General features: G+C 59.6%; 48 protein-coding genes, 1 tRNA gene and 1 pseudogene (2 of these 50 cut by a window edge). 35 read left to right on the top strand and 15 right to left on the bottom strand.

Going from position 1 to position 57,671, the window contains the following annotated elements:
- From pnp to bshB1, 5 genes are all read left to right on the top strand, one after another.
- Positions 1–1,599, top strand: partial view of a polyribonucleotide nucleotidyltransferase gene (gene pnp, locus Q4S41_RS09725; RefSeq protein ID WP_305030920.1) — the 3' portion only. 573 nt of this gene lie to the left of the window's left edge; only the last 1,599 of its 2,172 coding nucleotides appear in the window; the start codon falls outside the window, past its left edge; its stop codon occupies positions 1,597–1,599.
- Between the two features lie 123 nt (positions 1,600–1,722).
- Positions 1,723–2,586, top strand: coding sequence for a sigma-70 family RNA polymerase sigma factor (locus tag Q4S41_RS09720; RefSeq protein ID WP_035566352.1), 864 nt, complete (start codon positions 1,723–1,725; stop codon positions 2,584–2,586).
- Positions 2,587–2,732: 146 nt separating this feature from the next.
- A complete protein-coding gene (gene trxB / locus Q4S41_RS09715) occupies positions 2,733–3,668 on the top strand; it encodes a thioredoxin-disulfide reductase (protein WP_241935768.1) in 936 nt (311 codons plus the stop codon).
- Between the two features lie 128 nt (positions 3,669–3,796).
- Positions 3,797–4,918, top strand: a complete 1,122-nt coding sequence (locus tag Q4S41_RS09710) for a M23 family metallopeptidase (RefSeq protein ID WP_305030919.1) — start codon at positions 3,797–3,799, stop codon at positions 4,916–4,918.
- A gap of 143 nt (positions 4,919–5,061) precedes the next feature.
- Positions 5,062–5,781 (top strand): bacillithiol biosynthesis deacetylase BshB1, encoded by a 720-nt coding sequence (gene bshB1 / locus Q4S41_RS09705; RefSeq protein ID WP_305030918.1) that lies wholly within the window; start codon positions 5,062–5,064, stop codon positions 5,779–5,781.
- Between the two features lie 115 nt (positions 5,782–5,896).
- Here bshB1 and Q4S41_RS09700 read toward each other — a convergent pair whose 3' ends face one another.
- The gene (locus Q4S41_RS09700) at positions 5,897–6,283 is read right to left on the bottom strand and encodes a secondary thiamine-phosphate synthase enzyme YjbQ (RefSeq protein WP_305030917.1); all 387 of its coding nucleotides are present in this window, start codon (positions 6,281–6,283) and stop codon (positions 5,897–5,899) included.
- Between the two features lie 270 nt (positions 6,284–6,553).
- Here Q4S41_RS09700 and parS point away from each other — a divergent pair, with 270 nt between their 5' ends.
- Both parS and Q4S41_RS09690 read left to right on the top strand, forming a co-directional pair.
- Positions 6,554–6,994: a type II RES/Xre toxin-antitoxin system antitoxin gene (gene parS, locus Q4S41_RS09695; protein WP_305030916.1), complete on the top strand. Its 441-nt coding sequence runs from the start codon at positions 6,554–6,556 to the stop codon at positions 6,992–6,994.
- 139 nt (positions 6,995–7,133) lie between these two features.
- The gene (locus tag Q4S41_RS09690; RefSeq protein WP_305030915.1) at positions 7,134–7,592 is read left to right on the top strand and encodes an RES family NAD+ phosphorylase; all 459 of its coding nucleotides are present in this window, start codon (positions 7,134–7,136) and stop codon (positions 7,590–7,592) included.
- A gap of 128 nt (positions 7,593–7,720) precedes the next feature.
- Here Q4S41_RS09690 and accC read toward each other — a convergent pair whose 3' ends face one another.
- Positions 7,721–9,232, bottom strand: coding sequence for an acetyl-CoA carboxylase biotin carboxylase subunit (accC, locus tag Q4S41_RS09685; protein WP_305030914.1), 1,512 nt, complete (start codon positions 9,230–9,232; stop codon positions 7,721–7,723).
- Between the two features lie 367 nt (positions 9,233–9,599).
- Here accC and Q4S41_RS09680 point away from each other — a divergent pair, with 367 nt between their 5' ends.
- Both Q4S41_RS09680 and Q4S41_RS24565 read left to right on the top strand, forming a co-directional pair.
- Positions 9,600–10,847 (top strand): aminotransferase class I/II-fold pyridoxal phosphate-dependent enzyme, encoded by a 1,248-nt coding sequence (locus Q4S41_RS09680; RefSeq protein ID WP_305030913.1) that lies wholly within the window; start codon positions 9,600–9,602, stop codon positions 10,845–10,847.
- A 253-nt stretch (positions 10,848–11,100) separates the two neighbouring features.
- Positions 11,101–11,271 (top strand): annotated as a pseudogene (locus Q4S41_RS24565) (histone H1); the annotation flags it as partial.
- Positions 11,272–11,590: 319 nt separating this feature from the next.
- Here the strand turns inward: Q4S41_RS24565 and tyrS are convergent.
- Complete coding sequence (tyrS, locus tag Q4S41_RS09670) at positions 11,591–12,901, bottom strand: tyrosine--tRNA ligase (RefSeq protein WP_305030911.1); 1,311 nt, start codon at positions 12,899–12,901, stop codon at positions 11,591–11,593.
- Between the two features lie 193 nt (positions 12,902–13,094).
- Between tyrS and holA the strand changes: the two genes are divergently transcribed.
- Both holA and Q4S41_RS09660 read left to right on the top strand, forming a co-directional pair.
- Positions 13,095–14,153: a DNA polymerase III subunit delta gene (holA, locus tag Q4S41_RS09665; RefSeq protein ID WP_305030910.1), complete on the top strand. Its 1,059-nt coding sequence runs from the start codon at positions 13,095–13,097 to the stop codon at positions 14,151–14,153.
- 57 nt (positions 14,154–14,210) lie between these two features.
- Positions 14,211–14,408: a hypothetical protein gene (locus Q4S41_RS09660; RefSeq protein ID WP_305030909.1), complete on the top strand. Its 198-nt coding sequence runs from the start codon at positions 14,211–14,213 to the stop codon at positions 14,406–14,408.
- A gap of 107 nt (positions 14,409–14,515) precedes the next feature.
- Here the strand turns inward: Q4S41_RS09660 and Q4S41_RS09655 are convergent, their stop codons facing one another.
- Together Q4S41_RS09655 and Q4S41_RS09650 are read right to left on the bottom strand one after the other, a co-directional pair.
- Complete coding sequence (locus Q4S41_RS09655; protein ID WP_305030908.1) at positions 14,516–15,058, bottom strand: 2'-5' RNA ligase family protein; 543 nt, start codon at positions 15,056–15,058, stop codon at positions 14,516–14,518.
- A gap of 10 nt (positions 15,059–15,068) precedes the next feature.
- Positions 15,069–15,611 (bottom strand): DUF4136 domain-containing protein, encoded by a 543-nt coding sequence (locus tag Q4S41_RS09650; protein ID WP_305030907.1) that lies wholly within the window; start codon positions 15,609–15,611, stop codon positions 15,069–15,071.
- 151 nt (positions 15,612–15,762) lie between these two features.
- Between Q4S41_RS09650 and Q4S41_RS09645 the strand changes: the two genes are divergently transcribed.
- The 9 genes from Q4S41_RS09645 to trmB all read left to right on the top strand — a co-directional run bounded on the left by Q4S41_RS09645 (position 15,763) and on the right by trmB (position 27,623).
- Entirely contained in the window at positions 15,763–16,671 is a 909-nt protein-coding gene (locus tag Q4S41_RS09645) for a hypothetical protein (protein WP_305030906.1), read from the top strand.
- Positions 16,672–16,801: 130 nt separating this feature from the next.
- On the top strand, positions 16,802–20,056 hold the full coding sequence (locus tag Q4S41_RS09640) for a tetratricopeptide repeat protein (RefSeq protein WP_305030905.1): 3,255 nt from the start codon (positions 16,802–16,804) through the stop codon (positions 20,054–20,056).
- Between the two features lie 36 nt (positions 20,057–20,092).
- A complete protein-coding gene (locus tag Q4S41_RS09635) occupies positions 20,093–21,880 on the top strand; it encodes a TonB-dependent receptor (protein ID WP_305030904.1) in 1,788 nt (595 codons plus the stop codon).
- 103 nt (positions 21,881–21,983) lie between these two features.
- The gene (locus Q4S41_RS09630; protein ID WP_305030903.1) at positions 21,984–23,225 is read left to right on the top strand and encodes an HU domain-containing protein; all 1,242 of its coding nucleotides are present in this window, start codon (positions 21,984–21,986) and stop codon (positions 23,223–23,225) included.
- 8 nt (positions 23,226–23,233) lie between these two features.
- On the top strand, positions 23,234–23,926 hold the full coding sequence (locus Q4S41_RS09625; protein ID WP_305030902.1) for a MotA/TolQ/ExbB proton channel family protein: 693 nt from the start codon (positions 23,234–23,236) through the stop codon (positions 23,924–23,926).
- A 116-nt stretch (positions 23,927–24,042) separates the two neighbouring features.
- Positions 24,043–24,462 carry an ExbD/TolR family protein gene (locus tag Q4S41_RS09620; RefSeq protein ID WP_305030901.1) on the top strand — a complete coding sequence of 140 codons (420 nt, stop codon included), beginning with the start codon at positions 24,043–24,045 and terminating at the stop codon, positions 24,460–24,462.
- A 90-nt stretch (positions 24,463–24,552) separates the two neighbouring features.
- The gene (locus Q4S41_RS09615; protein ID WP_305030900.1) at positions 24,553–25,437 is read left to right on the top strand and encodes a hypothetical protein; all 885 of its coding nucleotides are present in this window, start codon (positions 24,553–24,555) and stop codon (positions 25,435–25,437) included.
- A 118-nt stretch (positions 25,438–25,555) separates the two neighbouring features.
- Positions 25,556–26,863 (top strand): bifunctional folylpolyglutamate synthase/dihydrofolate synthase, encoded by a 1,308-nt coding sequence (locus Q4S41_RS09610; RefSeq protein WP_305030899.1) that lies wholly within the window; start codon positions 25,556–25,558, stop codon positions 26,861–26,863.
- A gap of 94 nt (positions 26,864–26,957) precedes the next feature.
- Positions 26,958–27,623, top strand: a complete 666-nt coding sequence (gene trmB / locus Q4S41_RS09605; protein ID WP_305030898.1) for a tRNA (guanosine(46)-N7)-methyltransferase TrmB — start codon at positions 26,958–26,960, stop codon at positions 27,621–27,623.
- Here the strand turns inward: trmB and Q4S41_RS09600 are convergent.
- The gene (locus tag Q4S41_RS09600; protein WP_305030897.1) at positions 27,620–28,204 is read right to left on the bottom strand and encodes a hypothetical protein; all 585 of its coding nucleotides are present in this window, start codon (positions 28,202–28,204) and stop codon (positions 27,620–27,622) included. The two genes, trmB and Q4S41_RS09600, sit on opposite strands and share 4 nt — an antisense overlap.
- A gap of 160 nt (positions 28,205–28,364) precedes the next feature.
- On the opposite strand from Q4S41_RS09600, the gene rpe reads away from it, so the two are divergent.
- The 5 genes from rpe to Q4S41_RS09575 all read left to right on the top strand — a co-directional run bounded on the left by rpe (position 28,365) and on the right by Q4S41_RS09575 (position 36,019).
- On the top strand, positions 28,365–29,084 hold the full coding sequence (gene rpe / locus Q4S41_RS09595; RefSeq protein ID WP_305030896.1) for a ribulose-phosphate 3-epimerase: 720 nt from the start codon (positions 28,365–28,367) through the stop codon (positions 29,082–29,084).
- 59 nt (positions 29,085–29,143) lie between these two features.
- On the top strand, positions 29,144–31,687 hold the full coding sequence (locus Q4S41_RS09590) for a TonB-dependent receptor (RefSeq protein ID WP_305030895.1): 2,544 nt from the start codon (positions 29,144–29,146) through the stop codon (positions 31,685–31,687).
- A 354-nt stretch (positions 31,688–32,041) separates the two neighbouring features.
- On the top strand, positions 32,042–34,267 hold the full coding sequence (locus tag Q4S41_RS09585; protein ID WP_369811276.1) for a peptidase domain-containing ABC transporter: 2,226 nt from the start codon (positions 32,042–32,044) through the stop codon (positions 34,265–34,267).
- A gap of 46 nt (positions 34,268–34,313) precedes the next feature.
- Positions 34,314–35,600: an HlyD family efflux transporter periplasmic adaptor subunit gene (locus tag Q4S41_RS09580; RefSeq protein WP_305030893.1), complete on the top strand. Its 1,287-nt coding sequence runs from the start codon at positions 34,314–34,316 to the stop codon at positions 35,598–35,600.
- Between the two features lie 221 nt (positions 35,601–35,821).
- Positions 35,822–36,019 carry a hypothetical protein gene (locus Q4S41_RS09575; protein WP_305030892.1) on the top strand — a complete coding sequence of 66 codons (198 nt, stop codon included), beginning with the start codon at positions 35,822–35,824 and terminating at the stop codon, positions 36,017–36,019.
- A gap of 144 nt (positions 36,020–36,163) precedes the next feature.
- Here Q4S41_RS09575 and Q4S41_RS09570 read toward each other — a convergent pair whose 3' ends face one another.
- Positions 36,164–37,327, bottom strand: coding sequence for a TlpA disulfide reductase family protein (locus Q4S41_RS09570; protein WP_305030891.1), 1,164 nt, complete (start codon positions 37,325–37,327; stop codon positions 36,164–36,166).
- A gap of 470 nt (positions 37,328–37,797) precedes the next feature.
- On the opposite strand from Q4S41_RS09570, the gene Q4S41_RS09565 reads away from it, so the two are divergent.
- Together Q4S41_RS09565 and Q4S41_RS09560 are read left to right on the top strand one after the other, a co-directional pair.
- The gene (locus Q4S41_RS09565) at positions 37,798–38,898 is read left to right on the top strand and encodes a TlpA disulfide reductase family protein (RefSeq protein ID WP_305031290.1); all 1,101 of its coding nucleotides are present in this window, start codon (positions 37,798–37,800) and stop codon (positions 38,896–38,898) included.
- A gap of 113 nt (positions 38,899–39,011) precedes the next feature.
- On the top strand, positions 39,012–40,598 hold the full coding sequence (locus Q4S41_RS09560) for a vitamin K epoxide reductase family protein (protein WP_305030890.1): 1,587 nt from the start codon (positions 39,012–39,014) through the stop codon (positions 40,596–40,598).
- A gap of 192 nt (positions 40,599–40,790) precedes the next feature.
- Here the strand turns inward: Q4S41_RS09560 and Q4S41_RS09555 are convergent, their stop codons facing one another.
- Positions 40,791–41,039 (bottom strand): hypothetical protein, encoded by a 249-nt coding sequence (locus Q4S41_RS09555; RefSeq protein WP_305031297.1) that lies wholly within the window; start codon positions 41,037–41,039, stop codon positions 40,791–40,793.
- On the opposite strand from Q4S41_RS09555, the gene hisG reads away from it, so the two are divergent.
- The 7 genes from hisG (at position 41,038) to hisIE (ending at position 48,383) form a co-directional block, all read left to right on the top strand.
- Positions 41,038–41,889 carry an ATP phosphoribosyltransferase gene (gene hisG, locus Q4S41_RS09550; RefSeq protein ID WP_369811275.1) on the top strand — a complete coding sequence of 284 codons (852 nt, stop codon included), beginning with the start codon at positions 41,038–41,040 and terminating at the stop codon, positions 41,887–41,889. The two genes, Q4S41_RS09555 and hisG, sit on opposite strands and share 2 nt — an antisense overlap.
- A 12-nt stretch (positions 41,890–41,901) precedes the next feature.
- On the top strand, positions 41,902–44,328 hold the full coding sequence (hisD, locus tag Q4S41_RS24560; RefSeq protein WP_369811273.1) for a histidinol dehydrogenase: 2,427 nt from the start codon (positions 41,902–41,904) through the stop codon (positions 44,326–44,328).
- Positions 44,329–44,375: 47 nt separating this feature from the next.
- Complete coding sequence (hisB, locus tag Q4S41_RS09535) at positions 44,376–45,476, top strand: bifunctional histidinol-phosphatase/imidazoleglycerol-phosphate dehydratase HisB (RefSeq protein ID WP_305030889.1); 1,101 nt, start codon at positions 44,376–44,378, stop codon at positions 45,474–45,476.
- 73 nt (positions 45,477–45,549) lie between these two features.
- Positions 45,550–46,137, top strand: a complete 588-nt coding sequence (gene hisH, locus Q4S41_RS09530; protein ID WP_305030888.1) for an imidazole glycerol phosphate synthase subunit HisH — start codon at positions 45,550–45,552, stop codon at positions 46,135–46,137.
- 20 nt (positions 46,138–46,157) lie between these two features.
- A complete protein-coding gene (locus tag Q4S41_RS09525; protein ID WP_305030887.1) occupies positions 46,158–46,874 on the top strand; it encodes a 1-(5-phosphoribosyl)-5-[(5-phosphoribosylamino)methylideneamino]imidazole-4-carboxamide isomerase in 717 nt (238 codons plus the stop codon).
- Between the two features lie 42 nt (positions 46,875–46,916).
- Positions 46,917–47,672 carry an imidazole glycerol phosphate synthase subunit HisF gene (gene hisF, locus Q4S41_RS09520; RefSeq protein ID WP_305030886.1) on the top strand — a complete coding sequence of 252 codons (756 nt, stop codon included), beginning with the start codon at positions 46,917–46,919 and terminating at the stop codon, positions 47,670–47,672.
- A gap of 42 nt (positions 47,673–47,714) precedes the next feature.
- The gene (gene hisIE / locus Q4S41_RS09515) at positions 47,715–48,383 is read left to right on the top strand and encodes a bifunctional phosphoribosyl-AMP cyclohydrolase/phosphoribosyl-ATP diphosphatase HisIE (RefSeq protein ID WP_305030885.1); all 669 of its coding nucleotides are present in this window, start codon (positions 47,715–47,717) and stop codon (positions 48,381–48,383) included.
- A gap of 65 nt (positions 48,384–48,448) precedes the next feature.
- Here hisIE and Q4S41_RS09510 read toward each other — a convergent pair whose 3' ends face one another.
- From Q4S41_RS09510 to Q4S41_RS09490, 5 genes are all read right to left on the bottom strand, one after another.
- On the bottom strand, positions 48,449–49,456 hold the full coding sequence (locus Q4S41_RS09510) for a hypothetical protein (protein ID WP_305030884.1): 1,008 nt from the start codon (positions 49,454–49,456) through the stop codon (positions 48,449–48,451).
- An 842-nt stretch (positions 49,457–50,298) separates the two neighbouring features.
- Positions 50,299–51,537, bottom strand: a complete 1,239-nt coding sequence (locus Q4S41_RS09505; RefSeq protein WP_305030883.1) for a tetratricopeptide repeat protein — start codon at positions 51,535–51,537, stop codon at positions 50,299–50,301.
- A 114-nt stretch (positions 51,538–51,651) separates the two neighbouring features.
- On the bottom strand, positions 51,652–54,312 hold the full coding sequence (gyrA, locus tag Q4S41_RS09500; RefSeq protein WP_305030882.1) for a DNA gyrase subunit A: 2,661 nt from the start codon (positions 54,310–54,312) through the stop codon (positions 51,652–51,654).
- A 145-nt stretch (positions 54,313–54,457) separates the two neighbouring features.
- Positions 54,458–54,688, bottom strand: coding sequence for a hypothetical protein (locus tag Q4S41_RS09495; protein WP_305030881.1), 231 nt, complete (start codon positions 54,686–54,688; stop codon positions 54,458–54,460).
- 58 nt (positions 54,689–54,746) lie between these two features.
- A complete protein-coding gene (locus Q4S41_RS09490; protein ID WP_305030880.1) occupies positions 54,747–55,394 on the bottom strand; it encodes an HD domain-containing protein in 648 nt (215 codons plus the stop codon).
- 151 nt (positions 55,395–55,545) lie between these two features.
- Here Q4S41_RS09490 and Q4S41_RS09485 point away from each other — a divergent pair, with 151 nt between their 5' ends.
- On the top strand, positions 55,546–56,358 hold the full coding sequence (locus Q4S41_RS09485) for a phosphatase PAP2 family protein (RefSeq protein ID WP_305030879.1): 813 nt from the start codon (positions 55,546–55,548) through the stop codon (positions 56,356–56,358).
- Between the two features lie 102 nt (positions 56,359–56,460).
- Here Q4S41_RS09485 and Q4S41_RS09480 read toward each other — a convergent pair.
- Positions 56,461–56,536, bottom strand: a tRNA-Thr gene (locus Q4S41_RS09480).
- Positions 56,537–56,665: 129 nt separating this feature from the next.
- Positions 56,666–57,671, bottom strand: the 3' end of a protein-coding gene (locus Q4S41_RS09475; protein ID WP_305030878.1) for a DUF349 domain-containing protein. Its footprint extends 1,460 nt past the window's final position; the window shows 1,006 of its 2,466 coding nt (coding positions 1,461–2,466); the start codon falls outside the window, past its right edge — the gene reads right to left on this strand; the stop codon is at positions 56,666–56,668.

Genomic DNA, 57,671 nt, shown 5'->3' with positions numbered 1-57,671 from the left:
GTGGAAGGTGCCATGAAGGAGGTGAGCGAAGAGGAGATGGTGGCGGCCATTGCCTTCGGTCACGAAGCCATCAAGGCCCAGTGCCAGCTGCAGACTGAATTGGCGCTGGCCGTGGGCCGCACGCCGGAGTCGCAGCCCCGCGAGTACCCCAAGTACGAGGAGAACGAAGCCCTCAAAAAGCTCATTCACGAAGGCATCTACCAGGGTGCTTATGACGTGGCCCGCTCGGGCAACACCAAGAAGGCCGGCCGCAAGGAAGGCTTCTCGGGTGTGAAAAAGGCTTTCTTAGACAAGCTCGTGGCTGAGCAGCCGGAATTGGACATGAAGATGTTCAGCCGCTACTATGGCTCGGCCGAGAAGAAGGCCATTCGCGACATGATGGTGAAAGAGCGGGTTCGTCTCGACGGCCGTCAGCTCACCGAAATCCGTCCCATCTGGTCGGAAATCAACTACCTGCCCGGTGCGCACGGCTCGGCCATTTTCACCCGCGGCGAGACGCAAAGCCTCACCACCGTGACGCTCGGCACCAAGCTCGACGAGCAGATTGTGGACCAGCCCCTCACCAAGGGCTTCTCGAAATTCATGCTGCACTACAACTTCCCCGGTTTCTCGACCGGCGAAGTAAAGCCGAACCGCGGCGCCGGCCGCCGCGAAATTGGCCACGGCAACCTAGCGCTGCGCTCGCTGAAGCAGGTATTGCCTTCGGATGAGGAAAACCCCTACACCATCCGCATCGTGTCGGATATCCTGGAGTCGAACGGCTCTTCATCGATGGCCACCGTGTGTGCCGGCTCGCTGGCGCTGATGGATGCCGGCGTGAAAGTATCGGCTCCTGTGGCCGGTATCGCCATGGGCCTCGTGCAAGACAAGGAAACCGGTGAGTACGCCGTACTGAGCGACATTCTCGGCGACGAGGACCACCTCGGCGACATGGACTTCAAGGTGACCGGCACCGAGAAAGGCATTTGCGCCTGCCAGATGGACATCAAAATCCAGGGCCTGAGCAATGAGATTCTGACCGCTGCGCTGCACCAGGCTCGTGAGGGCCGCCTGCACATCCTGCGCGAGATGGCCAAGACAATTTCGGCCCCGGCTGCGGAGTTGAAGCCTCACACGCCGCGCTCGCACAAGATGCTGATTGACAAAGAATTCATTGGCGCCGTAATCGGGCCGGGCGGCAAAGTCATTCAGCAGATTCAGAAGGACACCAACGCCACGGTGATAATCGAGGAGAAGGACGAGAAGGGCCACGTGAGCATCTACGCATCCAACCAGGAGGACATGCAGGGCGCCATCGACCGGATTCGCGCCATCGCGGCCCAGCCCGAAGTGGGAGAGGTGTACAAAGGCAAAGTGCGCTCGATTCAGCCCTACGGCGCTTTCGTGGAGATTATGCCGGGCAAAGACGGCCTGCTACACATTTCGGAAGTGACGCACGAGCGGATTCAGACGCTGGAAGGCTTGTTGGAAGTGGGCCAGGACATCGACGTGAAACTGGTGGAAATCGATAAGAAAACCGGCAAGTATCGCTTGTCGCGCAAGGTGTTGCTGCCCAAGCCGGAGACGGCCGCTGCCAGCAACAGCGAAGCCCAAGCGTAGTTGCGCTAGCAGTCCCGAACTAATGTCGGAGGAAGCCTGTTGGCTACCTCTGACTTAGGGGACTGTCCGGACGGCTTTTTCTTTCGTATAACCCCATCAGATATCGTTCTTACCTAGTCCCCAATGAGACAGCTAAAAATTAGTAAGCAGATTACCAACCGCGAAAGCCAGTCGCTGGACAAGTACCTCCAGGAGATTGGCAAGGTTGATTTGCTCACGCCCGACGAGGAGGTGACGCTCGCGCAGCGCATCCGCGACGGGGACCAGCAGGCGCTGGAAAAATTGACGAAGGCCAACCTGCGTTTCGTAGTGTCGGTTGCTAAACAGTATCAGAACCAGGGTCTTAGCTTGGGTGACCTTATCAACGAAGGTAACCTGGGCCTTATTAAAGCCGCCAAGCGCTTTGACGAAACCCGGGGTTTTAAATTTATTTCGTACGCTGTTTGGTGGATTCGCCAGTCGATTCTGCAGGCTTTGGCCGAGCAGAGCCGCATTGTGCGTCTGCCCCTGAACCGGGTAGGTTCGCTGAATAAAATCAGCAAATCCTTCTCGGAACTGGAACAGAAATTCGAGCGTGAGCCTTCGCCCGAAGAAATTGCTGAGGTGCTGGAATTGACCACTTCGGAAGTGGTGGATACGCTGAAAATCAGCGGCCGCCACGTATCGGTGGATGCTCCGTTTGTGCAGGGCGAGGAAAACCGTCTGCTCGACGTGCTCGAAAACGAGGACGAAGAGTCGCCGGACATGGCGCTGATGAACGACTCGCTCCGCAAGGAAGTGCAGCGTGCGCTGAGTACGCTCACCAAGCGTGAGGCTGATGTAATTACGCTCTACTTCGGCCTGAATGGCGAAGCGGCGCTGACGCTGGAAGAAATTGGCGAGAAGTTTAACCTGACCCGCGAGCGGGTGCGTCAGATTAAGGAAAAGGCGATTCGTCGTCTGCGGCACACGTCGCGCTCAAAGGCGTTGAAGCCTTATCTGGGCTAACTTCTGCTTAGTTTTGTTGTTGCAAAAACCCCGGCTGTAAGGTTGGGGTTTTTTGTACAACCTGTGCGGTGAGCTTTGGCTTGCTGTGAAACTTTTATCTTGAAAATAGCTTCAAAACGGCAAGCGAAAGTTTGCCGCCCAATGCAATGGCTGAACACATTAAATGTCTGATTATTGGCTCCGGCCCGGCTGGTTATACTGCGGCGATTTACGCGGCTCGGGCCAACATGGCGCCCGTGATGTATATGGGCTTGCAGCCCGGCGGCCAGCTCACGATTACGAATGATGTGGAAAATTTTCCCGGCTACCCGGATGGGATTATGGGCCCGGAGATGATGGAGGACCTGAAAAAGCAGGCCACCCGTTTTGGGACGGATATCCGCTACGGCATTGCTACGGCGGTGGATTTCTCGGTGACGCCGCGCAAAATCACCATCGACGAAACCACGGAACTGACGGCGGATGCCGTGATTATTGCCACCGGGGCTTCGGCCAAGTGGCTGGGGCTGCCTTCGGAGGCCAAGCTGAACGGCTCGGGCGTGTCGGCCTGTGCGGTGTGCGACGGGTTTTTCTACCGGGGGCAGGAAGTGGCCATTGTGGGCGCCGGCGATACGGCGGCCGAAGAAGCGACCTACCTGGCCAATCTGGCCAGCAAGGTGACGATGATTGTGCGCAAGAGCGAGATGAAGGCTTCGAAAATCATGCAGAAGCGCGTGCTCGACAACCCCAAGATTGAGGTGCTGTTTGACACGGTGACGGATGAGATTCTGGGCGAACACTCGGTGGAAGGTGTGCGCGTGAAAAACGTGCTGACGCACGAAACGCGCGAGATTCCGCTGACGGGCTTCTTCGTGGCCATTGGGCACGAGCCGAATTCGAAGATTTTCCAGCCCTACCTGCATCATGACGAACAGGGCTACTTGAAGACCATCCCCGGCAGCAGCAAGACCAATATCGACGGCGTGTTTGCCTGCGGCGACGTGCAGGACTACACCTACCGGCAGGCCGTGACGGCCGCCGGTACCGGCTGCATGGCCGCGCTGGACGCGGAACGGTACCTGGCGGCGATGGGGATACACTAAATTTTTTATGAGAACGTGTTAGAAAAGACGAGCTTTGTGGTTCGTCCTTTCTAACCGTTTTGTTTTAGACCAAACGGCTCGGCTGTCGGGACATTGATTTCCGGCCGCCAGCCTTTTCCTGCTTGCTTTTGACATTCTTAAAAACAACGTATTGGCGCCCGGCGTTGCTATTGCTGGCGCTGCTTTGGCTGCTGGTGGGGCTGAGCCCGGTGCAGGCGCAGCGCCGCAAACCGCTGCGCACCAAGGCCCAAGCTGGCAGCACGTCCGGCAAATCGGACTTCTTCCGCATCAAGACGCCCAAGATGCGCTATGTGCGGCCGGATACTACCACGGTGATTGAAACCGAAGAAATCCCTGACGAGAATTCTGATGCCGCGAAGTCCATTTACTTCAATCCGGCCAAGAAGCTCAGCATTGTGAGCGAAGACACCACGACGCTGAACGAGGGCGGGCAGGAAATCGTGGAGATGTCGGAGGAGGTGCTCATCGATTCGTCGTGGGTGAAGGTGGCGGGCTACTATTCCATCTGGGATACGCACCGGGTGAACCCCTACCGCGTGGACGGCCGCAGCTACCGCGACTCGTTGAAGCTGCGCCTCACGGACCCGCCCCGGCAGCGCTACGCCAAAATGCCGCTCGTGACCACGCCCATTACGTCGGGTTTTGCCTTCCGGGGCTACCGCTGGCACTACGGCATGGACCTGGACTTGGAAACCGGCGATTCGGTGAAAGCCGTGTTCGATGGCGTAGTCCGGATTCAGGCCTGGGACGGCGGCGGCTACGGCAACTACATTCTGGTGCGGCATTATAACGGCCTCGAAACCGTGTACGGCCACCTGAGCAAGTCGCTGGTGACGGTGGGTACCTTCGTGAAGGCTGGCCAGCTCATTGGCTATGGCGGCAGCACGGGGCGGAGCACGGGGTCGCACCTGCACTTCGAGGTGCGCTACCAGGGCAACCCCATCAACCCGGTGCTGATGTACGATTTCCCCGGCTACAAGCTGCGCAAGGACAATTTTACCATCACCTCGCAGCTGTTCAACTATTACAGCCGGGCCCTGGGGCGGCGCAGCAGCGGCAGCCGCAGCGGTTCGCCTTCCCGCGCCCGGCAGGTGGTGACGCACAAAGTGCGCTCCGGTGATACGATGTCGGAAGTGGCTGAACGCTACGGCGTGCGTGTGAGCACGCTGCGCAAGCTAAACCCGGGCGTGAAGACTTTGCAGCCGGGCAAAAAGCTACGGATTAAGTAACTAAAGCCAAACAGGACGTCATGCTGAGCGCCGCCGAAGCATCTCTCCCGCAATAGTAAATGAGTTACGTTGTGTGGTGGAGATACTTCGGCGGCGCTCAGCATGACGTCCTGTTTCTACTCCTATTCTTCAAAAAAACCAATATGAAACTCGATATCCTGGCCCTGGGCGCCCACCCCGACGACGTAGAAATGTCCTGCACCGGCACGCTGCTGGCCAGCATGGCGGTGGGCAAAAAAGTCGGCATTGTCGATTTCACCCGGGGCGAACTGGGCACGCGCGGCACGCCCGAAACCCGGGCCGAAGAGGCGGCGGCTTCGAATAAAATCCTGGGCATCGACGTGCGCGAGAACTTAGGCATGGCGGATGGCTTCTTCCGTAATGACCGGGAACACCAGCTGCTGCTCATTGCGGCCATTCGGCGCTACCAGCCCGAGGTGGTGCTGGCCAACGCCATCACCGACCGCCACCCCGACCACGGCAAGGCTGCCCAACTGGCCATTGACGCTTGTTTTCTGAGCGGCCTGCGTATGATTGAAACCCTGGACGAAAACGGCCAGCCCCAGGAAGCCTGGCGACCCCAAAACGTGTACCACTACATTCAGGACCGGCAGCTGCCGCCCGCTTTTGTGGTAGACATCACGCCGCATTGGACCCAGAAGTGGGAAGCCATTCAGGCTTTCAAAACCCAGTTCTTTAACCCCGATTTGGACGCGCCCCAAACCTACCTCTCCAGCCAGGCCTTTGGCCGGTTTATGGAAGCGCGGGCGCGGGAGTTCGGCCACATCATCGGCGTCGAGTTTGGCGAAGGCTTCACCGTGGCGCGGCCGGTGGGGGTGCGCGAGGTGGGAGATTTGCTGTAGTGCCAGTATTTCCTGCGCGAACAAGTAGGTGCATTAGTAACCCAAAAAACCGCCTCGGTCGCCCTAGCAGCCGGGGCGGTTTCTTGTAGAAGATTTCGCATTTACTCTAACTTACTTACTCACCCATTAGCGTGAGCATTAGCGCGCGCCGGCCGCCGTGCTCGCGGTGCTCGCCCAGGTAGATGCCCTGCCAGGTGCCCAGCGCCAGCCGTCCGTGCATGACCGGAATGCTAATGCTGCTGCCCAGCACCGCGGCTTTTAGGTGGGCGGGCATGTCGTCGGGGCCTTCGGAGGTATGGCGGAAGTAGGGGGCATTTTCGGGCGCCGCGCGGTTGAAAAACTGCTCAAAATCGTGGCGCACCGTGGGGTCGGCATTTTCGTTGAGGCACAAGCTGGCCGAGGTGTGTTGGATGAACACGTGCAGCAGTCCGGCCCGCACCTGCGCCAGCTCGGGCAACTCCCGTAGCACATAGTCGGTGATGAGGTGAAAGCCCCGATGCATGGCCGGTAGCCGGAGTTGCTTCTGGAAAATCATAAGTACTGGCGTGGCTGCGATGCTCCGACAAGCTCAGCTCCGCTGTTCTAAAAGCAATAATTGCCTGAGGAGAAGAAGGGGCAACGGAAGGACAATGGTCTAACGCAAGGCCGTAGCAGCAGGTTGAGTCGCCCGGTACTTGCGTTGCGTTTACGCACCCCGGAAACGAAAGGGAAGAATTTCCCGTTGATACGGAAAATATTCCCATCTTTGGGTATGCATTCAACTCCTGTGCTTATGACTGCCGCCGCTCACCCTTCCGCCGTCTATTCGCCCGCTTTGCTGGGCTTGCAGGCTACCGTGGCCGATTCCTTCGCCCTCGTGATGGAAGCCCGCACCGGTGTGCCCGCCAAAACGGCCTTCGACGTTGCGTCGGTTCTGAAGTTGAGCGCCGACGAACTCGCCGACTTGCTACACACCACCACCAAAACACTGCGCGCTTACCGCGAAAGCAAAAAGCGCCTCGGCCCCGCCGCCAGCGAACAAATTCTCAAGCTGCTGGCTCTCGCCCGCCAGGGCGAAGAAGTATTCGGCTCCCTCGGCGCCTTCCGTCGCTGGCTCGACAAGCCCGCTTATGGCCTCGACAACCAGCCTCCGCTCGCCCTGCTCGAAACCAGCGGCGGCATCGACCTGGTGGCCGACGAAGTCGACCGCATTGCCCACGGCGACTTTGCTTAAAAAGGTAGGATGTAGAGACGCGACACTTCGCGTCTCCTCGTCGAACGATGCGGCCGCAGACGATGCCAACGGCGCGGACGCCGAGACGCGAAGGGTCGCGTCTCTACACCGTTCTGCCACAATCAGAAACCCGCCTCCAGTGGAAATCTACCGCATCTGCCTGGCCAAATACGCCGGCGAGCTCGTCGCCTCCGGCAACCCCGGCCGCTGGAACCTGCGCGGCCAGCTGGTCATTTACACCGCCGGCAGCCGCGCGTTGGCCTGCCTCGAAAACGTGGTGCACCGCAGCGGCGAGGGCCTCAACAGCCTCTTCAAAGTCGTCCGTATCGAAGTGCCCGACGCCCTGCCCGTCGAAGAGCTGACCCTGGCCCAGATGCCGCCCGAGTGGCAGTTGCCGCGTCACTACGCCCGTTGCCAGCCCCTGGGCGCCGCCTGGTACCAGCGCCAAACGGCGGCCATCCTGCGGGTGCCCTCCTCTATCATCGCCCACGAGCACAACTACGTGCTCAACACCCGCCACGCGGATTTCGCGCAGATTCGAATTGTGGGCTGGGAGGATTTTGAGTTTGACCCGCGGATTAAGCAGGATGAGCCCTAAATTCCCGCTCCACTTTTCTGGCTAACCCCACATTTTTTTAAGCGGTAAGCTGCACAGGGAGGGATGTTTACGCAAAAAGGAAGCCCGGCTATATCAGCCGGGCTTCCTTTTTAAGTGCAGTGAATGGGCTACCGAACCCCCAGCCGGTTCTGCCGCCACCCTGAAACCTCCGCGCCAGCCGTTTCGCCGGTTGCAGCGGCCGCTTTGGGTTTCTTGGTTTCTAGCAGCATAGCGGCCAGCGCGACGGCTACCTTGGCCGTGGCCTCGTCCGGCGCGGCGGGGGCGAGGGTGGTAGGTGTGAAATGGTCCTTGATGAAGTTGGTATCGAAGTCGCCGCTCACAAAGGCGGGGTGCGTCAGCACGTAGCGGCCGAAGCCCAGCGTGGTTTCGATGCCCGTGATTTGATACTCCTCGATGGCGCGCAACATGCGGGCGATGGCCTCGGCGCGGTCGGCCCCGAAGGTGACCAGCTTGGCAATCATCGGGTCGTAGTAAATCGGAATGTCCATGCCCTGCTCAAAGCCGTCGTCGACGCGCACGCCGGGGCCCTGGGGGCGCACGTAAGTGGTCAGGGTGCCGATGTCGGGCAGAAAGTTGTTTTGCGGGTCTTCGGCGTACACGCGCAACTCCAGGGCGTGGCCGGTGATGCTGAGGTCTTCCTGGCGGAAGGCGAGGGGCTCGCCCTGGGCCACTTTGATTTGCTCCTTCACCAGGTCGAGGCCGGTGATTTGCTCCGTCACAGGATGCTCTACCTGCAGGCGGGTGTTCATCTCCAAGAAGTAGAAATTGCGCTTATCATCAAGCAAAAACTCCACGGTGCCGGCGCCGGTGTAGTCGCAGGCGCGGGCCACGTCCACGGCGCACTGGCCCATGCGGGCGCGCAGCTCGGGCGTGAGCACCGAGGAGGGCGCTTCCTCAATCACCTTCTGGTGGCGGCGCTGGATGCTGCATTCGCGCTCAAACAGGTGCACGATGTGGCCGTGCTCGTCGCCCAAAACCTGAATTTCGATGTGGCGCGGCCCGGTCACGAACTTCTCGATGAACACCGCGCCATCGCCAAACGCCGACACGGCCTCATTAATGGCCAGCTGCATCTGCTCTTCAAATTCGTTGGCATTATTCACAATACGCATGCCCTTGCCGCCGCCGCCGGCCGAAGCTTTAATCAGAATCGGGAAGCCCACTTCCTCGGCAATGCGCTTAGCAGCGGGTACGTCCGAAATCGCCTCCGCCGTGCCGGGAACCAGCGGGATATTATAGGCCTGCACGGCCTGCTTGGCCGAGAGCTTGTCGCCCATGATTTCCATGGCCTCGGGGCTGGGGCCCACGAAAATCAGCCCCGCCTCGCGCACGGCGCGGGCAAAGCCGGCATTCTCCGAGAGGAAGCCATAGCCGGGGTGAATGGCATCGACGCCCAACTCTTTGCAGACTTCCAGAATCTTGTCGCCGCGCAGGTAGCTGTCTTTCGAGGCGGGCGGGCCGACGCACACGGCCTCGTCGGCGTAGCGCACGTGCAGGGCGTTGCGGTCGGCCTCAGAATAGATGGCCACGGTGGCAATGCCCATTTCCTTGGCCGAGCGCAGCACACGCAGGGCAATTTCGCCCCGGTTGGCGACGAGTAGCTTGGTGATTTTTTTCATGTGGGTGGGAGAGGAGAACGAAGAAGCCTTTGGGTTTAATTAAACGTCATGCTGAGCGCAGTCGAAGCATCTCTACCGCCGAAGTAATTTCATTCGCTCGGATTAGTTGTGCGGTAGAAATGCTTCGACTGCGCTCAGCATGACGTTCTTTCTAGTTCGACGATTAGAAAGCAGCCACAAAGAAACTGTGAAACCTGCTCCCAACTCCAAACCCACGGCCCATTGCCGGGTTATTAAGCCCAAATTATGCACATCCGCGACGCGGGGTTACCTTTGTGGTTAGCCCCCGTTTTGGGTTGCGAAATCATTTGCAATGCCCGAAGCGGCTGTACTTCCGCTCTTTTCTCACCCTATTTCCGTTTTTTCAGTGGATATTTTTGACCGGGTTTCGGCCAACCGCGGGCCTCTGGGCTCGCATTCAAGCTACGCGCACGGCTACTTTGCTTTCCCCAAGCTGGAAGGTGAAATCAAGCCCCGCATGATTTTCCGGGGCAAAGAAGTGCTCACCTGGAGTTTGAACAACTACCTCGGCCTCGCCAACCATCCCGAGGTGCGCAAGGCCGATGCCGACGCCGCGGCCGACTACGGCATGGCCCTGCCCATGGGCGCGCGCATGATGAGCGGCAACTCGACCCTGCACGAGCAGCTGGAAGACGAACTGGCCGAAATGGTGATGAAGCCCTCGGCCACGCTGCTCAACTTCGGCTACCAGGGCGTGGTGTCCATCATCGACGCCATGGTGAACCGCCACGACGTAATTGTGTACGACGCCGAGTCGCACGCCTGCATCATCGACGGGGTGCGCCTGCACGCCGGCAAGCGCTTTGTATATACGCACAACAACATGGCCAGCCTCGAAAAGCAGTTGGAGCGCGCCAAGCGCATCACCGACGAAACCGGCGGCGGCATCTTCGTGATTACGGAGGGCGTGTTCGGCATGTCGGGCAACCAGGGCGACCTGCGCGGCGTGGTGGCCCTGAAGAAAAAATACTCCTTCCGCTTGTTCGTTGACGATGCTCATGGTTTTGGCACGATGGGCGCCACCGGGGCCGGAACGGGCGAAGAACAGGGCGTTCAGGACGGCATCGACCTTTATTTTTCGACCTTTGCTAAGAGCATGGCGAGCATCGGCGCGTTCGTGGCCGGGCCCGAAAGCGTAATTGACTATTTGCGTTACAACATGCGCAGCCAGATTTTCGCCAAATCGCTGCCCATGCCCCTGGTGGTGGGCGCGCTAAAGCGGTTGGAGTTGCTGCGCACCCAACCGGAGCTTAAGGAAAACCTCTGGACGATTGTGCGGGCCATGCAGAGCGGCCTGCGCGAAAAAGGCTTCAACCTGGGCACCACCACTTCGTGTGTGACGCCCGTGCTGCTGGAGGGCGACATCCCCGACGCAACTCAAATTACGCTGGATTTGCGTGAGAATCACGGCATTTTCTGCTCTATTGTTGTGTATCCGGTGGTGCCGAAAGGTGTGATTATGCTGCGCATCATCCCCACGGCCGCCCATACGCTGGCCGATGTAGAGGAAACGATTGTGGCGTTTGAAGCCGTGGCCGATAAGCTCAAAAAGGGCCTCTACAGCCGCACGACTGCGATTCCGGAGGCCGTATAAAAATGTCCTGTCCGACACTGACGCGGGTTGCCCTCTGGGGCGGCCCGCGTTTTTGTTTTTGAACTATTCCAATAGAGTGGCGCGGGGTGCACTTTGCGCAAAGGGCCTTTTTTTTCGACAAATAGGCCCCTGAAAGGCGGGGAGGGGGTTTTTAAAAAAAAGTGAAAAACTTGCTTGCATTTGAAATCCCTGTATATTAGGGCCGGCTTAACACCACTGTAAACTCATTTTTCACCCCCAACCCCAACTTCCAATGAACAATTTTGGTAAACTGAAGGACCTCGTGATGTCGCTCGAAGACGATTTCTCGAAATTCTACGACAAGCAGAACGCTGCTGCCGGCACCCGCGTGCGCAAAGGCATGCAGGAGCTGAAGACGATGGCCCAGGCGTTCCGCACCGAAGTGCAGAACACCAAAAACGCTGGCGCTGCCTCGGCTGCTCCGGCTGCCAAAGCTCCGGCCGCTAAGAAAGCCGCTCCCGCTGCTAAAGCCGCTCCGGCCAAGAAAGCTCCGGCTAAGAAGTAGTCTGGACCATGGATTCGCGCGGATTCGAACGAGTTCCGCGGATTTTGTGGACGAACGAAAAAGGCCCCACCGATTGGTGGGGCCTTTTTTTTGGAATTGAACGTCATGCAGAGCGCAGCGAAGCATCTCGCGTGTGGTAGCGACTCAAACAAAAAGGCTAGTGAAGCACGCGAGATGCTTCGCTGCGCTCTGCATGACGTTCTGGTTGATTCGTTAACTACACCAGTTCGACCAGGAAGTAATTCTTCTTGCCCTTCTGCACCACGAGGTATCTGCCGGCCAGGTGCTGCGCCGCCGCAACCAGCGCATCGGCAGAAGCAACCTTTTCGCGGTTGATGCTCACGCCGCCGGCCTGAATCATCTTGCGGGCTTCGCCTTTGGAGGGGAAGATTTTGTGCTCGGTGAAATCGCTGAGGAAGGTGGCGGCGTTGAGGCCGACCAGCTCGGTACGTGGCACCCGCAGGTGCGGTACGCCGGCAAAAACGTCGAGCAGGGTGGCTTCATCGAGCGAGGCGAGGTCGCCGCCGCCGAAGAGGACCTGGGAGGCGGCAATGGCGGCTTCGGTGGCTTCGGCGGAATGGACGCGGGTGGTGACGTCGGCGGCCAGGGCCTTTTGCAGGGTGCGCAGGTGCGGGGCCGCGGCGTGCTCGGCTTCAATGGCGTTTATTTCTTCTTCGCTCAGCAGCGTGAAGACGCGGATGAGGCGCGGGGCGTCGGCGTCGGCCGAGTTGAGGAAGAACTGATAGAACTGGTAGGGCGAGGTGAGGGCGGGGTCGAGCCAGACGGTGCCGGTTTCGGATTTGCCGTATTTGGTGCCGTCGGCCTTGGTGATGAGCTGGCCGGTGAGGGCGTAGGCTTTGGCTTCGGTGCCTTCGGCGTTGGCCATGCGGCGGATAAGCTCGGTGCCGGTGGTGATGTTGCCCCACTGGTCGCTGGCGCCCATTTGCAGGGTGCAGCCGAGGGTTTTGTTGAGGTGCACGAAGTCGTAGCCCTGCAGCAGCTGGTAGCTGAACTCGGTGTAGCTGATGCCGCTGCTGTCGGCGTCTTCACCGCCGCCGATGCGGCGCTTCACCGAATCCTTGGCCATCATGTAGTTCACGGTGAGGTGCTTGCCCACTTCGCGCAGGAAGCCCAGAAAGCCGATTTCCTTGAACCAGTCGTAGTTGTTCACGACCAGCGCGCCGGTGGGACCTTCACTGAAATCCAGAAATTTTTCCAGCTGGGCCTGGATGCCGGCCTGGTTGTGGCGCAGGGTGGCTTCGTCGAGCAGGTTGCGCTCGGCCGATTTGCCGCTGGGGTCGCCAATCATGCCGGTGGCGCCGCCTACCAGGGCCACGGGGCGGTGGCCGGCGCGCTGCAAATGCACCAGCAGCATAATGGTGGCCAGGTTGCCGATGTGCAGCGAGGCGGCCGTGGGGTCGAAACCAATGTAGCCGGTGATGGGGGCGTTGGCGGCAAGGTGTTCGGCGGTGCCGGGCATGGAATCGTGGTACATGCCGCGCCACGTCAGTTCTTCAATCAGGTTCAAGGGCTGAATTGTTGGATGGGTGAATGGCTAAATGGGTGAATTGTTAGCTGGAACAATGGTCCATTCTACCTGGTATTTCAGCCCAAAGGTACTAGGCGGTTTTACCTTTGTTAATCCTCTTGAATGGCATGGCTGGTTTACGCCTTCCAACAGTTCAACTATTCAGCTATTCACCCATCCAACAATTCGCCCATTGATACAGGAAGCCGACGCGATACTTAAGCAGCTGCAGCAGCGGCAGTTTCAGCCCGTGTATTTTTTGCAGGGCGAGGAGCCGTACTACATCGACGTGGTGGCCGATTTGATTGAAAAAACCGCGCTGGCCGAGCACGAGCGCAGCTTCAACCAAGTGGTGGTGTATGGCAAGGACGTGGACGTGACGGCCATTCTGGGCCAAGCCAAGCGGTTTCCGATGATGGCCGAGCGTTCGGTTGTCATCGTGAAGGAAGCCCAGACGGTGGCCGATTTGGAGCAGGAGCGGAGCTGGCCTTTCCTGGAAGCTTACCTGAAAAACCCACTCCCGAGCACCGTATTGGTGTTTTGCTACAAGCACAAAACGCTGGACAGCCGCAAGAAGCTGGGCAAGCTACTCAGCGGCAAAGAGTCGCCGGCCGTGCTGATGACCAGCAAGAAGCTCTACGACAACCAGGTGCCGCAGTGGCTCACGGCCAACGTGCGGGCCCGCGGCCTGCAAATCACAGGGCAGGCCACGGCCATGCTGGCCGAGTACATCGGGGCCGACCTGGGCCGGCTGGCCAACGAGGTCGACAAGCTGGTGCTCAATCTGAAGCATAACCAGCCCATCGACGAGGAGTTGGTGCAGCGCATGGTGGGCATTAGCAAGGACTACAACATTTTTGAGCTGCAAAAGGCGCTGGTGCAGCGCGACGTACTCAAGGCCAACCGCATTCTGGCCTACTTCGCCGCCAACCCCAAAGCCAACCCGCTCATTCCGAATCTGACGCTGCTGTTCAACTTCTTCAGCCGGCTGCTGGTGCTGCATCAGGCCGGCCCCAACCCGCCCGATGGCGTGTTCAAAAGCTTGGGCATCACCAACAGCTTTGCCCAGAAGGAGGCGCAGCAGGCCCTGCGTGTGTTTCCGCCCGAGCGGGTAGTGGGCCTCATCCACAGCATCCGGCGGGCCGATGCGCAGAGTAAGGGCATCGAGAGCGGCTCGATGGACGACGCCGAGATTCTGCGGGAGCTGGTGTGGCTGATTCTGCACCCGGTGCCGCCCGGGGTGCTGGCGTAACGCGTCCGGCGCGGGCTGCGTAGAAGTCAGACATCCACCTTAAATCTGATTTCACCCATGAGCAATACCCTTGGAGGCATGATTGCCGGCCTGTTTGGCGGCCGTAAGAACGAAGATGGTACCCGCGCCGGCGGCTCGACGTCGGGCAGTCTGGTCAAGGGCGCTTTGCTGGCGGCTGGCGCCGCCTACCTGTACAAGCGTTATAAGAATGGCAATTTGAACGTGCCCGGCATTGCGCCCAAGTTCAAAGAGTAGCACGGCTACAATTACGCCAACTCATAAAAAGCCCCGGCAACGACTGCTGCCGGGGCTTTTTGAGTTCGGGGAATTCCTGTCAGGCAGGCTTCGGATTCGTAATCACCTCACAGAGTTCGCAGCGCGAATGTGGCCCGCGGCTGCCAATGCTGGCCATCGTGTCGGAAAAGGGTGATGTTGTGGACGACAAACGCGCCGGCGTAGGAACGGGCCGCAAACAACTCGCGCAATGCCGGGACCTGCGCAGGCGGCAGGTCGCGGGTGGCCAGCGTGAGGTGGGGGGTGAAGGGACGCTTTTCCGGCGGCACTGCGGGCAAACGGGTTTGGCACCAGTCCATCAATGCTGCGTGGAAGGATTGGAGCGCCCTGGCTTCGCTCACCTGCACGAACAACGTACGGTTGTCGAACCAGGCAAACCCATCCAAGCTCACCGAAAACGGCTGCTGTGTGGCCGCAAATTCAGTCAGTGTGGCCGTGCAGGCGGCCTCGAAGGCATCGGGCTGGCGCAGGGGCGGTATGAGCGTGATGTGCGGCGGCAGGCCAACGGCATTGCGGCTCCCGGTGAGGCGGTGGACTTCCTGCTTCAAAGCCCAGGTTTCAGAAAAGACGGATTCCGGGGGCAGCAGGGCTACCAGATAAAGCGCATTCATGGACGGAAAACTACCGGGTGGGTGGCACCGGATACTTCTCAAACAACGCCGCTACGGCCGCATCGATGCGCTTGGTCAGCTTGTCGGGATTGGGGCTGAGGATGCTTTGTACGGAGCCCTGCCAAATGAGCTCCTGGCGGGCCGCATCCACGATTTCAACCGTGGCCGTGCCTTCTTCATAATGGCCGACCACGACATCTTGGCTTTGCCAATGGTAGTTGCGCTGGCCCAGGTAAATGGGCGCGTCGCGCAGGGTGGTTTCGCGGGTTTGCACCTTGTCCTGCGTCACCACGCCGATGTTCACGAGCAAGTCGGGCGAGGCGGCGAGTTGGTAGCCGCGCCGCGCCATTTCGCGGCCGATAGCCGCTTTGAGCGTTTCGACACCGGTGCCCGGACCTTGAAAGGCCGCTTCATTTCGGGCCGTCACGTCCATGAAATTATAGGTTTTGTAGGCCCGGAAATCAACGTTGGGCTGCTGCTCGGTATTCTGAACTTGTTCGGCGGCGCAACCGGAGAGTGCCAGCAGGAGCAGGAGGAAGAGGATGGGTTTCATGCGCAACGGCGGTGATTTTAGTGGCTTTGGTATACGCTCAGGGTGGGCAAGTGGCTGTGGTGGAGCTTAGCTGCTGGGCTGGTGAAATAAAAGCCTGTAGGGTGCTCGTTATTTGTCAGGTCCTCACCTCACGACCAAAAGGCCCGCTCACATGAAGCCAAACGCACTGTATTGGGACGCACTGTATTGGGTAATTGGAATGCTTCTGGCCGGGGCAGCGGGCTACAGCTATTGGCAGCACCGACAGGCGCAGCAAGTGCTGCAACTGCTGGATGCGACGCTGCAGGTAAGCAACGAGCGCGCGCAAACCGACGCGGAAATGACCCTGCACAAAATGCATCAGTTGATAAGTAGAAACCAGAATCAGCCACGGGATTTGGAGCTGCTATGGCAAACGGATGAAATTCGCCAACGGGCCGACCAAGCGGTGAAAACCATCCGGGTCCTGCGGCGAGCTTTACAAATGAACCAAGTGGCCCGGACCCGCGAGGCAGGCCCGGCCGACGCTCGGGAACGGGCGGGGCGGGCGGTGCTGGCCTACATGGCTTACCTTAAGAAGGTGGAGACTGCCCCAACTGAGGGCAAAATGGCCGATTTACAATTTCTGGTCACCAAACATCGCCAAGCTGGCTGGCCCACCGGCCATTCGTTGCCCGCAAAATTGGCCTTGCTAACGCAGCAGGAAGCCACCATTCGGGAGTGTGAGCGGCTGGCCCTGCAACATCAAAACGAGAAAATAGGCTGTGGCTTAAACATCATTTTCGATGCGGTTGGCGCCTCCGCTTATGCCGAGTCGAACACCGTAGCCGTGGGCGATAAATACAAAGCGGAGCTATTCCTGACTTCCGTCTACCGCCTGCCCGTGCTGGGCATGACCATGAACGGCCGCCCGGTAGCCGTGGGGCCGGACAAGCGCGGTCGTGTAGAATTCACCGTGCCGCCACCTGCAGGCCCAGCCCTAGACGGGAAAGCCTACTGGACCGGCCGGATTCGGGCCTTGGTGAAAGGCCGGGATTCGACCTTCACCGTGAAGGTGCCCTATACGGTGCGGGCGAACTGAAGCCGGCATCACACGCTCCTAATGGCAATGAAACCCGCCTTTCGGCGTTGGCTGGGCAACCTACGGGCATTTATCGCTACTTTTGGCGAGTTCCCGGGCCCGGTGCGGCCCCTCCACGACAGGTATTTTCATGAAGCTATTTCCCCGGCTGGCGCTGGCCGCCACGCTGAGCGCTGCGGCGCCCCTGGCCGCCCAGGCCCAGCAAACCCAGGTTTTCGCCTCCGACGAACGACATTTTCAGGAAGGGTTGGAGCTGTTCGACCGCGCCCAGTACGGCGCGGCCCAGGAGGCGTTTCGGCAGTACTTGACCATTGAGCCGGTGCACAGCAGCCAGGCCGGCCCCGCCGCCGGCGACCGCACTGCCGATGCCGAGTACTACTACGCCGTGAGCGGCCTCTACCTCTCGCACCCCGACGCCGAAGGCTTGATTCTCGATTTTGCGGCCCGCCACCCGGCGCACCCGCGCGCCGCCTCGGCCTATTTCGAACTGGGGAAGTTTTACTTCGACCAGAAAAACTACGAGTCGGCCATCCGCTACTTCGCCAAAGTAGCGCCCGACAACCTGAGCAACGACCAGCGCGCCGAGTCGGATTTCAAGTTGGGCTACAGCTACTTCGAGCAGAAGGACTACGAAAAAGCCCGCCTGCTCTTCGACCGCAACAAGCAGGTGCAGAGCCAGTACAAGTACGCCAGCTCTTACTACGCCGGCTACCTGGGCTACCGCGCCGGCGACTACGCCGCCGCCCGCGCCGACCTTTCCGTGGCCGGGCAAAACGATGCCTACAAGCCCGTTGTGCCGGCCGTAATGACCCAGATTTATTACCGCGAGGGCAACTACGACGGCCTCATCACCTACGCCACCAAGTCGCTGCAGGACACCCCGCCGCCGCAAAATGCTGACGAGATTCAGTTGCTGCTCGGCGACGCCTATTACCAGAAAGGGCAGTACAAGGAAGCGGCCGAGAACTTTGACAAGTACGCCGTCCTGCATAAAGGCAAAATCGAGCCGGCGCTGGAGTATAAGATTGGTTTCGCCAACTACAAGATGGGCGACTTCAAGGGTGCCATCGCCAGCCTGCGCAACGTGGCCGTGCGGCGTGACTCGCTGGGCCAGAATGCCGCTTACCACTTAGGCTTGAGCTACATCCAGACCAACCAGAAGCCCCAGGCCGTGACAGCCTTTGACGCCGCCCGGCAGTCGACATTCGACAAGGGCATTGCCGAAAACGCCACGCTCAAGCTGGGCCAGGTGCAGTACGAGCTGGGTAATTTGCCCGAGGTGATTGCCGTGCTGCGCGACTTCCGCAAGAAGTTTCCGCGCTCGAAAAACCAGCCGGTGGTGGATGATTTGCTGAGCAAGAGCTTCCTGTCTTCAACCGACTACAACCAAGCGCTGACCTACCTTGAAAGCATTGACGACCGCAGCGCCCAACTCGACGCCACCTACCAGCGCGTGGCCTACTCGCAGGCCGCCACGCTCTACAACAATGGCAACTACGCCGAGGCGCTGCCGCTGCTGGACAAGTCGCTGAAATTCCCTTCGGACGATGCTTTGCGCGCGGCGGCGCAAGTGCTGCGCGGCGAGATTTTCAGCGTGGGCCAAAAGTACCCGGATGCCATTACGGCTTACGTGGCGGCAGCCCGCTCGGCCCGGCAGGGCGGCGTGAGCCCCGAGGAAAAGGACTTCGAGCAAAAGGCCCGCTACGGCCTGGGCTACGCCTACTACAACACCAAGCAGTACGACAAGGCCCGTCCGCAGTTCAACGCTTTCCTGAACGACGACGCGGCCAAGTCCGACGACCCCAACTACTACGACGCCACCCTGCGCCTGGCCGATACTTACTACGTGTCGAAAAGCTACGCGCAGGCCCTGACGCTCTACGACAAAGTCATCACGGCTAACGCGGCCGATAAGGACTACGCCTACTACCAGAAGGGCCGCACGCTGGGCCTAATGGGCCGCCGTGACGAAGCCAACAGCACGCTGGCCGCGCTGCTCAAAAGCAGCCCCAACTCGCGCTACGCCGAGGACGCCGTGTTCCAGCAGGCGCAGCTGTCCTTTGAGGCGGGCGAGTACCAGCCGGCCGTTGACGGGTTCTCGAAGCTGATTGCCAACCGGCCCAACAGCCCGCTGCTGCCGCAGGCCCTGCAGAAGCGCGGCGTATCGTATGCCAACCTGCAGCAGCAGGACAAGGCCGTGCTCGACTTCCAGAAAGTGCTGGCTGATTACCCGCGCAGCGAGGCCGCCGCGCAGGCCATTTACAGCCTACAGGAAAGCCTCACGGCCCTGGGCCGCACGGAGGAGTTTGACGCGGCCCTGGCGTCGTTCAAGATTCAAAACCCCGACAGCAAGGCCACCGAAAGCGTGGAGTTTGAAGCAGCCAAGTCTTTGTATCTGGCTGAGAAATACAAGCCCGCCATCCTGCGCCTGGAGTCGTACTTGAAGCAATACCCACAGTCGGCCCTAGGGCCCGATGCCCGGTTCTTCCTGGCCGATTCCTACGTGAAAACCGGCGACAAGCAGCAGGGCCTGACCCGCCTGCGCGACGTGGTGACCGAAGGCAAAAGCGAATTCGTGAACCGCGCCGTGGGCCGCCTGGCCGACCTCGAATACGAAAACAAGAACTACGCCGAGGCCGCCAAGTACTACGAGCGCCTGCGCGGGGCCAGCACCAACCGCCGCGAAGTGGCCAACGCCACCCTCGGCCAGATGCGCAGCCTTTACGAAGCCGGCGACTACCCCGGTACCCGCCGCGTGGCCGAGGAACTGCGCGCCCAGGCCGGCGCCACCGCCAACGCCACCAATTCGGCCCTGCTTTACCTGGGCAAGGCCAGCTACCGCGCCGAAAGCTACGACCAGGCCGCTACTGAGCTGGCCGCCGCCGTGGCCGCCGCGCCCAACGACGTGAACGGCGCCGAAGCCCAGTATTTCCTGGCCCAGACGCTCTTCAAGCAAAAGAAAAACGAGGAAGCCATCGCCGCGGCCCTGAAAGTAAATTCCAACTTCAGCAGTTACCCGCTGTGGCAGGGCCGGGCCTTCCTGCTGGTGGCCGACGTGTACGCAGCCGAGGGCGACAACTTCCAGGCCCGCGGCACGCTGAACTCGCTCGTCGACAATAACTTCCCGGTGGCCGAAGTGCTCGAAGCCGCCAAGCAGCGCCTCAAAACCCTCGGCGCCGACCAGCCCGAGGAAACCGAGCCCGTGAAGCCAACCCCCAAGGCGCCCGCCAAAACACCGGCCAAAGCCCCGGCGCCAACCAAAGCCGCCACCCCGGCCACCAAGCCCGCCACCCCGCCCGCGCCGGCCAAGGGCAAAACCACCGTGCCCCGCTCCAACCTGCGCGGTACTACCACGGCCCCGGCCGACACGGCTACCCAGCGCTAAGCCCGGCGTATTTTCTCATTGACTAATCATTTGCTGATGAAGCGTTTGTCAAATAAAAATAACTTGCCCAAAGCCCGCCGGGGCGCGGGCTGGGCCCTGGCCGCGGTGCTGGTAGCCGGTGCGGCGCCGGCCGCCTTGGCTCAGCCCACTAAGCCCAAGAGCACGGGCAAAATTGAAGAAGCCGAGATTGAAATCGTGAAAGAGCGGGTGAACCAGCTGCCCGAAGCCACGCGCAACTTCAACAAAATCACTCTGCCGACGCCGCCGCCCATGGAGCGCAAAGTGGCCTACACCTTCCCGGATTTCCGCCTGCCCGCCGACCGACTCAACCCCTCGGTGAAAGTGCTGACCATTCGGGCCGAGGAGCCCACGCCGCTCACCGGCAACCTCGTGAAGGTGGGCATCGGCAATTACGGCACGTTTTACGGGCGCGGCTATTTCCATAGCACCCGCAACACCGACCACGCCTACGGCCTCGACGTGAAGCACGTCAACTCCCTGAACGGGCCGGTGGATGGCAAGAACTCCGGCGTGGCCGAAACCAGCGCCCACCTCATGGGCGAAATCTACCGCGGCACCGCGGCCTTCGGCGCCAACCTGGACCTGGGCCGCGAGCGGTACAATTTCTACGGCTACGAGAAAGCGGCCAACGGCGCGACCTTCGCCACGCCCGAAAACGGCGACATCAAGCAGGTGTTCAACCGCTTCGGCGTGAAGGCCTACGCCCACAACCGCGACCCCGAGCAGGTGTTGCAATATGACGCCAGCATCGGCTACCGCTACTGGAGCGACATTTTTTCGGCCAATGAAAACGATGTGCGGCTGAATGCCAAAGTCGGATATGCGCTGGGTGAGTCGAGCCGGATTACCGTCAATGCCGACGCTTCCTTTATCTCTGAAAAAGACCTACCGCCGGCTACCCGCCTGCAGCCGGCCCCCACCGCCCAGCAAACCCGGGCCCGCACCTTTGTGCAGGCCACGCCGGCCTACGAGTTCCTGCGCAACAACATTGCCTTCTCAGTCGGCGCCACCGTGGGCTATTCCTCCGACACGGCTACCAGCGTGAGCAAAGGCGTGATTTACCCGGCTGTGCGCTTGGGCTATACCATCGAGCCCGAAAAATTTATGGTGTACGCTGGCCTGGGCGGCGCCCTGCAACGCGTGACGCGCTACGACCTGAGCACCGAAAACCCCTGGTTGAACCGCGGCCTGAACGTGGCCGATACCCACCGCGGCCCCACAGTTTATGCCGGTTTCACGTCCACGCCGGCCCGTGGCCTGGAGTTCAACGTGAAGGCCACCTACGCCCGCGACCGTAACCTGTACTTCTACGCCAACAACCCCATCGACCCCACGCGCTTTGACCTAGTGTATGACCAGAACGCCACCGGCGTGCTCAATATCCACGGTGAGCTGCTCTACAACGCGGCAGAGAAGTTTCGCCTCGGCACGCGGATGGACTACAATAAGTACGCGCTTAAAAACCTGCCGCAGCCCTTCCACCGTCCCGAATTTCAGGGCTCGGTATTCGGGACCTACAATGTGTTTGAAAAGCTGATGATTGGCGTAGAAGGCTATTTCTACTCGGCAAGCTACGGTATCAGTTACCGGCCGGCTGCCACGCCCGGCGCCTCCCGGGTGGCCGATTTCTACCGCGCCACCGACCCGATTATCGACCTGAATCTGCGCGCCGATTACCGCATTACGCCAAAAATATCCATCTTTGCAATGGGTAATAACCTCGCAAACCGCCAATACCAGCGCTTCTACGGCTATCCGGTGAAGGGCATCAACGTCATTGGCGGCGCGAGCTATACGTTTTAAGTTAAGAGTTATAAGTTGAAATTCAAAAGTTTGATAGCGGTTAACGCATTAAACACTAGGTTTTTAAATCATAACATTTAACTCATAACTCTTAATTGATAAAATGCATCTAGCCGACCACATCCGTCCCTTGCTCCGTGACCACGACTGCGTGATTATTCCGGATTTTGGGGGCTTGGTGGCCGATGCATCGTCGGCGCGGGTGCAGCCCGGCCGCCAAGCCTTGAGCCCGCCTTCGAAATTGGTGGCCTTCAACCAGGCCCTGACCCGCAACGACGGCCTGCTCGTCGATGCTCTCAGCCAGCACCTGGGCCTATCCATTGCCCAAGCCCGCGAAGCCGTGCGTGCCGCCGTGGCCAACCTCAAGCAGGAACTCGATGAAACCAACCGCACCGAGTTGCCGGGCATCGGTGTTTTCCGGCGGGCCGCCGGCCGCGGGCTGGCTTTTGAGTACACCGGCACCGACAACCTGTTGGCTTCTGCGTTTGGGCTGCCCGAGCTGGTAGCCCGCCCCGTGCGGGCCGCCAACGCGCGGCCCAAACAGGCACAGCCGGCTCTGCGGGGCGCTGGGGCCCGGCGCACCCGGCTGGCCCGCCTGCTCCCGGGGGGCATTATTGCGGTAGTGGCTGCCTTGGTCATCCTGGCCAATTACCAGTTCCTGCAAAACCGGGACTACGTGGCTTCCCGCTGGCAGGTGCAGCTTCCCAAAGTACAGTGGCTGCAAAGTGCCGCCACGCCCGTTTCGCCTGTTTCAGAGCCGCAGCAGGCCACGCTAGGGCAGCATAATTTCGGGGACAGCCCCTTGGTATCGGAAGGTATGACGCCCGTGGAAAGTACATCCGGCCCCGCCCAGCCTAGCCCAACCACGCCCAGCGCCGCCGTGCCCGAAATGCCGGCCACGGCCGCTCCGGCCACGGCTTCCCCGGCCGCTGCCGAAACGGTTGCTGCTCCCAAAGTAGCTGCTCCTGTCAAAGCGGAGGCCCCGGCCACCGCCACGCCGACGGATATTGCCGTAACTCCGCCCGCTACGAAGGCCCCGGCTGCTGTAGCCAAGCCTGTGGCGCCGGTAGCTAAAGCACCCGTGGCGGCCACCAGCACGACAATTAAAACCCGCACCGGCCGTTACTACGTCATTGCCGGTGCCTATGGCAGCCTGGCCAACGCTGAGAAAGGCCGAAAAGTACTGGCGCGCACGGGCCACCAGACGCAGGTCATCCTGCCGTACCCGGGCAGCCGCCTGTTCCGCCTCACGGCCGGCAACTACCCCGACCTGGCTTCGGCCCAGCGCGAAGCCCAGCGCCTGCGCATCAGCACGCACTGCGATTACAACACCCTGAAATTCTAATTTCCCGCATGTCCGCATTCCTCCTGCAAGTGGCGCCCGCCGCTGTCGATACTGCTACCACTGTTGCGACTGCTCCGGTTGCCGATACCAGCGTCCCGGTTATCGACCTGCTCATGCGCGGCGGCCTGATTATGATTCCGCTGGTGGCCTTGTCCATCCTGTCGGTCTACATCATCATCGAGCGCTACTTCACCATCCGCCGCGCCGCCGGCGACCCCGACACCTTCATGAACGGCATCCGTTCGCTCATGGTAAAAGGCGACCTGGCCGGCGCCAAATTGCTCTGCGCCCAAACGGCCTCGCCGCTGGCCCGCATGGTGGAGAAGGGCCTGCGCCGCATCGGTCTGCCGCTGAAGGAAATCGAGACCAGCGTGGAAAACGTGGGCAAGATTGAAATTGCGCGCCTCGAGAAAAACATCAGCATTCTGGGCATCATCGCCGGCATTGCGCCTATGATTGGCTTCGTGGGTACCATCATCGGGGTTATCAAGATTTTCTACTCCATTGCCGCCACCAAGGAGTTCGGCATTCCGCAGGTGGCCGACGGCTTGTATGTGAAGCTGGTGACCTCGGCCACGGGCCTCATCGTCGGCATCATCGCCCACGTGGGCTACCACTGGCTGAGCATTCTCGTCGAGCGCATGGTTTTCCGCATGGAAAACTCGGCCATCGAATTCATGGATATCCTGCAGGACAACTAAAGGAGTTAAAAGTTAAGAGTTAGGAGTTAAGAATTGGCATTGCGCATATCGTCTCGATAAGCTAAGCCAATTTTTAACTCCTAACTCTTAACTTTTAACTCATAACTAAACCGGTTATGAATCTTTCCCGCCGCCATCGCCTCACCTCGCACGTCGAAACCGGGGCCATGAACGACATCATGTTCTTCCTGATGCTGTTCTTTCTGATTGCGTCGACGTTGGTTAATCCCAACGTCATCAAGCTGTTGCTACCCAATGCCAAGTCCAGCAAGCAGGTGATGAAGCAGCCCATCACCATTTCGGTGGATGCGGCGGGCACGTACTACGTCAATAAAAAGCCGGTAAACCCAGCCTCTGTCGAGTCGGAACTGGTGGCTCTGGTGGGCACTGCGCCCACCCAGGAGCAACCCACGGTGGTACTGCGGGTCGACAATTCGTTGAACGTTCAGAAGCTGGTTGACATTCTGGAAGTTGGCAACCGTCTAAAACTGAAAATGGTGATGGCCACCCAGGCCCAGCAGGCCGCCGGCAAATAATGAAGATTGCAGCGCATGGAATGAAGAACCATCTTCTTCCGTTTTTACCCGTAATTCTTCATTCCACACGCTTCATTCCTTACCAACAGAATGGCTATTGACTATCAAGAACCGCATCGCCGCGAAGGCCTGATTGGCACCTTGGTCGTCCACGGGGTGCTGCTGCTGCTGTTCATCTTCATGGTGTTTAAAGGGCCGAATCCGCCGCTGGCCCCGCTGGGCGGTGGCGATGGTGTGGAACTGAACTACGGTCTCGACGAAGCGGGCTCGGGCAATGTGCAGAGCATGGCCACCGCCAATAACTCGCAAAACCGCGAGGATAGCCGCCCGCCCGTCGCCAGCCCAGACCCGCAGCCGCGCCCCGCCGCGGCTGCCACGCCCGACCCCACGCCGCCCTCGCAGGAAAAAATCATTACCAGCGAAGCCGAGGAAAGCCCCGTTTCGGAAGCCCCCGTTGAAACGCCCGCGCCGCCCAAAGAGGAAGTGAAAGTGGCGCCCAAGCCCAAGCGGCAGGTAGCCGTCGCTTTCTCGCCCAAAGGCAGTGCCACCGGCGGCGGCAATGGCGTGAACGGCAGCAGTAACACCCCCACCGGCAACAACAACGGCGACCGTCCCGGCGCCGTGGGAGACCAGGGCGACCCCAACGGCACCCTCGATGCCAAGGCGCTGTACGGCGCGCCCGGTCACGGCGGCTCGGGCAGCAGTCCCGGCAGCGGCGGCCTGGAGATGAGCGGCTGGCGCTTTGAAAACACGCCCAATGTAGAAGCGGTTGACGACAACTCGGGGCAAATTCGCTTCAAGATTAAGATTTCGGACGACGGCGAAGTGCTGGCTGTTACCAAAGTGTCGGGCAACGTTTCGGCGGCGCAGGAGAAGCTGTGCCGCGACAAGCTACTCGATGCCAACTTCGTTAAAACCAACGCCGCGGCCGGTGGTGCCACAGGTTTCTACACCTTCAAATTCACCGTTCGCTAACCGGCATTCTCAACTGCAAAAAGCCCCGTCGTCTGCTAAGCAGGCCACGGGGCTTTTTTGTGGGGTTAAGAGGCGGTGGGCTTAATTTGCGCTTTCATCCATTAATCTGGTTGGTGCCGTGACGTATTCCGAAACCCTTGCCTATCTCTACGAACAGCTGCCCATGTTCCAGCGCGTGGGGGCTGCGGGCTTCAAAAAGGGGCTGGGCAACACCTTGGCTCTGGCCGAAGCACTAGGTCATCCGGAGCGAAAGTTTCGGAGCGTGCACGTGGCCGGCACCAACGGCAAGGGCAGCAGCTCGCACCTGCTGGCGGCTGCCTTGCAGGCGGCCGGCTACAAAGTGGGCCTCTATACCTCGCCGCACTTGCGCGAGTTCACCGAGCGCATCCGGGTGAATGGGCAGGAACTGCCGTCGGATTATCTGGTGGCATGGGTAGCGCGCTGGCGGCCGTTGTTTGAGCAGGTGCAGCCGTCGTTTTTTGAAATGTGTGTGGCGCTGGCTTTTGCCTATTTCGCCGAGCAGCGGGTGGATGTCGCCATCATCGAAGTGGGCCTCGGCGGCCGGTTTGATTCCACGAACATCATTACGCCGCTGGTGTCGCTCATTACCAACATCAGCTTCGACCACCAGGCTTTGCTGGGCAACACCCTACCCGAAATTGCGGGCGAAAAAGCGGGCATCATTAAGCCCGGGGTGCCGGTGGTGGTGAGCCAGTCGCAGCCGGAGGTAGCCGCCGTGTTTGAGCGGGAGGCGGCGGCGAAGCTTTCCCATCTGGTCTTTGCCGACCAGATTTACCGGGCCACTTTTGCCGGAGAGCCCGCACCGGAAACCGGCCTGCGCCCGCTCAATGTGACGCAGTACGGCCGGCCCTACCTCCCGAATGCCGAGCTGGGCCTGCCCGGCGATTACCAGCAATACAACCTGCCCGGGGTGCTAGCCACCCTTGATGAGCTGCGGGCCCTCGGCTTTCGCCTCACCGAAGCGGCCGTGCGGACGGGCCTGCGGCAAGTCACCCAGCTCACCGGGCTGCGCGGCCGCTGGAGCATCATCGGCCAGCGCCCCTTCGTGGTGTGCGATACCGGCCACAACGCCGCCGGCCTGGGCCTGGTGATGCGCCAGCTCCAGCGCGTGCCGCACCAGCGCCTGCACGTCGTCATTGGCACCGTGAACGACAAGGATGTGGCCAGTATGCTGGCACTGCTGCCCCGCGAGGCAACCTATTACTTTTGTGCGGCCAATATTCCCCGCGCACTCCCGGCGGCCGAACTGGCCGAGCAAGCCGCGGCGCTGGGGTTGGCGGGACAGGCGTATGGCTCGGTGGCGACAGCCGTGGCTGCCGCACGGGCCGCCGCTACACCGGCCGATGTCGTTTTTATCGGCGGCAGCACCTTCGTGGTGGCCGAAGTCGAAGAGCTCTACAACTAATTTATGAATGAAGAAGGAGGAATGAAGAATGGGCGCAAAAAGCCATTCGGGTAATTCCTCGTTCTCCATTCCTCATCCTTTTTCATTCCTGCTTTTGCCTCGCGTTAAGCTTCAGCGTTTTCAAGATAATGCCACTCGTCCCGACATCGTCGAGCCGGGCAAACCCGCGTACGAACAGCTCGGCGGCCGCTGGCGCACCGATTTCTTTCAGGCGCCTTACCCGCTAACATTGGAAGTGGGTTGCGGCAAGGGTGAGTATACCGTAGGCCTGGCCCAACGGCATCCCAATCGCAACTTTCTGGGCCTGGACATTAAGGGCGAGCGCATCTGGCGGGGCAGCAGCCGCGCTGCGGAGCTCGGCCTCACCAACGTGGGCTTTGTGCGCATGCGGGCCGAAGCGCTGACGGCCCAGTTTGGCTCCCACGAGCTAGCCGAAATCTGGATAACCTTTCCCGACCCGCGCCCGCGTGACCGCGACATCAAGCGCCGCCTTACCTCGCCGCGCTTTCTGGCACTGTATGAGCAACTGCTGACGCCCGGGGGCCTGCTGCATCTTAAAACCGACAACGAAGGCCTGTTTGAGTACACGCTGGAAACGCTGGCCGCCCGGCCCGGCGCCCGGGTGGAGCGGTTCACGCGCGACTTATACGCTGAAACAGGCCCGGAATTCACGGAGGCGCAGGCTATCCAAACCAACTTTGAGGGCAAGTACCGGGCGGTGGGCGTACCCATCAAGTACGTGCAGTTTCGTTTGACTTAATCGACTTCCAACGCTTCAAACACCGCTTCGAGCTGGTCGAAATCGCGGAGGCCGGGCTTCACTTCATCACCCGAAGGAAAGGAAAGGCCCGCTACGGGCAGTTGGGTCGCTATTTCGCGTGCCTGCTCGGGGGCGAGGCCCGGGCCCAGCCAGAGCGGCCGCTCCAGGCCCAGCTGGCGCAGCACCGCTAGGTCCGTTTCCGCAGCGGGCAATTCCATTACCCAGCCGATTACGGCGGGATATGCGTCGGGTGCGCTTTCTGCCCCCGCAAGCTCCATATAAACCGGGGGCGCAATTTCGGCGAGTTCGTCGGCCGTGCGGTAGGAGCGGAGCAGCACGGCATCAAGGCCGCAGTCAGCGGCGATGGCATTAATTTCGGGCGCGCTGAGCCGGTCGAATTCGCCAATCAACTCCACGCCGGCCACCCAGCCGGCCAGTTCTTTCACGGTCTTGGTATCGAGGTGGCCGGGCAAGGCGGGGTCGAGGACGAAGGTGAGCTTGTCGGCACCCATGCCGGCGCAGTAGCGGGCATCGGAGAGGTTGTTGATGCCGCGGATGAGGAGGGGAACGAGGTGGGGCACTTCGGGTCAGTTAACAGTGAGCAATGAACAATGAGCCGTGGGGGCTCAACTGCCCACCTAAAAAACGAATGGGTTGGGCCTGGTAGGCTGCCGCAAAAGTAGGGCCGGCCGCGCGGCCAAGGCGTATCGGGGAGGGCCTGTCGGCTGTATCTTCGCCACCATGAATGCAACCCGCCGCGCGCCCCTGCTGGCCCCGTCTTTTCTGGCCGCCGATTTGGCCAACCTGCAAGCCGAAACCGAGCGCCTGGCCGACAGTGCCGCCGACTGGCTGCACTTTGATGTGATGGACGGCCGTTTCGTGCCCAACATCTCCTTCGGCCTACCCGTGCTGCAAGCCGTAGCCAAGTACGCCAAGCAGCCCATCGACGTGCATTTGATGATTGAGGAGCCCCAGCACTACTTGGCGGCCTTCCGCGACGCGGGCGCGGCCAGCATCACGGTGCACTACGAGGCCTGCCCGCACCTGCACCGCGTGGTGCAACAAATCAAGCAGCTGGGCTGCCGGGCCGGCGTGGCCCTGAATCCGCACACGCCCGTGGCCCTGCTCGAAGACATTGCCGCCGACCTCGACGTGGTGCTGGTGATGTCGGTGAACCCCGGTTTTGGGGGGCAAGCCTTCATCCCCAATACCCTGAAAAAAGTGGCCATGCTCAAGGAGCTGCTGGACAATGTAGGTTCTGATGCATTGATTGAGGTGGACGGTGGCGTGAGCCTGGCCAACGCCGGGCCGCTGGTGGAAGCCGGCGCCGATGTGCTGGTGGCCGGCAACTTCGTGTTCAGCGCGCCCGAGGGCCCCGTGGCTACGCTGGCCCGCATGCGCGAGTACCTGACCGGCCTGGAAACCCTCGAAACCGGCCCCGAAGCGCGCCGCAGGCAATAGTGGCCGGCACCTGGCGTTTTCTCGGTTGTGAAACAAATAATTACCCCTGTCTGCCGCCCATGAGGCCTTTTCTTACTGCCCCGGCGACGGCTTGCTGCCTCGTGCTGCTGCTGGCTGCGCCCGGCCTTCAGGCGCAAACTCCTGCGCCTTCCCCGCCGGCCCAGGCTGGTGTTATCACCCTCACCGGCACGCTGCGCGATGCCAACGGCCAGCCGCTGGAACTGGCCTCGGTAGGAGTGGAGGGCCAGCCCGGCGGGGCCAATACGTCGGCTGAAGGCGTATTTTCGTTGTCGGTGCGGGTGCCAGCGGCCGGCCAGACGGCCGTGCTCGTGGTGCGCCGGCTGGGGTATCTGCCCCTGCGCATTCCGCTGCGCCTGCCGGCCGACGCCGGCAAGCCGCTGGCCCTCACCATGCGCCTCGACACCAAGGCCCTGAGCAACGTGCGGGTGACGGCCCGCTCCGACCAGGCCGACACCCGCGAGCAGGTGAGCATCACGCGCATCGACCCGCGCGCCGCGAAGGAGATTCCCTCGCCGTTTGGCGATTTCAACGCCATTCTGAAGACGCTGCCCGGCGTGCAGTCCAACAACGAGCTCAGCAGCACCTACAACGTGCGCGGCGGCAACTACGACGAGAACCTGGTGTACGTCAACGGCTTCGAGATTTACCGGCCGTTTCTCGTCACCTCAGCGCAGCAGGAGGGCCTGAGCTTCGTGAATGCCGACCTGGTGAAGCAGGTGGAGTTCAGCAGCGGCGGCTGGCAGCCCAAGTACGGCGACAAGCTGGCTTCGGTGCTGAGCGTGGACTATAAGACGCCGGAGAAATTCGCGGCCTCGCTCACGGCCAGTCTGGTGGGCGGCGCGGCCCACGCCGAAGCCCGTTCGGCCAATGGCCGGGTGAGCTACCTGGCCGGCGTGCGCTACAAAAATGCGCAGTACGTGCTGAGTTCGCTCAAGCAGCAGCAGGGCGGTTACAACCCCACGTTTTACGATGCGCAGGCGTATGTAAACATCGGTCTGGGTAAGAAAGAAGACATGCAGCGCACCTCGCTGGGCCTGCTGGGCGTGATTGCGCACAACGACTACCGCTTTTCGCCCGAAACCGGGCAGGCCACCTTTTCCACCAACACCAACCAGTTCACCCGCGTTTTCATCGCCTACGACGGCCGGGAGCGCATGCAGTTCGACACCTACCAGAGCGGTTTCAACCTGAAGCACGACTTCTCGTCGCGCCTGCAAATGGAACTGCTGGGCTCGGCCCTTATTTCGCGCGAATTCGAGTTTCGCGACGTAGAAGCCGCCTACCGGTTTGCCGACATCAACCGCGACCCCACCTCGCGCGATTTCAACCAAACGGTGCGGGAGCGCAACATTGGCTCGGAGTTTCGGCACTCGCGCAATTTCCTCACGGCCCGCATCTTCACCGCCGAAACCCGCGGCCGCTGGACGCCCGCCGACGCCCACACCGTGCGCTGGGGCGCCAAAATCGGCCGCGAGAAAATATCCGACACGCTCGACGAGTACAGCTTTGCCGATTCGGCCGACTTCGTGCCCGACGCGCGCCGCCTGCGCCTGCGCTCCGATTTGAGCTTGCTCAGCACCCGCACCCAGGGCTTCGTGCAGGATACCTGGGCGTTCGATTCGCTGCGCACGCTCACCTACGGCGCCCGGGCCCACTACTGGAGCACCAACGGCCAGCTGGTCATCAGCCCGCGGGTGCAGTTTTCGCAAATCAGCCGCCAGCACCCCAACCGTTCCTTCAAAGCGGCCGTGGGCGTGTATTATCAGCCGCCGTTCTACCGCGAGCTGCGCGACCAGACCACCATCAGCCAAGGCGTGCAGCAGGCCTACCTGAACCCCGAGCTGCGGGCCCAGAAGTCCTATCACTTCATCGTGGGCGAGGAAATCAATTTCAAGCAGTACGGCCGGCCGTTTAAGCTTTCGGCCGAAGCCTACTACAAGTACCTCACCGACGTGGTGCCCTACGACGTGGACAACGTGCGGCTGCGCTATTTCGCTAAAAACAACGCCCGCGCCTACGTGGCCGGCTTCGATACCCGCCTGAGCGGCGAGTTTGTGAAAGGGGCCGAGTCGTGGTTCAGCCTCGGCGTGCTCACCACGCGCGAAAACGTGGCCGACGATTCCATCAACGTCTTCGACGCCAATGGCAACAAAACCGGCCGGGAGCCCAAGGGCTACATCCGCCGCCCGCAGGACCAGCGCCTGAACCTCGGCGTTTTTTTCCAGGACCACCTGCCCAACAACCCTTCGGTGCGCGGCTACGTGAACCTGGTGTTTGGCACCGGCCTGCCCTTCAGCCCACCCAACCAGCCCGACCTGCGCGGCACCGCCGACCTGGTGCGCAGCTACAAGCGCGTCGATTTGGGCTTCTCCAAAGTCATCGGCCTGAAAAACATCAACGCCCCGAAGCCGCACTTCTACAGCTTCGAAAGCTTGTGGCTGGGCCTGGAAATTCTCAACGTGCTGGCCGCCAACAATGTGGCCGGCTACAGCTACCTGCAGGACGTGAACGGCCGGACCTACGCCGTGCCCAGCTACCTCTCGCAGCGCGTGGTGAATCTGCGGCTGATTGCCCGGTTTTGAGCCCGGTGGCAACCCCTGCGTTGAACCAAGGCTGGGCCATGGTTCAACGCAGGGGTTTACGCAAAACTCGCCTAATCGGAGCTTACCCCGTTGGGTTCGTGTTGGCGTTTGGGTTGACAGGGCCAGTCGGTGCTATTCGCCGTGTTGAGGGGGGACAAATGAGCTTTTGGAAAGCGGGGCGGTTTTAAAACCCCACACTATTATCTTACAGCGGTAATTTTTAGGCAGCCAATGCCCTTTGCTGCTTTCCATTTCATCCGATAATCAGTAAAACTCCGAAATTTCCCTTGGTTTAGCCAGCCACTTCACGCGAAGCCGCAAACCGCTGCTTCGTGTTGGCAACCCCCCCGACGCTTGCTCGGGGGCCCACTCTGTCTGTTCACCTTTCTATCCGTCACAACTTTGGCTTTTGTTCTCTACCGCCAACACGACCAAATGGACTGCGGCCCGGCTTGCCTCCGCATGATTGCAAAACACTACGGCAAAGCGTATTCCGCGCAAAGAATGCGGGAGTTGTGCCGTATCAGCAAAGATGGAGTCTCCTTGCTGGGGCTCAGCGAGGCCGCTGAAAATATCGGCTTTCACTCGGTGGGGGTGCGCCTGACGGTGGACGAGCTGGACCAGCTGCAGCTGCCCTGCATTCTGCACTGGACGCAAAACCATTTTGTCGTGCTTTATAAAATCCGCAAGGGCACGTACTATTTGGCCGACCCCAGCAAATCCCTGATGAGCTACCGCAAGCAGGAGTTTGAGCGCAACTGGCTGCCCCATCCCAACATCAAGGCCGGCATTGCCCTGGCCCTGAGTACCACGCCCGCTTTCGAGGACCACCTTGAGGAAGCCGAAACGACGCTGAACTGGACGTACATCTTTCGCTACCTGTTCAAGTACAAGCAGCTGATTGCGCAGCTGGTGTTTGGCCTCGCCGCTGCCTCGCTCATGCAGCTCATCACGCCGTTTTTGACCCAGGGATTGGTGGATGTGGGCATCAACACCAAGAACCTCAAATTCGTCTACGTTATTCTGATTGCGCAGCTCCTGCTTTTTGTCGGCAGCACCAGCGTGGAGTTTCTCCGCTCCTGGATACTGCTGCACATCAGCAGCCGGGTCAATTTTTCCGTTCTCACGGATTTTCTGAGCAAGCTCATGCGCTTGCCGGTGAGCTTTTTTGATAACCGGATGACGGGCGACATTATGCAGCGCATGAACGACCAGCGCCGCATCGAAACCTTTCTGACGGGCTCGACCCTGAATGGGCTGTTTTCCCTGTTCAACCTGGTGATTTTTGGGGCGGTGCTGGCCTATTACCGGCTGCTGATTTTCGCGGTTTTCCTGCTCAGCAGCGCGCTCTACCTGGGCTGGGTGCTGCTCTTCATTCGCAAGCGGCGGCAGTTGGATTACAAGCAGTTTGCCATTGCGGCAGAGGGGCAGAGCAGCCTCATTCAGCTCATCAACGGCATGCAGGAAATAAAGCTGAGCAACTGCGAGCAGCAAAAGCGCTGGCAGTGGGAAGGCATCCAGGCCCGGCTTTTTCGGTTCAATGCCAGTAGTTTATCGCTCAGTCAGTATCAACTGGCCGGCGGACAGTTCATCAACCAGGGCAAAAACATCCTCATCACCTTCCTCAGCGCCCAAGCCGTTATCAACGGGGACATGACGCTGGGGGCCATGATGGCGGTGCAGTACGTGGTGGGCCAAATGAACAGCCCCATCGAGCAGTTCATCCATTTTTCCCAGGTTTACCAGGACGCTAAAATCAGCCTGGAGCGCCTCGACGAAGTGCACCGCATCCCGGACGAGGAGGGCACTCCGGCCTATCCCTACGAGGACTTGCCCCTGAGCCGTAGCATCCGCTTCGACGAAACCACCTTTCGCTACCCCGGGGCCGGCAATGACCCGGTGCTGAAAAACGTGTCGCTGGCCATTCCCGAAGGCAGAACCACCGCCATCGTGGGCATGAGCGGCAGCGGCAAAACCACCCTGCTGAAGCTGCTGCTGCGCTTTTACGAGCCCGAGGAGGGCCGCATCACGGTGGGCGACGTGCCCCTGTCCCGCATCAGCCACAAAAACTGGCGCAGCCAGTGCGGCACGGTGATGCAGGACGGATTTATTTTTTCGGATACCATCGGCAACAATATTTCCGTGGGCGACGAGGCGCCTGACCGCGCCCGCCTCGCCTACGCCGCCAAAGTGGCCAACATAGAGGGATTTATTGAGGCCATGCCCCAGAAGTACAACACCAGGATTGGGGCCGAGGGCAACGGCATCAGCCAGGGCCAACGCCAACGCATCCTCATTGCCCGGGCGGTGTACAAGAATCCGCAGTACCTGTTCCTCGACGAAGCCACCAACGCCCTGGACTCGACCAACGAAAACATCATCATGAGCAACATGAGCTCGTTCCTTGAGGGCCGGACGGTGGTGGTGGTGGCCCACCGCCTCAGCACGGTCAGCAATGCCGATAACATTATCGTGCTCGACCGGGGGCGTATCGTGGAGCAGGGCACGCACCAGGAACTGACCGGCATGAAAGGCAAATACTACGAATTGGTTAAAAACCAGCTGGAGCTGGGCGCCTGACGCCTGCGCCGCTTCCCCATCGGCAACGCTCTACCTTTTCCCGGCCATGGCTCCTGAAACGCCCCCTGCTGCTACCCGCTCCGAGGAGCTGAACTACATCATCACCACGCCCCCCCGCTGGATTATCCGGTGGGGCATCACGCTGCTAATCGTCCTGCTGGTGGCCATTTTGGGCATTGCCTACGCCATTCGGTTCCCCGAAGTCATCAAAACCAGCCTGACGCTGGTGGCTCATAACTCCCCCAAGCCCGTGGTGGCCAAAACCGCCGGCACGCTGGTGAGGCTGCTGGTGCGGGACCGGGAGCGGGTTTCTGCCAATCAGCCGTTGGCGTACCTGGAAAGTACCGCCAACCACGGGGAAGTGCTGGCGCTCGTGAAGGAATTGCAACGCATTCAGCAAGGCCTGCTTGCCGGCCCTCACGCCTTGCCCGGGAAGCTGCGGGCGTCCTCCGGTGCCCACCTGGGCGAGCTGCAGGGGGCCTACCAGCAGTTTCACCAGGCCTATCTAGCCTACAGCGCGTCGATGCAAGACGGCTTTTTTCAGAAGAAAAAGCAGTTTCTGCAAAAAGACCTGCACAACATCCGGTTGCAAAAAGCCCAGGTGCTCCAGCAGAAACAGCTGCTGAACAAGGATTACACCATCGTTCGGGATGAATATGCCACCAAAAAGCTGTTGGTAGACCAAAAGGTCGAAGCGGCGGTCGAATTGAAAACCATGGAAAGCAAGCTCTTGGCGAAAGAGTATCCGTTGCAGCAGGCCACGGGCGCGCTGCTGCAAAACGAGGCGTCCGCGCTGCTCAAGGAACGGGAAATTCTGGAAATTGAAAATCAGGTGCGGGAAGAGCGGCTCAACTACCTCCAGTCCCTAAATACCCTGCTGAGCGAAGCCGAGGCTTGGTGCAACAAATACATTCTGCGCGCTCCAAGCGGGGGCGTTACCTTTTACAGCAGCATGATTCAGGAAAACCAATTCGTGCCCGCCGACACCGAAGTGTTTTATGTCGACCCCGGCTCCGCTACTTATTACGGGGAGATGAGCATTCCGCAGTTCAACCTGGGCAAGGTGGAGGTGGGGCAGCGCATTCTGGTGAAGCTGGCGAGCTACCCCTACGAGCGGTTTGGCCTGCTGGAGGGAAAGATAGAATCGCTGGCCAATGTGCCCAACAAAGACGGCACGTTCGAGGCGCGGGCAGTCATCCTGCCCGCGGCCCGCACCGGCAATGCTTCCCTGATTCGGCTCAAACACGGCATGACGGCCGACGCCGAGATTATTACGGCCGACGAAACCCTGTTGCAAAGGTTATACGAGCCGCTCATTCAAATTTTCCGGTAAGAAGCCGGATTTTGCCCATAATTTCCCTCAAAGCGGCACCCGCGCCGCAACCGTTTGCGGCGGCCCTGTAACTGGTGGCAACGGAGATTAGGAATTTAAAAAAATACCCGTACATTTCACCTGTCATCCAAGCAACCGGCTCTACACCGGCCCATGGTTGCTTTGCTGAACGGCAGACCACGTTTTCCTTCCACATCATTTAACGCATTTCATTCTCCACCATGAATCAAACATTTTCTACTACCCTGGGCAAAGCCCTGACGAAAGACGAATTGAAAAACACCGTTGGCGGCCTGCTCGCCGACCCCCAGTGCTACACGGGGTGGCATTGCAGCGATGGCTCGCAGTCGGGCGAGCAAAGCGGCGCCTGCGCCGCTACGGCTTGCGGCGGCGGCGTCATCCGTTGCACGGGCGACTAAATCACGCGTAAAAGAATAAATGTCCAACCGACGGTGGTCTGCGCGCTTGTTGGTTTACATTCGTACAGCGCCTGCTTTCTTCCGGAAGCAGGCGTTTTTTTGGGCGTTGCTCGGCTGGGCAGTGGCCCGAAACGGTTGGTTATTTTATTGGAAGATGCGGGCCACGGCGCGCTTTAGCTCGTTGCCGCGCAGGTTCAGGGCCACAATTTTGCCGCTCGGGTCGACCAGGAAGTTTTGGGGGATGGCTTGCACGTGGTAGAGCGCCGCTACCTGCCCGGGGCCGCGGCCCTGGTCCAGCACCTGTGCCCACGGGAGGTGGTCGTCCTGCACTGCTTTGGTCCACTTGGCCCGTGCTTCCGCCGCGTCAATCGAAACGCTGAGTACGTCAAACCCACGCTCTTTAAAGGCATTGTAGACAGCCAGCACGTTGGGGTTTTCGGCCCGGCAAGGCCCGCACCAGCTGGCCCAGAAATCCACCAACACGTATTTGCCCCGGTAGGCCCGCAACGACACCGGCTGGCCGCTGATGCCGGGCAACGAAAAATCAGGCGCTGTCATTCCCACAGTCAGGGTGGGCTCCTCGGCAACCAGCTTCTGGCTGATTTTTTTGCCCTTCGGACTATCGCGCAACGCCGGGTCCAACGTGGCGAGCAAGGAGCCGACCAGGCCCGCGTCGGCCTTGGTGTTGCTCATCAGCGCCAGCCGGTCCAGGCTGAACAGCGACGCCGGATGGCCCTTGATGAAGGCGGAATCGAGCTGCAGGCGTTGCCGGTTGATGCGCGCCTTCCGCTGTTCGCGGTCCAGTTTGAAGGCCGGCGACTGGCGCAACGCCGGCGAAGCGGCGGCGTATTCGGCGCTCAGCTTTTTCAGCTGGCTGATTACCCCGCTTTGCGCCGTCTCAAAAAGTTGCCATTCGGTGGTGAGCGGGCCGCCCACCAGCCGGGCATTCTTGAGCGAATCGGGGCTGCTGACGGTGAGCACGCCTTTCTCCAGGTAAAAGCCGCCTTTCGTCTCTGGCGCAACGGGGCCGGTAAAGCCCTCGTTCACGCCCCGGCGGCCCAGCAGCAGCAATCCCTTCTGCCGTTCGGCTGTGCCCCGAAACTCAAACGCGCCGTGCTGCACCACGGTAGAATCGGCAAGTCCTTGGTCATTGAATAAATACACTTTCGCCGGGGCTTGCAGGCGCGGGTCCAGCTGCCCCCGGATGATATATGATTCGCGGGTTTGGGCCACGCCGAGCAGTGGGGCCAGGAGAAACACCGGCAGCCAGGCAAGGCTGGCGCGGAGGAAACGGGAAGGGGTATTCATAAATGGTGAGGGTAGAGGTGAGGATAATTTTTGCTGCCCAGCCGCACGCCGACGGTCGCGATAGGCGGCTTTGGGGCGCTGCGTGGTGCGGAAGCCGCGAATATAATCCCTTGCCAAGCGCAAAACCCGCCTAATGTCCCTCCGCCTTTTTCAGCAAGTCGGGGATGGCCCGGTCCGGCTCGTTTCACTCAATCGCTTCCTGAAAAAGGGGCCCGGAGTGGGTTGACTGCGTTGGAAAAGGACTGGTTTGAATCTGAACGTGTTTTGGGAATTTTTGAATAATCGGGTAAGTCAAAAACTCGATTAACTTTGCTTGCTCTGCCTGGTGGTACCGGTGGCGTGCTTTCGCCCCGCCAAGTCCCCCAGGTATATTTCCTTTCCAGCCTGCGCTGGGCTGCCCGCCGCTCAGCCAAAAATCTACTGCTTTGACGTTTCGCTTTTGGTTGTTGCTCGCCCTTGGCGGGCCCGGTGTGGCGTGTGCCCAGGCTGGCTCTGCGTATCAGATACAGGGCCGGTTGAACGCGCGGTTGAGCGCTCCGGCGTCTGTCAGTTTGTTTTACGGCGACAGCATTGCCAGTACGGCTATCCTGGACCGGGGCCGGTTTGCTTTCGCGGGCACCGTGAGCCGGCCGCAAAAAGCCTTGCTCATCTTCAATCCCAAAGGCCGGCGCCCCGGTCCCAACCCGCCGCCGTACCCGGCGCGGGGAACAGCGCAGGGGTTCTACCTGGAAGCGGCCACCATCACGGTGGCCAGCCCCGATTCGTTGAGTACCGCGACCATTACCGGTTCGCCGCTCACCGATGATTGGCTGGCCCTGCAGGCAGCGCTGGCGCCGGTGAAAAAGCTGGTGGACGCGATGGAGCAGGAGTTTGACCGCACGGCCTCGGAAAAGCGGCGGCTGCCGGAATTCCAGCAGCGGCGGGCGGCCCAGCAGGCCGCCATAAGCGCGGCGCGGGTGCAAACGCAGGCGGCCTTCATCCGAACGCATCGCAATTCGCCGGTGAGTCTGGACCAGTTGACGCTGATGAGCAACACCCGCGGCGACCGGGATTCGGTGGTGGCGCTGCTGCGCGCTTTGTCGCCGCAGCTCCAACTTAGTGGCCCGGCGCGGGCCTTGGCGGGCAAAGCGGCCGGGTCCGACGCGCCGCGCGTGGGGTCGCTGGCGCCGGAATTTGTCCTGGCAGACCCGGCGGGTCGCCTCGTGTCACTCGCCGACTACGCGGGCAAAACCGTGTTGCTGGAGTTTGGCGCTTCCTGGTGCACAGACTGTCGGGCCCACAACGCGGCCCGGGCTAAGGCGTACGCGGCCTTCCAAAAAAAAGGGTTTGACATCATCAATGTGTCCATCGACATGCCCGAGGAACGCGACAAATGGGCCCGTGCGGTGGCGGCTGACCACCCGCCGGGCGTGCATTTGCTCGACTCCGCCAATCCCGGGCAGCAGGCGTGGGCCCGCTACCATTTGGAGGGGGTACCCCAAAATTTCCTGGTTGGGCCCTCCGGTATCATCCAGGGCGTGAACCTGTACGGCGATGCGCTCCTGGCAGCGTTGCAGCGGCTGCTTCGCTGAGCTTTCGCGCCTGCTTCCCCAGTGCCTGCCCCACGGGGCGCCCCGGCCCGCTGGTTCCCCGGCAACCCGCCGTCTATTCCCCCGCACCTGTTTCTTTCCCCGTTCTATCCCGTATGCCCGCGCTACCCTCAGATTCCCTAATTGACGTTGTGGAGGTGCTCCTTAAGGAAATCAATGCCTCCGTCAGCCGCACCTCCATTGCCACCACCCTCCAGCACCACCCGGATTACCCCAGTCTGTTCGCCGTAACCGACAGCTTGTCGCACTGGAAAATTGAAAATTCCCCCGTGCGCTTAACGTCGGCGGAGCTCAGCCAGGCGCGGCCCCCTTTCATCGCGCATCTGAAAGACAACCAGCTGGTGGTCGTGACCAAAATTGAGCCCCATCAGGTCAGTTATTTTCACACCCGGCCGGCGCGCGATACGACCGAAGCCTTTGTGAGCCGCTGGAGCGGCATCAGCGTGTTGGTTTCGGCCGCCGGGCGGGTCCGAGAACCCGATTTTCTGGCCCGGCGCCGCGCCGAACACCTCCGGCGGCTGCGCTTGCCGGCCCTGGGCCTGGTGGTGGCCAGTGCGTTGGTGGTGGCCGGCGCCGGCCTGGGCAGTGCGTTGCTCGCCTCATTATTAGTTACCAAGCTGCTCGGAATGGTGCTCTGCGGGCTTCTGGTTAAAAGCCTTGCGCACGACTCCACGACGTTAAATTCGCTGTGTGAGGCCTCCGCCAAAACCAGTTGCAAGGAAGTGTTGCACTCTTCGGCGGCGCAGCTCTTCGGCTTTATTGGGCTGTCCGACATTGGCATGGTTTATTTTAGCGGCGCCGGGCTGGCCCTGCTCGCCGGTTTGGGCCTGGGCCGTGCCACCGAAGTTGCCACGGTGCTGAAAGGGCTGTCGCTGGCCAGCGTGGTGGTGGTTTTCTTCTCCGTCTATTACCAGGCAGCGGTGGTCAGGAAGTGGTGCGTGCTCTGCCTGGGCGTCATGGCCGTGCTCCTGCTCGATGTTGTCATCTTTCTGCTGGCCGGCCAAAGCCTGGCGCTGGGGGAAATTCAGGTCCTGCCGGTGGTCGTCGTGGTGGGGGCGCTGATTGGGGCGGCCAGCATCTGGTCGTACCTCCAGGAATTCCAGGAAACGCGAGTTGCAGGACGCACCTACAGGGCCCGCTATGCACGGCTCAAAAATAATCCCACGGTTTTTCAGGCGCTGCTGGCGGCCAGCCCTTCCATGCTTCCCACCCCCGCGGGGGCTCCTGAAGTGGTACTCGGTACCCCGGAGGCCGCCTTGCACCTTGTGCTGGTGCTCAGTCCTTACTGCGCTCCGTGCGCGGCAATGGTTACGGAACTGGTGCAACTGCTGGATGATGCAGGTAGTAAAATTCGGGTTTCGCTGCGATTCTCCACCTTTAGTGTGTACGAAGGGGAAGCGAAAAACCAGGCTATTCTCTGTTTCATGGAGCTTTACCGGCGCTTGAGCAAACAGGATTTCACGGATGCCTTGGCGTTTTGGTACGAAACCATGGACATGGAAGCTTTCCTTGTTCGTTACCCTGGCCTTGCCGAGCATCGGCCGCACCTTCCGCAGCTACTGGAAAACGCGGTGGCTTGGTCTATCGCCGCCAATATTACCCACACGCCAATGGCATTTGTGAACAACCGCAAGCTTCCGCAGAACTACGCCCTGAAGGACTTACGCTATTTTGTTAATTAGCCCAAGCCCATTCTCTGCTGAACAACGCCGGGGCCGGATTTGCGGCTGGCCGGGCGCCGGCGCCCCAGTCCGGGTTTTGTTTAGCTCCGAACCTGGCCCGGTGCCTTCTCGTTCATAACTTGCCAGTTTGGCAAATGGCCGTACCTTTGCCCCACAATGAACGCATTTGCCTCTCCCTGTTTCTCAGTTGCGCTACCCGCGGTGGCCGGGGCGGCTGTGCACGGGGTTCAGGGCCACCACCACCATCTGTGGGGGGCCGGGCTGTGCGCCGGGTGCTAGCTTAGCACCGGCCGCCCGCGCCTCCACCGCCGTGCCTGGGGTGATGTACGCCGGGCTGTTTTCTTCCTTTTTTGCGGGAATTTCTGCCTTTCGGCCCGTTGTGCCGTAGTAGTGCTTGCGCGGGCCTTGTGGGCGCTGCCTCCCGTTTCTTATTCTATTCATGCTCCGTTTAGCCATTCAGAAGTCCGGTCGCCTGAGCGAGGATTCCCTCACGCTCATCCGCGAATGCGGCATCAACTTCATCAGCAGCTCCTACAAGCTCAAGACCGAAGCCACCAATTTCCCGCTCGAAATCCTGTTCCTGCGCGACGATGACATTCCCGGCTACGTGCAGGACGGCGTGGCCGACCTCGGCATCGTGGGCCAGAACGTGCTGGTCGAAGCCGGCTTCCCCGACCTCGAAGTCGAAGCCCTGGGCTTCAGCAAATGCCGGCTGAGCCTGGCCGTGCCCCGGGCCGATGCCTACGGCTCGGTGGAGTCACTGCAAGGCAAAAACATTGCGACGTCGTACCCCACCATTCTGGGCCGCTACCTGGCCGGATTCGGCGTGCAGGCCAACCTGCACACCATTAGCGGCTCGGTCGAAATTGCGCCCAGCATTGGCTTGGCCGAGGCCATTTGCGACATCGTGAGCAGCGGTTCGACCTTGCTGGGCAACGGCCTGCGCGAGGTCGAAACCGTGTTTCGCTCCGAAGCCGTGCTCATCGCCCAGCCCAACCTTACCCCTGAGCAAACCGAACTGCTGGAACAATTGCGCTTCCGCATGCAAGCCGTGCGCCGCGCCAAGCGCAGCAAGTACATTTTGCTGAATGCCCCGATTGCGGCCCTCGACGAGGTGCGGCGTTTGCTGCCCGGCATCAAGTCGCCCACCGTCACGCCGCTGGCCGAGGCCGGCTGGGTGTCGGTGCAGTCGGTGGTGCAGGAAGACGAGTTCTGGCACATCACCAGCCAGCTCAAAGCCGTGGGTGCCGAAGGAATTCTGGTGCTCCCCATTGAAAAGATGATTGCCTAGCCCTGACCCGCCATGCAAGTCTATTCCTATCCCGACCCCAGCACCTGGCCCGCGCTGCAGCAGCGGCCCGCGGCTGCCGAGGCGCCGCAGGTGGCTGCGCGGGTGCGCGACATCTTCGCCCAGGTGCAAGCCGGTGGTGATGACGCCCTGCTATCGCTGGCCTTACAGCTCGACCACGCGCAATTAACCAGCCTGCGGGTTTCGGAAGCCGAATTTGCGGCCGCGGCCCGCCAGGTGCCGGCCGCGCTGCAAGCCGCCATCCGCCAAGCCAAGACCAATATCGAAACTTTCCACGCCGCCCAGCGCGAGCCGGAGCTGCGGGTTGAGACCATGCCCGGCGTATTTTGCGCCCGGCGGGCGGTGCCCGTGCAGCGCGTGGGCCTCTACGTGCCGGGGGGCTCCGCGCCGCTGTTCAGCACCCTGCTCATGTTGGGGGTACCCGCCCGCCTGGCCGGCTGTCCCGAAATTGTGGTGTGCACGCCGCCCCAGGCCGATGGTACAGTGAGCCCGGTGATTCTTTTCGTAGCCCAGCTGCTGGGCATCGGTAGCGTCGTAAAAGCCGGCGGGGCGCAGGCGGTGGCGGCCCTGGCGCTGGGTACTGCCAGCGTGCCGGCCGTTGACAAAATTTTTGGGCCCGGCAACCGGTACGTCACGGCCGCCAAGCAACTGGCCGCCGCGGAGCACAACGTGGCCATCGATATGCCCGCCGGGCCGTCCGAAGTACTTATTATCGCGGACGACAGCGCAAACCCCGCCTTTGTGGCGGCCGATTTGCTCTCACAAGCGGAGCACGGGCCCGATTCACAAGTGCTGCTGCTTAGCACTTCGCAAAGCACAATAGCGCAGGTACAAATAGAGCTTGACCGCCAGTTGGCCGAGTTGCCGCGTCGGGTGGTGGCTGCGCAGGCGCTGGACAACAGCCGGGCCATTCTGTTGGCCGAGGCCAGCACCATGCTGGCTTTCTCCAACCAGTACGCTCCCGAGCACCTCATCCTCGCCACCGATGATGCCGACGCGCTAGCCGCTGAGGTCACCAATGCGGGTTCGGTCTTCCTGGGCCACCTCACGCCCGAAGCCGTGGGCGACTACGCCTCGGGTACCAACCACACCCTGCCCACCGGCGGCTATGCCCGCCAGTACAGCGGCGTGTCGCTCGATTCGTTTGTAAAAAAAATCACGTTCCAGCGCCTCACGCTGCCCGGATTGCAGGCCCTGGCCCCGGTGGTGGAAACCATGGCCGAAGCCGAAGGACTCGCTGCGCACGCCCGGGCCGTGAGCCTGCGGCTGGCGGCATTGCCGGCCGTTGAGGCAACGGAACCCGCAACCAGCCGCAGTGCTGCAGCCGCTTCCGTCGATGTTTACGCCGGCCTTATTCGGCCAAGTGTAGAGCGGATGCAGCCCTATTCTTCTGCCCGCGATGAATTTGAAGGCATGGCACCGGTGATGCTGGACGCCAATGAAAATAGCCTGGGGTCCGTTGGTCCCGACGATTTCAGCCGTTACCCCGACCCGCACCAGCGCGCCATCAAGGCAGAGTTGGCGCAACTGAAAGGCCTAACGCCGGACAATATTTTCCTTGGCAACGGGTCTGATGAAGCCATCGACCTGCTGGTGCGCCTCACCTGCACGCCGGGCCAGGACAGCATAGTGGTATGCCCGCCCACCTACGGTATGTACGAGGTGGCGGCCAACCTGAACGATGTGCGCGTTGAGCGCCTGCCGCTCACGCCCGATTTTCAACTGCCTGCCAACGCGGCTAATGTGCTGAAAGAGTCGAAGGCCAAGCTGGTTTTTCTGTGCTCCCCAAATAATCCGACCGGAAATTTACTGGCGCAGGATGCGCTGGAAAGCATCCTGCGCAATTTCAACGGCTTGGTTGTGGTCGATGAAGCCTACGCCGACTTCGCTACCGGCCCCAGCTGGACCACTCGCCTGGCCGAATTCCCGCGCCTCGTGGTGCTCCAGACGTTCTCCAAAGCCTGGGGCCTTGCCGGGCTGCGCCTGGGCGTCGCCTATGCTTCGCCGACGCTCATCGGCTACCTCAATAAAATTAAACCGCCCTACAATATTTCGGCCGCTACGCAGCAGCATGCGCTGGCCGCTCTGACGGCTGCACCCCAGCTGCCCGTGATGCAGGCAGAATTACTACGCGGCCGGGCGCTTCTGGCGGAGCAACTGCCCGCTTTGCCCATCGTTGAGCACGTTTTTCCATCGGACGCCAACTTTCTGCTCGTGCGCTTCAACGTGGATGCCACGGCAGTCTATGACCAGCTGCGCGCCCGGGGCATTGTCGTCCGCAACCGGACTACTCAACCGGGCTGTGCGGGCTGTCTGCGCCTCACGGTCGGTACGGCGGCTGAAAATGCCAGCTTGCTCCAGGCACTCCGCGAAGTGGGCGCTGGCAAAACGTTTGTTTCTGATGCCGCGGTTGTGCGATAAATGCCTTGTAGTATAAAAAGCTTCCCCACGTTAACCCACCATTTGAATTGAAAAAGGCCCTGTTCATCGACCGCGACGGCACCATTTTGATTGAGCCGCAGCCCAGCCAGCAAGTCGATAGCCTCGAAAAATTTGCGTTCCTGCCCGGCTGCATCAGCGGTTTGGCGCGCATTGCCCGCGATTTGCCCGAGTACGAGCTGGTACTGGTAACCAACCAAGACGGCCTAGGCACCGAAAGCTTTCCGGAAGAAGCATTTTGGCCCGCCCACCGGCTCATGCAGGAAATCATGGCGGGCGAGGGCATTCACTTTGCCGCCGAGCACATCGACCGCAGCTTTCCGCATCAAGGCCTGCCCACGCGCAAGCCCGGCCTGGGCCTGCTGGGCCGTTACCTCGACCCCGCCAACGAATACGACTTGGCCAATTCCTACGTCATCGGCGACCGCCTGACGGATGTGGAGCTGGCTGTGAATCTCGGCGCTCAGTCCATTTTGATAGGAGAGGAGCCCGACCCCCGCGCCGCCCTCACCACCACCAGCTGGGATGCCATCTACCACTTCCTGCGCTACCCGGCCCGGGTGGCCGTCATCGAGCGCAACACCAACGAAACCCAGATTTCCGTTCGGTTAAACCTCGACGGCACCGGCCAAACCGCCATCAAAACCGGATTGGGTTTTTTCGACCACATGCTGGAACAACTCGGGCGTCACAGCGGAGTTGATTTATCCATAAGTGTAAAGGGTGACTTGCACATTGACGAGCATCACACCGTTGAAGACACGGCATTGGCGCTAGGAACTGCCTTCGCCCAAGCCCTTGGCGATAAGCGCGGCCTTGCGCGCTACGGCTTTCTCCTGCCCATGGACGAGGCCCTGGCCCAGGCAGCCATCGATTTTTCGGGCCGGCCGTGGCTGGTATGGGAGGCTGATTTTCGACGTGAGCGGGTTGGTGATTTGCCCACCGAATTGTTTTTCCATTTTTTCAAGTCCTTCACCGACAATGCTCGGGCAACTCTGAATATCTCCTGCCAGGGCGATAATGAGCACCACAAAATTGAAGCCATCTTCAAAGCCGTTGCCAAAGCCATAAAAATGGCTTTGCAACGGGACGAATCGGTTAGTATTCCTAGTACCAAAGGCATTCTTTAACGAATGCAAATATTCACAAATGAGTCAAAAAATGACCGAGTGATGATTTGTACAAATGTTGTAATAATTGGTTATGGATATCGCAGTCGTAGATTACAAAGGGGGCAACGTGCAATCGGTGCTCTTCGCCCTTGAGCGATTGGGAGCAACCGCAACCTTGACGTCGGACCCCGAAACGCTCCGCAAAGCGGATAAAGTGTTGTTTCCCGGCGAAGGCGAAGCCGCGTCGGCCATGGCCGCCCTGCGGGCTGCCGGCCTCGACAAGGTGCTTCCCAGCCTCACGCAGCCATTCCTCGGCATTTGCCTGGGCATGCAGCTGTTGGGCGAACACAGCGAGGAAAACGATACCGCCATGCTCGGTTTGCTGCCGTTTCGGGTGCGGCGGTTTGCGCCCGATGCAGCGCACAAAGTCCCGCACATGGGCTGGAACAACCTGCAGGAATTGCGGGGGCCACTGTTTGCCGGCCTCACCGAGGCCGACCACGTTTACTTTGTGCACAGCTATTACGCTCCGGTTGGGGCCTATACCACGGCGCAGTCGGCGCATCCCGTCCCGTTCAGCGCCGCGGTGCAGCACGGTAATTTTTACGGTGTGCAGTTCCATACCGAGAAAAGCAGCACGGCTGGCACCCGCATTCTGGCCAATTTTCTGGCCCTCTAATCACCATTCTTTTCTTTCCGTTGGAAATTATCCCCGCCATTGATTTGCTGAACGGGCAGTGCGTCCGTCTCAGCGCCGGTGACTTCGCGCGCCAGACCACCTACGACGCCGACCCCGTCGCCGTCGCCCAGCGCTTTGCCGATGCCGGTTTGCGCCGGTTGCACCTCGTTGACCTCGATGGCGCGCGGGCCGGGCAGCCAGTGAACTTAGCCGTGCTCGAAGCCATTGCGCGGCACACTGACCTGGATATAGATGCCGGCGGGGGCATCCAAACCGATGCGGCGTTGGAGCAGGTGCTTGGTGCCGGCGCGGCGCACGCCACGGCCGGCAGCCTGGCCGTGCGGGAACCTGCCACCGTGCAGCGCTGGCTTGCCCGCCACGGTGCCGAAACCATATTCCTGGGGGCTGACTTCAGGGGCGAGCACATCATGATAAACGCCTGGATTGACCAAAGTGCGCTAACGTTGCGCGGTTTTGTGGCCGATTATCTGGTAGCCGGTGGCACTACGTTCATCTGTACCGACGTCAGCAAAGACGGCCTTTTGCAGGGACCGGCCCTGGCGACCTATCAAGACCTGATAAAAGCCTTTCCCACGGCCCGATTCGTGGCCAGCGGCGGCGTTACCACCGTCACGGATTTAGAGCGGTTGGCTGAGGCTGGGATGCACGGAGCCATCATTGGGAAAGCGCTCTACGAAGGCACTATTGCCCTGTCCGATTTGCGCAGTTTCCTGTAGGCCACTTTGGTTAGCCATCTTTAGTTATAAATATGTCCCGCAATGATTAAGAAGCGCTTGATTCCTTGCCTCGATGTGCGCGATGGCCGCACCGTAAAAGGTGTTCAGTTCGAAGGACTGCGCGATGCTGGCGACCCCATTGCCCTGGCTGCGCGCTACGCCGCGGAAGGAGCCGACGAACTGGTTTTTCTCGACATCACCGCCACCAACCAGCGGCGCCAGCCACTCACCGAACTCGTTCGGGAGGTGGCGCGCGTCCTCGATATTCCTTTTACCGTGGGGGGCGGAATCGGTAGTATTGCCGACGTCGAAGCCCTTTTGCTCAGTGGGGCCGATAAGGTGTCCATTAATTCGGCGGCCCTGGCCCGTCCGGCTTTTATCAACGAACTGGCCCAGCGTTTCGGCTCGCAGTGCATTGTGGTGGCTGTCGATGCCCGGCTAGTGGCCGAAGAATGGCAGGTGATGACGCGCGCGGGCACCCAGCCCACCGGCCGGGAGGCCGTGGATTGGTGCCGCGAAGCCGCCGAAAGGGGCGCGGGTGAGCTTCTACTCACCTCCATGAGCCACGATGGCACCAAATCGGGCTTCGCTTTGGACCTAACGCGGGCCGTGAGTGATGCCGTGCCGGTGCCGGTCATCGCCTCGGGTGGAGCGGGGCAGCCGTCCGATTTTACTGCTGTATTCCGCGCCGGTGGGGCTGATGCGGCGCTGGCCGCCAGTATCTTCCACTTCAACGAAACGGCCCTGCCCGCCCTAAAGCACTATTTGCACGAGGCCGGCATTCCTGTCCGGCAATAGGCCCAAACGGGTTTCTATCGCTTTCCTGACTTCGTAACCCCCATGAACTCTTCAGCTGATTCAACCGAATTACTATTTGACGCCGCCACTGGCTTGGCGCCCGCCATCATCCAGGATGCCGATACCGGCCAGGTCCTGATGTTGGGTTATCTCAACGAGGCTGCCTGGCTCAAAACGCAGCAGGAGGGAAGGGTTACTTTCTTTTCGCGGTCTAAACAACGGCTTTGGACAAAAGGAGAAAGCAGTGGGAACTATCTGCAGGTGGTGAGCCACCACATTGATTGCGACGCCGACACCGTTTTAATCCGTGTCTTGCCCGCCGGTCCTACTTGTCACCGGGGCACGGTGAGCTGTTTTGTCCAGCCTGAGCAGGCATTAGCCCCGGAGGCCCCGGTTGGCTTCCTGGCAAGCCTGGAGCGACTTATCAATGAGCGCAAGCGTTTTCCTGAGCGCGCCCCCACATCTTATACAGTCTCCCTTTTCAACAAGGGGATGCCCAAAATTGCCCAAAAAGTAGGCGAGGAGGCTGTCGAAACCGTTATTGATGCGGTTGCCGGCCACCACGACACGCTGCCCGGCGAGGTGGCTGATTTGCTTTACCATTTACTGGTTCTGCTGGCTGCTTCGGGCCTTTCACTTACGCAGGTAATTGCGGTGCTGCAAGAGCGGCACCGCCTGCCCAATACCCGCCACTTAACGGAGGGTAAGTAAAGCCTCTGGTCACGTAAAGCCACTGGTCACGCCTGTTGTATGCGTGACCAGTAGCTTAAGGCTATTCAATGTTCCTTATTCCTTAGTTGCCTTCTTACTTTTTCAAGTAACGCCTGAGCAATCAGGATATCTTCTTCTTCTACAATAGATAGTATCGAATTTAACCCGGGACCACTGATTTTCAATTCAAAAGAAAATGTCGTGTTGGAGGCGAATGCGGGTGGTTTGGGAGTTGAGTCAGGTTCCCGAACAGGGTAATCCGCTTCAATCGAATTTTCGACTTGAATTGGCGCTGGGGTTTTCTCTTCAATGTCGACGTTTGATGTCGCAACAGGGTGGACCAGTAGGTTTTCCTCAGCATTGCTATTGAATAACCCAAAAAGATTCGCCACGGCGTCAGAAACAGGCCTCTGCCCGGTGGGTTGTGCTTCTGGGTCCACCTGTCCGAATACGCCTGAATTACGTGGTGTTCCGTTTGGGGACTCATCTTCTAACGCCGGCCTACTATTTTCATTATTCGCTGGCTGTGATGGGCTGAAGGATGTCTGAGCTAGCACCGGTGTTGATAATTCCCGTCTTGGCTGGAGCTGGCCGGCCGAAGCATCAATATCGGCCATGGTGTTTCGCTCATCAAGCAGATTGACCATCCTACAGCCTTCAACAAAAGCCTTCGCTACTCCTTGCGCATTGATTTCTTCGACGCCAAATTCTCGAATTAGCATTACATCGAGCATTTGTACTGGCAATTCTCTAAGCCTGAATTTTCTGCATATCTGGCTAAAGAGGGGTGGAGTCAGGAAGGCTTCCCGGTGAAAGAGTAGTTCTTCTTTCTTGTCGTAAGCATGTTTAATGCGCTTATATAGCGTCGTCACGCTTAGCAATTCGCGCTTGCTGGTAAGAAGACCAAATTTCACTGCGGAGCCGATTATGGCCTTGAAAGAGCCACTTACCTTTCTGTTAAGTTTTCGGGCAGCGGTTTCAATTTCGCATTTGCCTCCTGTATCATCTACTACCTCGGCAAGTTCCCAAGCCCCAGCATAAGATGTTCTTGGGTAGTCTATTAATTTGGGCATTCTGTGGGATTTTAAATTTAATAATTAGGTACAAAAAAGTATTTAAGTCCACAACTTTATATACTTTTATTTACTATTGAGTGTGTTGCATTAATTATTCTATTTTGTGCTATCGCGTATATGCTTTTGTTTAACATTTACAAATAGTACAAACTCAGTTTCTGAGACACTTTTGCTGCTGAGATTAAATTGACTGAAAGTCTTATATACTGGGCTATAACTGTGTTGGTATTGTGGAATATTGTGTATCTCTACAACAGTATTAAAAAGTATATAAATTTTATCGTCAAATAAACTCTTTTATACTTTTATTCATTTAAAATTTTCTGAACACGTAATAGGGGATTATACTGAGAACACTGAATTTGGTTATTAGCTGATGAAACGAAAGCACGGCAAAGCCCCCTGAAATTAAAGCCATATTGAGCTATTGGTAGAGATAGCCCGACAGTGTAATGAGAGCGTAACGAGGTGGCTGACCCGTTAACAGCCAAATTAATTACAATCCAGCAAAATCATTTTCCACTTGCAAGGCATAACCAATACGTAAAAGGCAAGTGCATAATCTTCCCAGTGTCGTAGCAAACACAGACATGTTGTGATTTAAGCATCGTGAACCGTTAGTCTAACGTGAGTTTATTTAGCTGCCAATAAATGTGTGGCGGACAAGTTCTACACATGGGCCAAAAGTACGGAATCAACCCAGGCCATATTCACCAAATATATTTTGTCTTATAATTTATATTATGTTAAATACAAACTAGCTTTTCCCAAATAGGAGTAGAAAAGCCCGTCCTCGTGCAAACGAAAACGGGCCTCTCCTTCTTCTAAAAAACAAAGGTTTACTTCTTGAGTTGCTCAAGACGAGCATTTAGGCGTTCCGAATCGGCAGTTCGGCCAAGTCGGAAATAGACCTTCTGCAAAGAAGACAAAGTATTCTTGTCCTGTGGCTGTAGCTCCAAGGCTTTTTCGAAATACGGCACAGAGGCTTGAAAATACTTCTTCCCGTCGGCCTCCAGCTTTTTGCCCGAAACATTATACGTTTTCAGGTCCATCTTGCTGGCTTTGGTGTATGCTTCAGCGGCTTTGTTGTAGTTATAAACGCCGAGGTTAAACTGGGCGTCGAAGTTGTTCGGGTCCAGTTCTACTGATTTCTTATAATCAGCCAAAGCCAAGTCCGTCTTTTTCTGCTGGTCATACATCGAACCCCGCACCGCGTAAAGGTTAGAATTAGACGGGTCGGCGGCAATGGCCTTGGTAATTTTATCCAGCGCATCGCCACCTTTACCAGTTGCCAGGGACAGGTTCAAATCCTCCAGCATAAAAGCCTTGTTATTGGGATAAGCCGCAAGCGCCTGTTGCAAAACTTTTGCAGCTTCGGCATCGTCTTTTTGCTGCTTTGCCATTTGGAATAGCCGTGAATACAGAGTCGCTGACTTGTAGTTCATTCCCAGCAATTGGTTGTAAGAGGCCTTAGCACCGGCATAATCCTGCTTGGCCTCATAGGCGTAAGCCGAATACAGAACGGCCGTTGTATCCTGTGGTTTGAGCTTAGAAGCCAGCTTGTAGTTCTCAATGGCTTTGTCGTAATCCTTGGCATTGTAGCTGTTCACCGCGTCGTTGAAAGCGTGGCCGTACAGGTTGTCGAGGCGGGCAACGGCTTGCTTACCGAACTCACCATCTTTCGTGTCCAGTTCAATCGTCTTAGCAAACGACTCATAAGACTTCTGAAGGCCTTCACCCGGCTGCAGTTGCTTGCCATAAATGGGGCTATCCAGCATGCCTTGGTAAATTTCGCCACGCGTGTACCACGTCTTGGCTTTGCCGCTGGTTTTCTCGTTGACAATGGCTTTGTCGATGTCTGTGCGGGCTTTGTCCAAAAGGCCCGAACGCTGATTTAAAATGGCGTTCGTGACAGCTGACGTCTGAGCTGAAACCGTTGCGGGCAGCCCCGCCACTAATGCTACGCCTACGGCGGCCGTCAAAAATGTCTTTTTCATAAAATCGGGAATGTGCCCTTCGTGAATATTCCGCGGCGTTGCCACCACGAACGTTTCACGCAAGGCGGAAAGGTTGAACATTAAGGGTGAATGTTAAGCTCCCCCAACCGCGCCTCAAACCCCGAGGTTGCGCGTTGAGTTCGCCAAAAATAAACGGGGCCGCCCAAATGGACCGCCCCGCTCCTACTTCAGCAACTATGCCAGGTCTTCGTCCTCGTCAGAATCCTGCTCATCATCCGCATCGTCGTCGTCCGAATCATCTTCTGATTCATCTTCCAACCTGTCCTCATCGTCCAGCACGTCATCATCGTTAGAATCGGCTAAAGTACTGATAACTTGTTGGCTGCCATCAGCGCCTACATCCCCATCGGCTGCTTCAACCAGCGCCGAGGCGGCGATGTATTCTTCTTTTTCCTCGGCCTCCACTTTGGCAACCGACGAAATCTCATCGTTGGCACTGATTTTTATCAGACGCACTCCTTGCGTGGCCCGGCCGATGGTCCGCAGCTCGCTCATCCGCAGGCGGATGGTGATGCCGGACTTATTAATAATCATGAGGTCATCGCCGTCGTTCACGTCCTTGATGGCCACCAGATTACCCGTTTTCTCGGTAATCTTCATTGCCCGCACGCCTTTGCCGCCGCGTTTGGTAACGCGGTATTCCTCAAGCTGACTGCGTTTGCCGAAGCCGTTTTCGCTCACTACGAGCAACTCCTGCGTCGGGTCGGCCACGCAGACCATGCCTACCACGCGGTTGCCGGGCACGTCTTCGAGGCGGATGCCGCGCACGCCGGCTGCAGCACGGCCCATCGAGCGGGCCTGGCTCTCGTTGAAACGAACCGCACGGCCCGTGCGCGAAGCCAGAATAACTTCTGCGTTAGGCGCCAGCAGCTGCACATCCAGAATCCGGTCGCCTTCGTTGATGGTGATGGCGTTGATGCCGGCCGTGCGCGGACGAGAATATGCTTCCAGCGGCGTTTTCTTCACCGTGCCCTGCTCGGTGCAGAACATCAGGAAGGTATTTTCGAGGTAGTCAGGGTCTTTTAGGCCGCGCACGTTGAGCACCGAACGCACTTTGTCTTCGCGCGGAATTTCGATGAGGTTCTGCAGCGGCAGGCCTTTGGTGGCCTTCCCTCCTTCCGGTACTTCGTACACCTTTAGCCAGAACACACGGCCAAGCTCGGTAAAGAACAGCAGATACTCGTGCGTGGTGGCCACGAACAAGTGCTCCGTGAAATCGTCCTTTTTCGAAATGGCCCCGCGCGAGCCGGCTCCTCCCCGGCCCTGGGCCCGGTACTCGTCCAGGTTGGTGCGCTTGATGTAGCTTTCGCGGCTGATGGTGATGACCATCGACTCGTCGGCAATCATGTCCTCGGTCGAAAAATCGCCGCCCTGGTAGTTGATTTCGGTGCGGCGGGCATCGCCGTAGCGCTCCCGTATGTCTTCCAGCTCGGTTTTGATGATGCCGCGCTGCAACACGTCTGATTCGAGCACCGATTTCAAGTAATCGATGAGCTTCATCAACTCGTTGTACTCGGCCACAATCTTGTCGCGCTCCAGGCCCGTAAGGCGCTGCAGACGCATATCCAGAATGGCGCGGGCCTGGACTTCGCTCAACGCGAAGCGCTCAATAAGCTGGCCGCGGGCTACTTCGGGGTCGCGCGAACCGCGGATAAGGGCAATGACTTCGTCCAGGTGGTCGAGCGCGATGAGCAGGCCCTCCAGGATGTGTGCCCGCTTCTGGGCTTCGGCCAGCTCGTACTTGGTGCGGCGAATAATGATTTCAGCCCGGTGCTCAACGAAGTAGTGGATGAGCTGCTGCAGGTTGAGCGTCATCGGGCGGCCTTTCACGAGGCACACGTTGTTGACACCAAACGAGCTTTGCAGCTGCGTGTACTTGTACAGGTTGTTGAGCACCACACTGGGCATGGCGTCGCGCTTGAGGTCGTAGACGATGCGCATGCCGTCGCGGTCCGACTCGTCGCGCATGTCCGATATGCCCTCAATCTTCTTGTCGTTGATAAGCGCGGCGGTTTTCTCAATCATCGACGCCTTGTTCACCATGTAGGGAATTTCGGTGACGACGATTTGTTCCTTGCCGGTTTTCGTGGTTTCAAACGTGGCTTTGGCGCGCATCACCACGCGGCCGCGGCCGGTTTCGAAGGCCTGCTTCACACCTTCGTAGCCGTAGATGATGCCGCCGGTGGGGAAGTCTGGCGCCGTCACGTACTGCATGAGCTCGGCCACCGTGATGTCGGGGTTGTCGAGGTAGGCAATGATGCCGTTTACGACTTCCGTCATGTTGTGCGGGGCCATATTGGTGGCCATGCCCACGGCAATGCCCGACGTGCCGTTGACCAGCAGGTTGGGGAACTTGGCGGGCATCACGCTGGGCTCTTCCAGCGAGTCGTCAAAGTTGGGCTGAAAGTCGACCGTGTCCTTGTCAAGGTCGCTCAGCATTTCATCCGAGAGGCGCTTGAGGCGGGCTTCGGTGTAGCGCATGGCAGCCGGCGAATCGCCGTCGACGGAGCCGAAGTTGCCCTGGCCGTCCACGAGCGGATAGCGCAGGCTCCAGTCCTGGGCCATGCGCACCATGGTGTCGTACACCGAACTATCGCCGTGCGGGTGGTACTTGCCCAACACCTCGCCCACGATACGGGCCGACTTTTTGTAAGACTTGTTGTAGCCCACGCCCAGCTCGCTCATGCCGTAGAGCACGCGGCGGTGCACGGGTTTCAGGCCATCGCGCACGTCGGGCAGGGCCCGGGAGATGATAACCGACATCGAGTAGTCGATGTACGCCCCGCGCATCTCGTCTTCGATGTTTATCGGAATGATTTTTTCGCCTTCCGCCATTGAGGGGGTTGATAGGCGGCTTCAGAAATACCCGTAAAAGGGACTTAAAAGCCGCAGGGTGAATGGTTCTTTATGTACGTGCGAAGATACGACAAAAAGGCCACAACGGCAAGCGCTGTGGCCTTTTTTGAGGGTTCGAGTAGGACTATTTCAACGTCTTGCTCTTGTCCAGCGGGTTCTTCCCGCCCTTAGGATTGTGGGTCTTGATTTTCTGCCCGATAGCCGGGTTTTGCATCTTCCAAAACGGCTGCCCGTGGTACTTCTGGCCGCTGTGCATGTGCACCTTCCGGACGTGGCACGACTCGATGGGACAGGTGCGGCAGCTCACGGCGCCCAACAGCAACAGGCAAAAACTCAGGCGCAAAATCAACTTCATGGCGCAAAGGTAAGGCAAGCGGTGCGGGGGGCGAACTCAGGCTGGGCCGCATCTGCTGCTAGGCCTGCCCTTCCCACTCAGCCAAAAAGCGCGCCACAAACGCTTCCATATAAGCGTGCCGCTCCTCGGCTACAGCGCGGGCAGCGGGCGTCTGGAGACGGTCTTTGAGGTGTAGCAACTTTTCGTAGAAGTGATTGAGGGTGGGCGCGGTGTTTTTTTGGTAGCTGGCGAAACTCTCGTGCACTACCGGCCGCACGGCCGGGTCGTGCAGGGCCCGGCCCTTGTGGCCGCCGTAGGCAAAAGCCCGGGCAATGCCAATGGCCCCAATGGCATCGAGCCGGTCGGCGTCCTGCACGAGCGCGGCTTCGAGCGAAGAAACGGGGGTTTCCACCCCCAGGCCTTTGAAAGACACCTCGCGGATGATGGTTTCGACGCGGGTGATGAGTTCTTCCGACGCGTGCTGGCTCTGGAGCCAGCCCCGGGCGGCGCGGGGGCCCGCTTCGTAGTCGCCGCCGTGGAACTTCCAGTCGGCGATGTCGTGCAACAAGGCCCCCAGTTCGGTAATTTCCGCATTCGCGGCCGGCGAGTTGGCGGCCAGCCGGCGGGCCATGAGCCACACGCGCCGGATGTGCGCCCAGTCGTGGCCACTGCCTTCATCGGCGAATTTTTGCTCGATGAACGCGGCGGTTGCGGGAATTAAATCCATAAAATCGGAGGTAGTTTAAAGCCGAAAGAACTCAGAATCGCTGCGCAAGTTAGCACCACCATTTGGCTTCGAATATCCAGAAGCCCCCGCCTCACGGTAACCGATTGGGCTGGTGAGTCGTTTCTTCGCACTTCATCGCTATCCTGCGCTCATGCTACTCCGCTCCTGCTTATCCGTGGCCCTGCTGGCCCCTCTCACCACGCTGCCCCAACTCGCGGCGGCCCAAACGCCGGCCGCGGCCGATACCACTCACAAATACCAGAACCCGACGGGCGCATCGGGGACCAGTAAAAAGTCATTTTTTAAGAGCAAGGGGTTTCGGGCCAGCATCGTACCGGCGGTGCTGATTGGCTACGGAGCCAGCACCATCTATGGAAATGGGCTGTATAGCTCGTACCAGGCCAAGCGCGCTATCCGAAGCGAGTTTGGCACCTATCGCAACCACATCGACGATTACCTGCAGTGGGCCCCGTATTTGGAGATTCCCGGGGTGCTACTGGCCGGCGTCGAATCGCGCAACGACCGGCTAAACCTGGCCCTAGTGGTGGCCAAAAGTGAGCTAATTATGCTGGGCTCGGTGTATATCGTGAAAACGCTGACCCATATTCAGCGGCCGGATTCCTCCGACCACCTCTCCTTCCCGTCGGGCCACACGGCCCAGGCGTTTCTGGCCGCCAGCATCGTCCACGCCGAGTTCCGCGACAAAAGCCAATGGTATGGCGTGGGCGCCTACGCGCTAGCCACCAGCGTGGCCGCGTTTCGAATGATAAACAACAAGCACTGGGAATCCGACGTGGTGGCCGGGGCAGGTTTTGGCATCCTGTCGGCGCACGTGGCCTACCTCTCCCACCGCAACCGCTGGGGCCGCAAACCCGGCGGCCGGGGCATCGGCGATACCAGTTTCGTGCCCATATGGAGCCCGGCAGGCGGCACGGGCTTGTGCTTTACCTGGCGACCAAGGTAGATTCAAATGGGACTTTGCAGCTTCAACAATTGGGATGGAACCGATGGGTAGCAATCAAAAGGGGCTTGCAAATCATTCGATTTGCAAGCCCCTTTTAAAACATGGAGCCGCCTGTCGGACTCGAACCAACGACCCTCTGATTACAAGTCAGAAGCTCTACCAACTGAGCTAAGGCGGCGGATTGGTGGTGCAAAAGTAAGCCTAGCTACCGCTTTTGCCAACGCTATTGACCATTAATTCAAAAAAAAGCGCCCCGATGAGATGCTCACCGGGGCACTTCTACGCTAAAGCCAACGGATTCAAGAACCTAGCTGCGAATCAATTTGAGCTGCTTTTTGAGCGCATCAATGCGTTTCTGACCTTCTGCAATACGGCCCTGGTATTCCTCGCGGAGCTGGCTGGCATTCTTGGAACGCGCGAAGAAGTCGAGGTTGGTTTGCAGAGTGGAAGCGTCGTTTTCCAATTCGTTGATTTCCTTGCGAAGCGCCATTTCCTTGCGCGACAGCTGCTGCTGGGCATGCGGACGCGCCTTGAGGCGGGCTACTTCCGTCTGGAACAGGAGTGCTGCACGGTCGTCGTAGCTCAGGCCCGGCACCTGGTCGAGGTACTTGCCCAGGAGCTTGAGCAGCTGTTCTTCGCTGGCGTCGCCGGTGCCGCGGTTGGGCTGCTCGTCGTTGGCATCGAAGGCGGCCGACCAGTCGGCCAGGATGGCGCGGAAACCCTCCAGTGTCCCGGGGTTGTCGGCATTAAGGCCCGCAACCTGCTCGGCTACGGTTTCGAGGTGCGCGGTTTGCTCGGCCGAGGCCTGCTGCACTTTCTCCTCACGCTGGCGGAATTCCTGCTTCGGACGCTCAAATACGGCGTCGCAAGCGGCGCGGAAGCGGTGCCAGAGCTTGTCGGCCAGCTTGTCGGGCACGCGGCCCACTTCTTTCCACTCCTTCTGCACCCGGATGATAACCTGACGCGCCGCGTCGTGGTCGGGGTTATTCTGGGCTTCTTCGGCCTGGTCGATGAGGGCCTGCTTGGCTTTCACGTTGGCCGACTTCTCGTTGTCGAGCGACTTGAAGAATTCGTTTTTGCGGTTGAAAAACGCCTTGTAGGCGGCCCAATACTGCTTGTTCAGCGCATCGGCCTGGGCGCGGGGCACGAGGCCGGCGGCTTCCCACTCGGCTTTAATTTCCTGGAGCTCGTCGGTTTTGGAGCGCCACAGATTCACACGGTCGGTGTCGAAGGTAGCAAAGGGCAGCACGCGCTCCAGCAGCGCCTGCTTCACCACGAGGTTGGCTTTCTCCACGGTCGAGCGCTGGTCCACA

The organism is Hymenobacter convexus (genome assembly GCF_030580955.1).
Classification (GTDB): Bacteria; Bacteroidota; Bacteroidia; order Cytophagales; family Hymenobacteraceae; genus Hymenobacter.
The sequence above is the reverse complement of the archived record's forward strand: the minus strand, read 5'-3'. Positions and strand labels throughout refer to the sequence as shown.

Bases quoted from the DNA above. Each gene is read 5' to 3' on its own strand.
- Q4S41_RS09720 (WP_035566352.1), top strand. From the start codon at position 1,723: ATGAGACAGCTAAAAATTAGTAAGCAGATTACCAACCGCGAAAGCCAG.
- trxB (WP_241935768.1), top strand. From the start codon at position 2,733: ATGGCTGAACACATTAAATGTCTGATTATTGGCTCCGGCCCGGCTGGT.
- bshB1 (WP_305030918.1), top strand. From the start codon at position 5,062: ATGAAACTCGATATCCTGGCCCTGGGCGCCCACCCCGACGACGTAGAA.
- Q4S41_RS09700 (WP_305030917.1), bottom strand. From the start codon at position 6,283: ATGCATCGGGGCTTTCACCTCATCACCGACTATGTGCTACGGGAGTTG.
- parS (WP_305030916.1), top strand. From the start codon at position 6,554: ATGACTGCCGCCGCTCACCCTTCCGCCGTCTATTCGCCCGCTTTGCTG.
- accC (WP_305030914.1), bottom strand. From the start codon at position 9,232: ATGAAAAAAATCACCAAGCTACTCGTCGCCAACCGGGGCGAAATTGCC.
- Q4S41_RS09660 (WP_305030909.1), top strand. From the start codon at position 14,211: ATGAGCAATACCCTTGGAGGCATGATTGCCGGCCTGTTTGGCGGCCGT.
- Q4S41_RS09655 (WP_305030908.1), bottom strand. From the start codon at position 15,058: ATGAATGCGCTTTATCTGGTAGCCCTGCTGCCCCCGGAATCCGTCTTT.
- Q4S41_RS09650 (WP_305030907.1), bottom strand. From the start codon at position 15,611: ATGAAACCCATCCTCTTCCTCCTGCTCCTGCTGGCACTCTCCGGTTGC.
- Q4S41_RS09645 (WP_305030906.1), top strand. From the start codon at position 15,763: ATGAAGCCAAACGCACTGTATTGGGACGCACTGTATTGGGTAATTGGA.
- Q4S41_RS09640 (WP_305030905.1), top strand. From the start codon at position 16,802: ATGAAGCTATTTCCCCGGCTGGCGCTGGCCGCCACGCTGAGCGCTGCG.
- Q4S41_RS09635 (WP_305030904.1), top strand. From the start codon at position 20,093: ATGAAGCGTTTGTCAAATAAAAATAACTTGCCCAAAGCCCGCCGGGGC.
- Q4S41_RS09630 (WP_305030903.1), top strand. From the start codon at position 21,984: ATGCATCTAGCCGACCACATCCGTCCCTTGCTCCGTGACCACGACTGC.
- Q4S41_RS09625 (WP_305030902.1), top strand. From the start codon at position 23,234: ATGTCCGCATTCCTCCTGCAAGTGGCGCCCGCCGCTGTCGATACTGCT.
- Q4S41_RS09620 (WP_305030901.1), top strand. From the start codon at position 24,043: ATGAATCTTTCCCGCCGCCATCGCCTCACCTCGCACGTCGAAACCGGG.
- Q4S41_RS09615 (WP_305030900.1), top strand. From the start codon at position 24,553: ATGGCTATTGACTATCAAGAACCGCATCGCCGCGAAGGCCTGATTGGC.
- rpe (WP_305030896.1), top strand. From the start codon at position 28,365: ATGAATGCAACCCGCCGCGCGCCCCTGCTGGCCCCGTCTTTTCTGGCC.
- Q4S41_RS09590 (WP_305030895.1), top strand. From the start codon at position 29,144: ATGAGGCCTTTTCTTACTGCCCCGGCGACGGCTTGCTGCCTCGTGCTG.
- Q4S41_RS09580 (WP_305030893.1), top strand. From the start codon at position 34,314: ATGGCTCCTGAAACGCCCCCTGCTGCTACCCGCTCCGAGGAGCTGAAC.
- Q4S41_RS09575 (WP_305030892.1), top strand. From the start codon at position 35,822: ATGAATCAAACATTTTCTACTACCCTGGGCAAAGCCCTGACGAAAGAC.
- Q4S41_RS09570 (WP_305030891.1), bottom strand. From the start codon at position 37,327: ATGAATACCCCTTCCCGTTTCCTCCGCGCCAGCCTTGCCTGGCTGCCG.
- Q4S41_RS09560 (WP_305030890.1), top strand. From the start codon at position 39,012: ATGCCCGCGCTACCCTCAGATTCCCTAATTGACGTTGTGGAGGTGCTC.
- hisG (WP_369811275.1), top strand. From the start codon at position 41,038: ATGCTCCGTTTAGCCATTCAGAAGTCCGGTCGCCTGAGCGAGGATTCC.
- Q4S41_RS09555 (WP_305031297.1), bottom strand. From the start codon at position 41,039: ATGAATAGAATAAGAAACGGGAGGCAGCGCCCACAAGGCCCGCGCAAG.
- hisD (WP_369811273.1), top strand. From the start codon at position 41,902: ATGCAAGTCTATTCCTATCCCGACCCCAGCACCTGGCCCGCGCTGCAG.
- hisH (WP_305030888.1), top strand. From the start codon at position 45,550: ATGGATATCGCAGTCGTAGATTACAAAGGGGGCAACGTGCAATCGGTG.
- hisF (WP_305030886.1), top strand. From the start codon at position 46,917: ATGATTAAGAAGCGCTTGATTCCTTGCCTCGATGTGCGCGATGGCCGC.
- hisIE (WP_305030885.1), top strand. From the start codon at position 47,715: ATGAACTCTTCAGCTGATTCAACCGAATTACTATTTGACGCCGCCACT.
- Q4S41_RS09510 (WP_305030884.1), bottom strand. From the start codon at position 49,456: ATGCCCAAATTAATAGACTACCCAAGAACATCTTATGCTGGGGCTTGG.
- Q4S41_RS09505 (WP_305030883.1), bottom strand. From the start codon at position 51,537: ATGTTCAACCTTTCCGCCTTGCGTGAAACGTTCGTGGTGGCAACGCCG.
- gyrA (WP_305030882.1), bottom strand. From the start codon at position 54,312: ATGGCGGAAGGCGAAAAAATCATTCCGATAAACATCGAAGACGAGATG.
- Q4S41_RS09495 (WP_305030881.1), bottom strand. From the start codon at position 54,688: ATGAAGTTGATTTTGCGCCTGAGTTTTTGCCTGTTGCTGTTGGGCGCC.
- Q4S41_RS09490 (WP_305030880.1), bottom strand. From the start codon at position 55,394: ATGGATTTAATTCCCGCAACCGCCGCGTTCATCGAGCAAAAATTCGCC.
- Q4S41_RS09485 (WP_305030879.1), top strand. From the start codon at position 55,546: ATGCTACTCCGCTCCTGCTTATCCGTGGCCCTGCTGGCCCCTCTCACC.